This is a genomic window from Vibrio cholerae (genome assembly GCF_008369605.1).
GTDB classification, from domain to species: Bacteria; Pseudomonadota; Gammaproteobacteria; order Enterobacterales; family Vibrionaceae; genus Vibrio; species Vibrio cholerae.
Map to the genome: position 1 here is coordinate 275514 of NZ_CP043554.1, position 54764 is coordinate 330277.

Consider the following 54764-nt stretch of genomic DNA (forward strand, 5'->3'; position numbering starts at 1 on the left):
AAGTTCCGTAAGGTTCAGACTGGTCGTAACCGTGGTCTAGCGAAAGGTACAGAAGTAAGCTTCGGTACTTTTGGTCTTAAAGCTGTAGGCCGTGGTCGTCTGACTGCTCGTCAAATCGAAGCGGCACGTCGTGCTATGACGCGTCATATCAAGCGTCAAGGTAAAATCTGGATCCGTGTGTTCCCAGACAAGCCAATCACTGAAAAACCACTAGAAGTTCGTCAAGGTAAGGGTAAAGGTAACGTTGAGTACTGGGTAGCCCAAATCCAACCTGGTAAGGTTATGTACGAAGTTGATGGTGTACCTGAAGAATTGGCACGTGAAGCGTTCCGCCTAGCGGCTCGCAAACTGCCATTCAAGACTACATTCGTAACTAAGCAGGTGATGTGATGAAAGCACAAGATCTACGCGAAAAAAGCGTTGAAGAGCTGAACTCTGAGCTACTGAATTTGCTGAAAGAGCAGTTCAACTTGCGCATGCAAGCTGCAACTGGTCAACTGCAGCAGACTCATACTCTGAAAGCTGTACGCCGTGATATCGCACGTGTGAAAACTGTTTTGACTGAGAAGGCAGGCGCATAATGAGCGACAAAATTCGTACTCAACTAGGTCGTGTTGTTAGCGACAAGATGGACAAGTCTATCGTTGTTGCTATCGAGCGCATGGTGAAGCACCCTATCTACGGTAAATTCGTTAAGCGCACGACTAAAGTACACGCACATGACGAAAACAACGAGTGTGGCATTGGCGACACTGTTGAAATTCGTGAATGTCGTCCACTGTCTAAGACTAAGTCTTGGACTCTGGTGAAAATTGTAGAAAAAGCGAAGATGTAATCTCCTCTCTTTCTCGCAATTCAGGCGGCTCCAATTATTTTTGGGGCCGCTTGTTTTTTGACTACCCAATCAAAAAAAAGGGTGGTACAATTCGCGTCCCTTTAAAGAGGCAGCCCGACCCGAGATGGGTCTAGTTTTTTTAATATTTAGCGGAGCACTAACATGATCCAAATGCAAACTATGCTGGATGCAGCTGATAACTCAGGCGCTCGCAGCGTAATGTGTATTAAGGTTCTGGGTGGCTCTCACCGTCGTTACGCCCACGTTGGCGACATCATCAAAGTTACCGTTAAGGAAGCAATTCCTCGCGGTAAAGTAAAGAAAGGTGATGTATTAAAGGCGGTGGTAGTTCGCACCCGTAAAGGCGTACGTCGTCCAGACGGTTCTGTCATTCGCTTCGACCGTAATGCTTGCGTTCTGTTGAACAACAACAGTGAGCAACCTATCGGTACACGTATCTTTGGTCCAGTGACTCGTGAACTTCGTAATGCGAAATTCATGAAGATTGTATCACTGGCTCCAGAAGTTCTGTAAGGAGCGGCAACAATGGCAGCTAAAATCCGTCAAAATGACGAAGTAATCGTTCTTGCTGGGAAAGACAAAGGCAAGAAAGGTAAAGTAACTAAGGTTCTGGCAACTGGTAAAGTTATCGTTGAAGGTATCAATCTAGTTAAGAAACACCAGAAACCTGTTCCTGCGATGGGTGTCCAAGGTGGCATCGTTGAGCAAGAAGCAGCGATCGACGTTTCTAACATTGCGATTTTCAACGCAAAAACTGGTAAAGCAGACCGCATCGGTTTCCGTTTCGAAGATGGTAAGAAAGTTCGTTTCTTTAAATCTAACAACGAAATCGTTTCTAACTAATTAGAAGTAATTTGGAGTTCTACTATGGCGAAACTGCATGATTACTACAAGTCGTCTGTAGTCGCTGAGCTGACCAAACAGTTCAGTTACACAAGCGTCATGCAAGTCCCTAGAATTGAGAAAATCACCCTCAATATGGGCGTTGGTGAAGCAATCAACGATAAGAAACTACTTGAAAATGCAGCGTCTGATATGGCGATCATCTCTGGCCAAAAGCCACTGATCACTAAAGCGCGCAAATCTGTAGCTGGTTTCAAAATTCGTGAAGGCTACCCAATTGGTTGTAAAGTAACCTTGCGTGGCGAGCGCATGTGGGATTTCTTGGAGCGTTTGATTTCTATCGCTCTACCACGTGTACGTGACTTCCGCGGTGTTAACGGCAAGTCTTTTGACGGTCGCGGTAACTACAGCATGGGCGTTCGCGAGCAAATCATCTTTCCGGAAATCGACTACGATAAAGTCGATCGTGTACGCGGTCTTGATATCACTATCACGACTACCGCTGGTACCGATGAGGAAGGCCGTGCTCTGCTGGCTGCCTTTAACTTCCCATTCCGTAAGTAAGGTGAAGGGTTACTGTTATGGCTAAACAATCAATGAAAGCACGTGAAGAAAAACGTGCGAAGCTGGTAGCTCAGTTCGCTGAAAAGCGTGCAACTCTGAAAGCTATCATCAGCGATGTAAACGCATCTGAAGAAGATCGTTGGAACGCGGTTCTTAAACTGCAATCTCTTCCACGTGATTCAAGTCGTTCTCGTCAGCGTAACCGTTGCAACCAAACTGGTCGCCCACACGGTTTCCTACGTAAGTTCGGTCTAAGCCGTATTAAAGTTCGTGAAGCTTGCATGAAAGGCGAGATTCCAGGACTTCGTAAGGCTAGCTGGTAATTGCCACTTAATCATTTGGAGTAAAGTTTATGAGCATGCAAGATCCGATTTCGGATATGCTGACCCGCATTCGTAACGGTCAGGCAGCAAACAAAGTTGCTGTAAAAATGCCTTCTTCAAAGCTGAAAGTTGCAATTGCTGCACTTCTGAAAGCAGAAGGTTATATCGCTGATTTCGCTGTTGAAGGCGAAGTGAAAGCAGAGCTGGAAATCACTCTTAAGTATTTCCAAGCAAAACCAGTAATCGAGCAAATCAAACGCGTTTCTCGTCCAGGTCTTCGTGTTTACAAGAAGAAAGACGAGCTGCCATCTGTAATGGGTGGTCTAGGCGTTGCTGTCGTTTCCACTTCCAAGGGTCTGATGTCAGACCGCGCTGCTCGTAAAGCAGGTCTTGGCGGTGAAATCATTTGCTACGTAGCATAATTAAGGAGTAGAACATGTCTCGTGTTGCTAAAGCACCTGTCGCTATTCCAGCTGGCGTAGAGGTGAAACTGAACGGCCAAGAGATCACTATCAAAGGTGCTAAAGGCGAATTAACTCGCGTTTTCCACAATGGTGTAGTGATCGCACAAGAAGACAACCAACTGACTTTTGGTCCACGTGAAGGCGTAGCCAATGCATGGGCACAAGCAGGTACTGCACGTGCTCTTGTTAAGAATATGGTTGTTGGTGTTACTGAAGGCTTTACTAAGAAACTCGTTCTGAAGGGTGTTGGTTACCGTGCTGCTATGAAAGGCAACGCTGTAGGCCTGACTCTGGGTTTCTCTCACCCTGTTGAGCACGAGCTGCCAGCGGGTGTTAAAGCAGAATGTCCAAGCCAAACTGAAATTGTCCTAACTGGTTGCGACAAGCAAGTAGTTGGTCAAGTTGCGGCTGACATTCGTTCTTACCGCGCGCCTGAGCCTTACAAAGGCAAAGGTATTCGTTACGCAGATGAAAATGTGCGTAGTAAAGAAGCTAAGAAGAAGTAAGGTAACACTATGGATAAGAAAGCATCTCGCATCCGTCGTGCTACACGTGCACGTCGTAAGATTGCAGAACTGGGTGCAACTCGCCTAGTAGTACACCGTACTCCTCGTCATGTGTACGCACAAGTGATTGCAGCTAATGGCTCTGAGGTTATCGCCGCCGCTTCTACTGTAGAAAAAGCGATCCGTGAGCAAGTGAAATACACCGGTAACATCGATGCAGCAAAAGCAGTGGGTAAAGCTGTTGCAGAGCGCGCACTTGAAAAAGGCGTAACTGTAGTTGCGTTTGATCGTTCTGGTTTCCAATACCACGGTCGAGTAGCAGCGCTAGCAGATTCTGCTCGCGAAGCTGGTCTGAAATTCTAAGGTAGGGTTGGAAGATGGCTAAAGAACAACAAGTTCAAGCGAATGATTTGCAAGAAAAATTAATCGCAGTTAACCGTGTTTCTAAAACGGTTAAAGGTGGTCGAATCATGAGCTTTACTGCACTGACTGTAGTTGGTGACGGTAACGGTCGTGTAGGTTTCGGTTACGGCAAAGCCCGTGAAGTACCTGCTGCGATCCAAAAAGCAATGGAAAAAGCACGTCGTAGCATGGTTACGATCGCGCTGAACGAAGGTACTCTTCACCACCCAGTGAAAGGTCGCCATTCGGGCTCTAAAGTTTACATGCAGCCTGCTGCAGAAGGTACTGGTGTAATCGCAGGTGGTGCGATGCGTGCAGTACTTGAAGTTGCTGGTGTACACAACGTTTTGTCTAAAGCGTACGGTTCTACTAACCCAATCAACATCGTTCGTGCAACGATTGATGCGCTAGTAGACGTTAAGTCACCAGAAATGGTTGCTGCTAAACGTGGTCTAACTGTTGAAGCGATTTCGGAGTAAGAACACATGGCAACTATTAAAGTAACTCAAACTAAAAGCTCAATTGGTCGCCTGCCAAAGCATAAAGCTACACTGCGCGGTTTAGGCCTTCGTAAAATCAACCACACAGTAGAACTTGAAGATACGCCATGTGTTCGTGGCATGATCAACAAGGTTTACTACATGGTTAAAGTTGAGGAGTAATCATAATGTTATTGAATACTCTATCACCGGCTGCGGGTTCTAAACATGCTCCTAAGCGTTTAGGTCGTGGTGTCGGTTCAGGCCTTGGTAAAACAGGTGGCCGTGGTCACAAAGGTCAAAAGTCACGTTCTGGCGGCAAAGTACGTCCAGGTTTTGAAGGCGGTCAAATGCCTCTGAAACAACGTCTACCAAAATTCGGCTTCACTTCTCGTAAGAGCTTTGTGTCTGCTGAAGTTCGTCTGTCTGAACTGGCGAAAGTAACTGGTGACGTAGTTGATCTGAACGCTCTGAAAGCGGCAAACCTTGTTACTAAAAACATCGAGTTTGCAAAAATCGTTCTTTCTGGCGAGATCAACAAAGCAGTGACTGTAAAAGGTCTGCGCGTGACTAAAGGCGCTAAAGCTGCAATCGAAGCTGCAGGCGGTAAAATCGAGGAATAATCTCGAGGATTGAGGTACAGATGGCTAGAAAACCAGGACAAGATTTTCGTAGTGCTCAGAGCGGCTTAAGTGAACTGAAGTCGCGCTTATTCTTCGTAATTGGTGCACTTTTAGTATTCCGAGCCGGCTCTTTTGTGCCGATTCCTGGTATTGACGCTGCTGTACTTGCCGAATTGTTCGAACAGCAAAAAGGTACCATCGTAGAAATGTTTAACATGTTCTCCGGTGGTGCTCTTGAGCGTGCATCTATTTTAGCACTGGGCATCATGCCGTATATTTCGGCGTCAATTGTTGTCCAGTTGCTAACAGTAGTTCATCCAGCGTTAGCGGAACTCAAGAAAGAGGGTGAAGCAGGCCGTCGTAAGATAAGCCAATATACGCGCTACGGCACGCTTGTACTTGCAACATTCCAAGCGATTGGTATTGCAACAGGCTTACCAAACATGGTCAACAATCTGGTCGTTATCGACCAAACCATGTTTACCCTGATTGCGACCGTGAGTTTAGTAACCGGTACCATGTTCTTAATGTGGTTAGGTGAACAAATTACAGAGCGTGGAATTGGAAACGGTATTTCGATACTGATTTTCGCAGGTATTGTTGCTGGATTGCCTAAAGCAATCGGTCAAACAATCGAGCAAGCGCGTCAAGGTGAACTGCATGTACTTCTTCTGCTGTTAATCGCAGTGTTAGCTTTTGCTGTGATTTACTTCGTTGTTTTCATGGAGCGTGGTCAACGTCGTATCGTTGTGAACTACGCAAAGCGTCAACAAGGTCGTAAAGTGTTCGCAGCACAAAGCACTCACTTGCCGTTGAAAATCAACATGGCTGGTGTAATTCCTGCGATTTTTGCGTCAAGCATTATCCTGTTCCCAGGAACATTGGCGCAGTGGTTTGGTCAGAACGGCGAAAGCAGCACATTCGGTTGGCTAACTGATGTGTCTTTAGCTTTGAGCCCAGGCCAGCCTCTGTATGTAATGCTTTATGCAGCGGCGATTATCTTCTTCTGTTTCTTCTATACCGCGTTGGTGTTTAACCCGCGTGAAACGGCAGATAACTTGAAGAAGTCTGGTGCATTCGTACCCGGTATCCGCCCAGGTGAGCAGACAGCGAAATATATCGATAAAGTAATGACACGTTTAACCCTTGCAGGTGCACTGTATATTACTTTTATCTGTCTGATCCCTGAGTTCATGATGGTCGCTTGGAACGTACGTTTCTACTTTGGCGGCACATCACTACTGATTGTAGTTGTCGTGATCATGGACTTTATGGCACAGGTACAGACCCATTTGATGTCTCATCAATATGAGTCTGTGTTGAAAAAAGCAAATCTGAAAGGCTACGGCCGTTAATACGGCAGGCAGTTCAGATAGATTTACGGAGTTTAGCAATGAAAGTTCGTGCTTCCGTTAAAAAAATCTGCCGTAACTGTAAAGTTATCAAGCGTAACGGTGTCGTTCGCGTGATTTGCAGTGAGCCAAAGCACAAGCAGCGCCAAGGCTAATTAGCAGAAATTTTTTACTTGAAAATTAAGGTAGTGTCGAGTATATTCCTCGGCCTACCTTTTGCGTGCAAAAGAAGTAGTATACCGCAACGTATCCTCGACGGGCTTTGTTGCGGGTAATTCTTTGATGAAAGTACTAGGAGTGCATAGTGGCCCGTATAGCAGGCATTAACATTCCTGATCATAAACACGCTGTAATCGCTCTAACTGCGATCTACGGTATCGGCAAAACTCGTTCAAAAGCTATTCTAGCTGACCTGGGTATTGCTGAGAGTGTTAAGATCAGTGAACTAACTGAAGAGCAGATCGATCAACTGCGTGATGGTGTAGCTAAGTACACTGTAGAGGGTGATCTACGTCGTGAAGTTTCCATGAACATCAAGCGCCTAATGGATCTTGGTTGTTACCGTGGTCTTCGTCATCGTCGCAGTCTACCACTACGTGGACAGCGTACTAAAACCAACGCTCGCACCCGTAAGGGTCCGCGTAAGCCGATCAAGAAATAATCGGGAAGGGTAGAGTACAATGGCTAAACAACCAACTCGCGCACGTAAGCGTGTACGCAAGCAAGTTGCTGATGGCGTAGCGCATATCCACGCATCTTTCAACAACACAATCGTAACCATTACGGACCGTCAAGGTAATGCTCTTGCTTGGGCAACTGCTGGTGGTTCTGGTTTCCGCGGTTCTCGTAAGTCTACTCCGTTCGCTGCACAGGTTGCTGCTGAGCGTTGTGCTGAAATGGCTAAAGAATACGGCCTAAAGAACCTAGAGGTTATGGTTAAGGGTCCTGGTCCAGGTCGTGAATCTACTGTTCGCGCTCTGAATGCAGCTGGTTTCCGTATCACGAACATCGTTGATGCTACACCAATCCCTCATAACGGTTGTCGTCCACCGAAGAAACGTCGCGTTTAACGTTTCTAGGAAGATTGGAGAAAGATCATGGCAAGATATTTGGGTCCTAAGCTGAAGCTTAGCCGCCGCGAAGGTACTGACTTGTTCCTTAAGTCAGGCGTTCGTGCGATTGATACCAAGTGTAAAATTGATAACGCACCAGGCGTACACGGCGCTCGTCGCGGTCGTCTGTCTGAGTATGGCGTTCAGCTTCGTGAGAAGCAAAAAGTTCGTCGTATTTATGGCGTTTTAGAAAAACAATTCCGTAACTACTACAAAGAAGCTGCTCGCCTGAAAGGCAACACAGGTGAAAACCTGCTTCAGCTTCTGGAAGGTCGTCTGGATAACGTAGTTTACCGTATGGGTTTTGGTGCAACTCGCGCTGAAGCACGTCAGCTGGTTAGCCACAAAGCTATCCTAGTAAACGGTAAAGTAGTAAACGTTCCTTCTTTCAATGTTGCGGCAAACGACGTTGTTGCAGTTCGTGAGAAAGCGAAAAAGCAATCTCGCATCAAAGCGGCTCTAGAAGTTGCTGAACAACGCGAAAAACCAACTTGGATTGAAGTCGATGTAAACACGATGGAAGGTACTTTCAAGCGTATGCCTGAGCGTTCCGATCTGTCTGCTGACATCAACGAACAATTGATCGTCGAGCTTTACTCTAAGTAAGGTTTAAACTAAAGAGAGGACACAATGCAGGGTTCTGTAACAGAATTTCTTAAGCCACGTCTTGTTGATATCGAACAAATCAGCACGACACACGCAAAAGTAACTCTTGAGCCGTTAGAGCGTGGTTTCGGCCATACTCTGGGTAATGCACTTCGCCGTATTCTTCTATCTTCAATGCCAGGTTGTGCTGTGACTGAAGTAGAGATTGAAGGCGTTCTTCACGAGTACAGCACCAAAGAAGGTGTTCAGGAAGATATCCTTGAGATTCTCTTGAACCTGAAAGGTCTGGCTGTTCGCGTTGCCGAAGGCAAAGATGAAGTGTTCATTACACTGAACAAATCAGGCTCGGGCCCTGTGGTTGCAGGTGACATCACCCATGACGGTGATGTAGAGATCGTAAACCCTGAACACGTTATTTGTCATTTAACTTCTGACAATGCTGCGATCGCTATGCGTATCAAAGTAGAACGTGGTCGTGGTTATGTTCCAGCTTCTGCCCGTATCCATACTGAAGAAGATGAGCGTCCAATTGGTCGTTTGCTTGTTGACGCGACTTTCAGCCCAGTAGACAAAATTGCCTACTCTGTTGAAGCAGCTCGTGTTGAACAGCGTACTGACTTGGACAAGCTTGTTATCGATATGGAAACTAACGGTACTCTTGAGCCTGAGGAAGCAATCCGTCGCGCAGCAACAATTCTTGCTGAGCAATTGGATGCGTTCGTAGATCTTCGTGATGTACGTGTACCTGAGGAGAAGGAAGAGAAGCCAGAATTCGATCCGATCCTACTGCGTCCTGTAGACGATCTTGAACTAACAGTTCGCTCTGCTAACTGTCTGAAAGCAGAAGCGATTCACTACATCGGTGATCTGGTACAGCGCACTGAGGTTGAGCTTCTTAAAACGCCAAACCTCGGTAAGAAGTCTCTTACAGAGATTAAAGACGTGCTTGCATCACGTGGTCTGTCTCTGGGCATGCGTCTAGAAAACTGGCCACCAGCGTCAATCGCTGAAGATTAATCGATATTAGTTAGAAGGATTAGGTCATGCGCCATCGTAAGAGTGGTCGTCAACTCAACCGCAACAGCAGTCATCGCAAAGCGATGTTCAGCAACATGGCTAGCTCTCTAGTACGTCATGAAGTTATCAAGACTACTTTGCCAAAAGCGAAAGAGCTGCGTCGCGTCGTTGAGCCTTTGATTACACTAGCTAAGACTGACAGTGTTGCTAACCGTCGTCTAGCATTTGCTCGCACTCGTGATAACGAAGTGGTAGCAAAACTGTTTAACGAACTAGGTCCACGTTTCGCTGCACGTCAAGGCGGCTACACTCGTATTCTGAAGTGTGGTTTCCGTGCAGGTGACAAAGCTCCAATGGCATACATTGAGCTGGTTGATCGCCCAGAAGCTGCTGTTGAAGCTGCTGCTGAGTAATCAGTTCGTCATGCAATAAAAGAGCCGGGCTAGCCCGGCTTTTTTATTTCTATTTTCTGCTTTATCTGGGTGTGAAAAGTGGGTGTTGTGCTTTTTCACACTGTATCTCGATTTCACACTGTATATCGATAGTGGGCATGGCATTACTGCCATAGCTTACCTAATGACGCCAATAGGTCTTGACTCGCACCTTGCTGAGTCAGGTATTGCATCAAAACAGGCACGAACTGTTCAACCATGCTGGCATCCAGTCCTAATGTATTAAAGGCTTGGTTCACTTCTTTGCGTTGCAAAATTGTGCTGAGGTTTTGATTTGGGATGAGACCATTCAAATCATTAAGGTTTGGGATTAATTGGAGCAACTCGCTTTTTTGATCGGCATTTAGGTTGTTTTGAGCCTGTGCAAGCAAGGTTGCTACGCCACCTCCCGCTTGTTGCGGTGAAAGAGGAAATTGACTGGTAAATTGAGTCAATAACTCTTGGGTTGCTTTGGATTGGGAGAGGGTTTCACCAACTAATCCAGCGAGGTCGTTTGAACCTAAAGATTTGAGGTCAGGGAAAGCCAGAGCGGATGTGCTGGCGAGCGTCGAAATAAGTAAGGCAGTAAAACGATAATGCATGATCACTCTCCATAAATGGCGCGTAACGTATTTTCTTATTCGGTTCGAAGGTTCAGATCGAAACCTTGGATGTGAGATAGTTTAATGAAAAAAGAGCGACCCAGTGGGTCGCTCTTTGTCACATAATTGCGAAAGCGAAACTTACAGGATATCCAGCAGTTCGACTTCAAATACTAACGCTGCAAACGGAGGAATCGCTGCGCCTGCGCCACGCTCGCCATAAGCAAGGTTGTGTGGAATGTAGAGTTTCCACTTAGAACCAACAGGCATCAGTTGCAGAGCTTCAACCCAACCGCGGATCACGCCTGTCACCGGGAATTCAGCAGGTTGGCCGCGTGATACTGAGCTATCAAACACAGTGCCATCAACCAGTTGGCCGTGGTAGTGTACGCGAACTGACTTATCGGATGTTGGGATTGCGCCATTACCTTTAACCAGTACTTCGTACTGCAGGCCCGACTCAAGAACCGTCACTTCTGGACGTAGAGCATTATCTTTCAGGAAAGCTTCACCTTCAGAAGCGGCCACTTTAGCGGCTTCTTGGCGGGCTTCTTCAGCACGCATATGAATCGCATGTAGAGCTTGGTTGATCTCATCAACAGAAATCGCTGGCTGCTCGCCAACAAGAGCGGTGGCGATACCCGCAGCAATTGCCGCTACGTTTAAGCCTTCAAGGCCACTACCTGCCAACTGTTGACCCATTTGTAGGCCAATGCCGTAGCTTGCTTTCTGTTCTACGGTTTCAAATTTTACTTCAGACATAAAAGTCACTCTTGGTCGTTCAATAAAGGCGACAGAATAGCAGGTTAGGTAGAGTGATGAAACGTTTAGCGCCCAATCGTTGCTATCCGTTCGGTGTGACTTGTCGCAGAAAGTTCAGCGAAAAACTTCAAGTTTGTGTCAAGCTTTGGCTTTCATGTCACTCGACTCTATACTCTAACCTCATGAATTTTTATACTGTGGGCAAGTAATTAAAGGACTTTGAACATGAACCGCCGCCACAAGAAGCCGCAGCAAACTGATTATCTGGCCAAAGTGCAGAATTATTGGCAGCAATTGGATTGGCCACGCTATCGCCAACAACTGCATGCGTTATGGTTGCGCTTGCCTCCTTTTCATCGTCGTGGCTTGATGGTGCTCACGCCAGCTGTGTTGGTATTGATGGTGATCCCTTTGCCGGACAAGCAAGACGTGGCGGCTGAAACTCCTGCTACGTCAAAGCGGATTGAGGTTGGGATCAATACGCAAAGCTTGAGTGAACAACGCACGCAAGCGCAAACCGCCCTTAAATCTTCGGCATGGCAAGAGTACGTGGTGCGTCAGGGGGATACTTTGTCCCAGGTGTTTCGTAACAACGAGCTACCACTCACTGATATTAATGCGCTGGTTAAGGTGGAAGGTTCTGATAAACCGCTGAGCCAAATCCAAGCCGGTCAACTGATCCGCTTTAAATTGGCGGAAAACGGCCAATTAGACATTTTGCAGCTTGAACGTAATAACCAATCAGTGATGTTCTTCCGTCTCTCTGATGGTGGCTTTGGGCGCAGTAAGTAATTCCCGCCACTTTGCCAGCCATGCGCTAGGCAACAGAGGCAGAATAATCATTCCAATCCCCAGCCAAGTCAGTGCGTCCAGCATTTCAGCAAACCAGAATGCGCCAAAAGCCGCAACAAAGATCAATCCTGAATACTCAGCCAGTGCGATTTGGCTGGCTGGCGCTTTCTGATATGCGGCAACGGCCAAACCGTTGTAGAGCAAAATCAATCCTGAACTTGCAGCAATCCATAACCACTGAGATAAGCTGAGCGGCTGCCAATAGGCGGCCGCCAGTAAGCCGGAAATGGGGAGTGAAAAAAGTGTGGTCCACATAAGTGTGGTCACGACAGGTTGGCGCTCAGGGATGGTGCGAGCGAGTAGGTTAAAGAGTGCCAACGAACATGCCGTACCCAAGGCAAACAGGGCTGCCCAATGAAATTGCGACGGGCGCAAGACAATCAGTACCCCAAGAAAGCCGGTGACGGTTGCGATAACCTTGCCGCGGCTTGGTCTCTCTTTCAGAAACAGAATTGAGAGAGGCAGCATCAATAGTGGCGCGGCGTAAAACACCGCATTGGCGGTGGCTAAGGGTAAATACGAAATCGCGACCACCATACAGCCAGCGCCCAGTAGCACTAAATGAGCGCGGATTAGGGTAACTTTAGGATCATGCAGTTGACGTAAGACTTTGGGCTGTTTTCGCCACACGGGCCAGATGAGGGCAAAAGCAAAGAGTTGGCGCAAGAACATATATTGAAAAGGTACGACTTCACCTTGCAGCATTTTGACTGCCACATCAGAGAGCGAAGCCGCCAAATTGCCCAGAACCAGTAGCCAAACAGCTAACGCTACAGGGTTCATGGTTAGGCTCTTTTCATATCAATGTGAGGAATGCCATCTTCTAGATAGGTTTCTGAGGTTGCGACAAAGCCATAGCGAGCATAAAACTCGCGCAGATGCTCCTGTGCACCAATTTCAATCGATTGTTGTGGCCATAAGTTTTGACACTGCTCAAGTGCCGTTTGCAATAGTTGGTGTCCTAAGCCATTGCCACGTGCACTGGCCTTAGTCGCCACACGGCCAAGGCTAACACTAGGATAGCTCACCCCGGCCGGCAGTAGACGTGCGCAAGCGACGAGCTCTCCATCTTGATAACCCAGCAGGTGATGCACTTCGTTGAGCGTATCTTTGTTATCCAATTCCGGGTAGGGGCAGGTCTGCTCGACCACAAAAACATCGACACGCAGTTTGAGTAGTTCGTACAGCTGTTGGGTGGTTAATTGGCAAAAAGGGATACATTGCCAGTTGATCATCTTTATCTCCTTAAATATGAAATCTATCCACTTCCTATGAGATGCTGCAACTGCAAGTCATTTGAGTATGGGCGGATAGGAATAGCAGTACTGTAGCAGGCAGCGTAAAAACCAGCGTTAACAAAGGTTAAGGGCAAGCAAGAAAATTTAAATCAAGATTCACTGGAGCTCGGGCGCAAAATAACGATAATAGCGCTTCTTTTTTCGTCACACTGAGGACACCCCTTGAACGCCAACTCTTTTGCTGCTTTGAATCTGAAGCCTGAACTTCTTGCTAACCTTGAAACCATGGGGTTTGCCACTATGACTCCGATTCAGGCACAATCTCTTCCTGCGATCCTTAAAGGGCAGGATGTGATTGGCCAAGGCAAAACAGGCTCCGGTAAAACCGCTGCGTTTGGTCTTGGGGTACTTTCCAACCTCAATGTGAAGCGCTTTCGTGTACAAGCCTTGGTGCTGTGTCCAACACGTGAGTTGGCCGATCAAGTCGCGACCGATATTCGTACGCTAGGGCGTGCTATCCACAATATCAAAGTGTTGACGCTGTGTGGCGGTATGCCAATGGGGCCGCAGATCGGATCCCTTGAGCATGGCGCGCATATCTTGGTTGGAACGCCGGGACGGATTTTGGATCATTTGAGTAAAGATCGTATCGATCTGAGTGAGCTCAATACCTTGGTGTTGGATGAAGCTGACCGCATGCTCGAAATGGGTTTCCAAGAAGCGCTGGAGGCGATCATTGCTGCCGCGCCAGCCGAGCGTCAAACCTTGCTGTTTAGTGCAACTTATCCCGCTAGCATTGAGCAGATTGCACAAAGCGTGACTCGCAATGCGCTGATGATTAAAGTTGAGGCGACCCACGATACTTCAAGCATTCGTCAATATTTCTACAAAGTAGAAGGCAGTGCTGCGCGTGATGAGGCTCTGGAAACGTTGCTCTTGCACCATCAACCGACTTCTTCGGTGGTGTTCTGTAACACCAAACGTGAAGTACAAAATGTTGCCGATGCCCTGCATCAAAGCGGTTTTAGCGTGATTGAACTGCATGGTGATATGGAGCAGCGTGAGCGCGACCAAGCCTTAGTGCAATTTGCCAATAAGAGTATTTCTATTCTGGTGGCGACCGATGTTGCGGCTCGTGGTCTGGATGTCGATAACCTTGATGCAGTGTTTAACTACGATCTGTCTCGCGATCCTGAAGTGCATGTACATCGCATCGGGCGTACTGGTCGTGCGGGAAGTAAGGGCTTAGCGTTTAGCTTCTTTAGTGACAACGAGAGCTACCGTGTGGCGCAAATTGATGAGTACATGGATATCGCGATTGAACCTTCAACCTTGCCGCAACCTGCTGCAGGCGCTCGTCCTTACGCGGCGAATATGGTCACCATTCAGATTGACGGTGGTAAGAAAGATAAGGTGCGTCCCGGTGATATCCTTGGTGCACTGACCAGTGATGGCGAACTGACCGCGGAGCATATCGGCAAGATTAACCTGTTCCCGATGCGTGCTTATGTGGCCGTGCAGAAGAAAATCGCCCACAAAGCGCTGAATAAAATTGCCAACGGTAAGATGAAGGGACGCCAGTTCCGCGCTCGCTTACTCAAATAATATTACGCGTCCTGTCTCAGCCGCGCTTTAATGCGGCTGAGGCTAATTGGCGTTATCCCCAAATATGCGGCGATGTGATGATCGCAAAGCCGCGCCATCAAATCTGGAAACTGAGCACACATCACTTGGTAACGCTGTTCTGGGCGATAGAGCAACATAAAGCGCTCTTTTTGCTCCTTGTACAGCAGTTGTGTCTCAAGTAAACGTTGATAGAGCGGGTGACCACTAGAGCGCCATTCACGTAACACATCAATCGGTACGCCCATCAGTTGTACTGGAGATAAGGTTTCCAGCATGAAGGGTGAGGCTTGCTCACGCAGCAAACTTTCAAAACCAATCGCCCAGTCTTGCTCCCAATAAAACTCTTTACTGAAACTTTTGCCCTCTTCGGTGAGATAGCAAGCGTGGCACAGCCCTGCGAGCACCCAATAGGCAAAGGGAGTGGTTTCTCCTTGTGCGACCAAGACATGTCGTGTTGGCAGCTCGAGTGGCTGAGCGACACTTTGCAATTGCGTACATTCGGCATCGGAAAAACCATGCTGTTTTAGATAAGCGTGAAACAGTGCTTGCATAAAAGCCTCATAGAAAAGAAAACAGCCACTCTAGGTGGCTGTCTACTTTACGTGATAACCCAAGTGACTTGAAGCAGCTGCTGTATTGGTTGCCGTTTCAATAGGGGGTTATTGATGCTTATTTTTGTAAGTCGATGCGATACACCGCGAAGCCGACGTCATCGGTCGCGATTTGGGTCATCGGATATTGACCTTTTTGTTTAATAAACTGGGTGGCTTTATCGCTTGGTGAGGTTTCAAAGCGAATATCCAGCTTGGTTTTGCTGCTGATCGGAGCAAATGACCAGTTGTTGTCCGCACTTGGCGTCACTTCGCCTTTGTCCTTACTCACGCGAGCGATGTAATCGGCCACTACCGTGCGGTTTTCATCGGGGGAATCAAACGCGACAAACTCAGCGCCTGTGCCGGGGAATTTGTTGCTGTAGGCACGATAGTTGTTGGTGGCGATCAAGAAGGTTTGTTGGGTATCAATTGGCTTACCTTGATAAGTCAGTTGCACGATGCGCTGTGAATTCGGGTTGATCAGTTTGCAGTCACCATCGTAGCGCGCAGGCTGAGTCACATCGATCTGGTAATTGACGCCATCAATCACATCAAAGTTGTAAGTGCGGAAGCCATCCCAGTTGATGAGAGATTGCGGTGCGCTAGACGTCACATCAATCTGGTTAAACTGGCCTGCTGAGCACTCTAACCACTCTTTAAGCTGCTGACCGCTCACTTTCATGGTGACTAAGGTGTTCGGGTACAGGTAAAGGTCGGCGGCATTACGGAAAGTCAGCTCGCCCGCTTCCACTTCAGTGAAACCGTTAGGATCGTCTTTACGGCCACCGGCTTTGAAAGGCGCAGCGGCAGATAGCACTGGCAAACCATCAAGGTTTGGATCGCCTTGAATAAAGCGCTCGACATAATCTTTCTGCGCGAGGTTGACGATTTGTACCGTTGGGTCATCTTGCACCAGTGATAAGAAGCTGTACATCACGTCGTTCGCTTTGCCGATTGGCTGGTTAACAAAGTCGCGTGTACCTTGATGATCGTGTTGCAGCGCTTGCACCATAGTGGCATCGGCTTCGACAAGCGCTTTCTTATTGGCTTTGTCAAAGATTGGGCGAGCTTCGGATTGACCGGAAGTCACTGCCCACCGACCTTGCTGTTTTTCTAAGGTCAGATCCATCACCCCAACATGGCTACCCCAACGGCCCGGCATCACAGCGGTCACGCCATTGATGGTACCTTTATCGATATCTGCGCCCGGTACATTAGCAAAATCTTTACCCGGGAAGACGGCGTGAGAGTGACCAAAAGCAATCGCATCAATGCCTTTCACTTGGGTCAGATAGTAAACCGAGTTTTCTGCGCCAGCTTGGTATTCATCGGTGCTGATCCCAGAGTGGGGGATGGCGACAATCACATCCGCGCCTTTGGCTTTCATCTCAGGGATAAGTTTTTCTGCGGTCTGTTTGATATCGGCTGCGGTCACTTTACCTTCGAGATTTTTCTTATCCCACACCATGATTTGGGGCGGAACAAATCCGATATAACCGACCTTGATGGTATGTGCCTCTCCATCGGTATCTTTAAAGCTGTGCTCTTTAATCACATAAGGCGTGAATAAGTGCTGACCTGTTTTGGCATCAAACACGTTGGCGTTTATGTAGGGGAAGGCGGCATCGTTGATGGTCTCTTTTAAAAACTCAAGGCCGTAGTTAAATTCGTGGTTACCTATGTTACCCACATCATAACCTAGCGGATTCATGGCTTTATAAACGGGGTGCACTTCGCCAGCCTTGATGCCTTTCGCTGCCATGTAGTCACCCATCGGGCTACCTTGGATCAAATCACCGTTATCGACCAGCACACTGTTTTCGACTTCGGCGCGAGCTTGTTTGACAAGCGTGGCGGCGCGCGTCAGGCCAATTTGATCGGAGGCTTTATCTTTGTAGTAGTCATAATCCATCAAATTGGTATGAATATCCGTGGTTTCAACAATACGTAGTTTGATCGTATCGGCCATTACAGGGCCCGCCATAGCTAACAGGCCGCCAAGTACCGCTAAAGAAACAGGTTTGATCATCATGGTCATCACAGACTCCAGAATGAGTGACAGAAGGAGGAAATAAAAACAACTCGATAAATGTAACAAAAGTCGATGAAACAAAGGTTTCACTCATAACCAAATTGTGATGTGACGCGATACCTTTGTCTGAAATTGCCCGGTTGATCCCAGTTGGCATGCTGCTGTTGTCCTGACTGTGTCGAGTAATCTGCTGAGCTTAGGCTTTTATGCCCATTTCGCTCCGCTTATATCAGCTTTTGGAATAAAAAATGAAATTATAGAATTTCAGGTAATAACCGTAACTGCTCATAATGCCTGCAACAGACCAATTAAGGATCAAGATTATGGCGCAGGATGCGGTAACTCCCCTTCGTAAAACCCCTCGCTTAGCCGTTGTAGAAGGCTCAGGTTATGTGCGTGCCGCGCGTAGCCAACTGCAAGCAGGAGAAGTGGCGCTGGTGGGCGCAGGCCCAGGCGATCCTGAGCTACTCACAGTCAAAGCACTCAGTTATCTCCAACAAGCGGATGTGGTGCTCTACGACTATTTAGTGTCCGATGAAATCATGGCGCTCATCCCAAGCGAGACGATTTTAGTCTGTGTGGGGAAACGCGCAGGCCATCACAGTGTGCCGCAGGAGAAAACCAATCAACTCTTGGTCGATTTTGCCCGTCAAGGTTATCGCGTGGTGCGCATCAAAGGCGGCGACCCTTTTATGTTTGGCCGCGGTGGGGAAGAGCTAGAAGTGCTGTTTGAAGCTGGCGTGAAATTTCAGGTTGTCCCCGGCATCACCGCAGCCGCTGGTGCAACGGCGTATGCCGGCATTCCGCTCACTCATCGTGATTACGCCCAATCGGCGCTGTTTGTCACCGGCCATTTAAAAGCGCAAGCCAAGGATCTGGATTGGTCAACGCTGGCGCGTGGTAAGCAAACCTTAGTGATTTACATGGGCTTGAGCAACGCTGCGGCAATCGCTGAACAGCTCCAGTTGCATGGCCGTCAAGCGAGCACGCCTGTGGCAATCATTGAACGTGGCACTCAAGTCAATCAACAGGTGCTGATTGGTACATTGCAAACTTTGCCTAGTTTAGCCAGCCAAGCGCAATCTCCGGCGCTGATTGTGGTGGGTGAAGTGGTCGCGCTTGCCGCCAAGCTGCACTGGTTTGGCGAACAAGGCACAACACAGCAGCTTGATGCGGCGCAGTCAGCGTAAGGTGCCGCACTTATCTTCTTGGTCACTACTTAAAATTTCACACTACGGCGCTGCTTAAGGGCAGTGCGCCGCCGTCAGGCAAGCGAAAAGGAAGCAGGTAAAATGGATCAACAGCGTTTAACCCATTTAAAACAGTTGGAAGCAGAAAGCATCCACATCATTCGTGAAGTGGCGGCCGAATTTGATAATCCGGTGATGATGTACTCGATTGGCAAGGATTCATCGGTGATGTTGCATTTAACGCGCAAAGCGTTTTATCCGGGCAAGATCCCTTTTCCTTTGTTGCACGTCGATACCGACTGGAAGTTTCGTGACATGATTACGTTTCGTGATGCGACGGCCAAAAAGTACGGCTTTGATCTTATCGTGCATAAAAATCCAGAAGGTTTGGCGGCGGGGATCAACCCATTTGATCACGGCTCCTCTAAGCACACCGACATCATGAAAACCCAAGGCTTGAAGCAGGCGTTGAACAAATATGGTTTTGATGCGGCCTTTGGTGGTGCGCGTCGCGATGAAGAGAAATCGCGTGCCAAAGAGCGTGTCTACTCTTTTCGCGATAAAAACCACACTTGGGATCCAAAAAACCAGCGCCCAGAGCTATGGCGCACCTATAACGGCCAGATCAACAAGGGTGAAAGCATTCGGGTGTTCCCGCTCTCGAACTGGACGGAGCTGGATATCTGGCAATACATCTATTTGGAAAACATTGAGATTGTTCCGCTCTATCTGGCGGATGTCCGCCCAGTCGTACAGCGTGATGGCATGCTGATCATGGTGGACGATGATCGTATGAAGCTGCGCGAAGGTGAACAGATTGAGCACAAGAGCGTGCGTTTTCGCACCTTAGGCTGTTACCCACTCACCGGAGCCATCGAGTCACAAGCCAATACATTGACCGAGATTATTGAAGAGATGCTGGTGGCGACCTCCAGTGAGCGCCAAGGCCGCGCGATCGACCACGATCAGTCGGGATCAATGGAACTGAAAAAACGTCAAGGTTACTTCTAAGGATCGAAGGAAAGCGTATGAACAATGCAGTCAAAGAGCAGCTCGCTGAGCTCGGTATTGAAGGTTACCTCAATCAGCATCAACACAAATCGTTACTGAGATTCTTAACTTGTGGCTCGGTCGATGATGGTAAAAGCACTCTGATCGGTCGTTTGCTCCACGATTCAAAGCAGATTTATGAAGATCAACTGGCCGCAGTCCATAACGATAGCCAGCGAGTTGGCACCACGGGCAGTCGCCCAGACTTAGCGCTGCTGGTGGATGGTTTGCAAGCTGAGCGTGAGCAAGGCATCACGATTGATGTGGCGTATCGTTATTTCTCAACCCAGAAGCGCAAATTCATCATTGCCGATACACCGGGGCATGAGCAGTACACCCGTAATATGGCGACAGGCGCATCGACTTGTGATCTGGCGGTGATCTTGATTGACGCGCGTAAAGGCGTGCTGGATCAAACGCGTCGTCACTCATTTATCTCCAACTTACTTGGCTTGAAACACTTTATTGTGGCGGTCAACAAAATGGATCTGGTCGATTATTCGCAAGATCGTTTTGAACAGATCCGCGCAGAATATCTTGAGTTTTCAAAGCATTTACAGGGAGAGACCGAGATTCAGATCATCCCGCTTTCGGCATTGGAAGGCGATAACGTGGTCGAAAAAAGCCGTTTGATGGATTGGTATCAAGGCCCATCACTGCTTGAGCTACTGGAAAATGTCGATATTGATCGCGACAAGAGCAGTGGTGCGTTTCGCTTCCCAGTACAGTATGTGAATCGTCCTAACCTCGATTTTCGCGGTTTCGCGGGTACGATTGCTTCTGGAGTGGTGAAAGTCGGCGATAAAATCAAAGCGCTGCCATCGGGGAAAACCTCAACCGTGACAAGAATTGTGACTTTTGATGGCGATTTGCCTCAAGCACAAGCCGGTTTGGCGGTCACTTTGACACTGGCTGATGAAATTGATATTAGCCGTGGTGATTTAATTGTGCTGGAAAGTGCGCAAGTCGACAGCACTAATCATTTGTTGGCGGATGTGGTGTGGATGACAGAACAGCCACTGCAAGTGGGGCGTGATTACGATATTAAAATCGCGGGCAAGAAAACCGTCGGTCAAGTAAAAGCGGTGCGTCATCAGTACGACATCAATAACTTGTCGACCTACCATGCCGAGAGTTTACCGCTTAATGGGATTGGGTTGTGCGAGTGGACGTTTACCCAAACTGTCGCGCTGGATAAATATCTGGATTGTGCCGATACCGGTGGTTTCATCATTATCGACCGCCTGACAAACGTGACCGTTGGCGCGGGTTTAGTGCGTGACAGTTTGCAAAATATCACTGGCCAAACCGAGTCGTTTTCAGCCTTTGAACTTGAGCTCAATGCCTTGGTGCGTAAGCACTTCCCACATTGGCAAGCGATTGATTTAAGCCGCTTAGGTAAAGCGTGAGTGAGGATGGATGAGTAAGCAAGCAGACAGCCTGCGCTTTGAACAAGATGCCAAGCCAGAGAATGTGGTGTGGCATCGTCATGAGGTGGATAAAGCGCAACGTGCGGCACTGAAACAGCAGCGCCCTGCGGTACTCTGGTTTACCGGTTTATCGGGTGCGGGCAAATCGACCGTGGCAGGGGCGCTTGAGAACCGTTTAGCGGCGCTTGGGTATCACACTTATCTGCTGGATGGTGATAACGTACGTCACGGTTTGTGTAGCGATCTCGGCTTTTCTGAACAGGATAGACGGGAAAACATTCGCCGCATTGGTGAGCTTGCCAAACTGATGGCGGATGCGGGTTTGATTGTGCTGACCGCGTTTATTTCACCCCATCGCGCTGAGCGCCAAATGGTGCGTGACTTGTTGCCAAATGGCGAGTTTCTAGAGGTGTACGTCAACACATCACTCGATGTGTGCGAAGCGCGTGACCCGAAAGGCTTGTACAAAAAGGCGCGCGCCGGAGAAATTCGCCAATTTACTGGGATTGATTCCGCCTATGAAGCGCCGCTCAATCCGGATATCGATTTACCGGCGGGTGAAAAAAGCGTGGATGAGTTGGTGGCGCAGTGCCTACAGGCGTTAGCAGAGCGTCATATCATTCAACGTTGGGTATAACTCTTTAGATTCAAAATAAACCCAAAGCGACCGTCCGGTCGCTTTTTTGATCTCTTTATTGAGGGCATGTCATCAGACGGTGTGGTGAATCGAGCTGCTGCTTACTTCAGTCTGTACGGTGAATTTCTGAGTCAGAAGTGCGACCAGTTGATCGTAATAAGTCATATTGGGTTTGTTACCGAGCAGTCGACACAGTTCATTGCCGGTTGGGCTAAAACGATAATAGATCAGGCGCACGCCTTTGCTGGTCGGCTGCAGATGCAGATTTTTACCCTGATAGCTAAGGAGTAGGGCGGGTTCGGCTTCAATCTCGCCCGATTCCAATTCCGTTGCGTGCAAAAGACCCAGCTCAATCAATACCAACAAGCTGGAATAAGGCAGTTGATGATTGCCTATATTGATGGCTTGGGTGGTTATGCGCTTGCCGAGACTAAACAAGCTATTTTGCGCTTTATAGCCAATCAGCAATTTCAAGCTGGTGTCTGAGCCAAAACTGCACGCCAGCGCGGCGGCGCGTTGTAAAATCTGCGCTTCTTTGGGCGTCATATCCTGCAGCACCTTCAGTGCTTTCATGGAGGTAAAGCCGGGATTGGTCACTTCACGTTTCAGCACTTGCGCCCACAGGCGCTGCATGGAGCTATTGTGAATGTCCTGCGCCATATCAAAAAAGCGATATAGCCAATCTTGGTCGGGGTCGCCAGCGCTTTCATTACGGCAAGAGCTGTGCGCAAGCTTAATGATCTGCTCTAAGTTTTTCTGGCGCTGCTCTTTACGTTGTCGCTCGCGATGTACTGCTCGTTCTAATGCGCTGTTTTCCGGCGATTCTGTTAATAGCTGGGCATCTAAGCCGTGATGACGGGCGATAACCAAAATGCGGCTACCACTGTCTTTGACGTAATGGGAGTGGGTTCGTTTCTCTTGGCTCTGTTGAGAGTCATGCTCGATCACAACAGGCGTCATATTGTCCGCCATGCGCTTCCTGAAAGCCTCTGCTGCGTTTTTGGTCTGCTGTAAAATTTACTCTGTTCGCCGCTGAGCAGCCAGTGAAACTCTCTGACGTAGTGCACAATTTTGTGCTATCACAAATGATAATAAATTGTTAAAGTTGTTATTAATCTTTGTGGGGTGGCTATGAAGTATTGGAAAGAGCGCAAATTAGCCAAGTACCTATCGCTATTAATCTTATTTATCGGCTATTTCTCGGTACTGGCGTATCTATCGAAATATTTGGTGTAACCTCCCCGCGCAAGCGCAGGGAGGGCACAGCGTTTTCTCTCTGCGGTTACATATCGTCGTATTCGGCGATCTCAGTACCGATAATGGTGTAAGCCGTTTCCGCTAGATCATGACTGAGTGATTCGGTTTTCAATTCCCCAATCACATAAATCACATCCCACAGCTCTTGGATCGGAGCACCTTTAGGAAACTTGACGTAAATAATCTGGTTAGGTGGCGGTGGTGGCACGTGAATACACGCACCAAAGTAAGGCACCAATAAAAACTCGGTGACCTTCTTATCATCGCCTTCAAGCGGGATCACAAAGCCGGGAATTTTGACCCGACTGCCGTTCAGCTCCTTACGGACCGTGCCAATCTGTTGCTGCTTGGCTGGTTCATTACCGTTATGATCCGGCATCGGCATACCTTGTTGATCAAACAAGTTGCGCTCATTTTCTGGAATGAGATCGAGCCAGTCGAGTTGTAACACATCCTGCTCACTGGCAGTGGTGTCTTGATTAGCCAATAGTGGCGTTGAGAACAGCGGCGCCATGATGAGGCTCGCTATCAACATAAAACGTTTCATCGAATGCTTCCTTGTGATCCTTCTCATTGTGAGTCAGTCACCTATTTTATTCCTATAAGCGAATGGTCATGCCATCACTGAGCGATTGTCGATAAGCGCGCAGTGCGGGAATAAAGCCAATCACTATACCTGCCAGTTGTACGCAGCCGAGCAACTGCCATTCATAAGCGGTTAACCCAGCCAGCGCAATTTGAATGCCGTACTGGCTTGCAATCAGTGGCGCGGCGAGCGCCAGTAGCAGATAAAGCACACTCACGCCAAGCAGGATGCCCACGAGTGTCAATACACTTGCTTCGCTGACCAGCAAAGCAAATACATGCTGTGGCCTTGCGCCCATTGCACGTAAGATCGACATCTCTCTGCGCCGCTCTTGTAAGCTGGTCAGCAAGCTACTGAGCATGCCGAGCAACCCTGCTACCACCACAAAAACGGAGACAGCCATCAGTGCTTGTTCAGCGACGGACATCATACCCCACAGTTCATGCAGTGCTACGCCGGGCATGATAGCGCTGAGCGGCTCTTGCGGATAGTCATTGATCTGCCGCTGCAGGGCAAAAGTTTGGATTTTTGATTTGAGTCCAACCAGCATGGCGGTGATTTGCTTAGGCGTGAAATCACGCTGTGCCAGTTGTTCGGCGCTGGGTTGATGGCCAAGATTGGCACCGGACTCCCAACCGACATGGATCGCCTCTATCGCTTCTAAGGAAACATGCACAGTTTTATCAACTGGGGTGCCCGTGGGAGCCAAAATGCCGACCACAGTAAAGGGCAGGTTATCGTGGCGGCTAAAGCCGACATCACTGATGCCATGGGCGATGATAATTTGGCTGCCGACTTGATAGCCAAGCGTTTGGGCGACATCGGCGCCAATCACGGTTTCAAATAACCCATTGAACTCTCGCCCTTGGGAAAAAGTCAGTGGTTGCTTACTTCCGTAACGATAATGTTCAAAATAGCTGTGATTGGTGCCAAGTACGCGAAATCCTTTATGTGAATCCCCTAAAGAGATCGGAATTGCCCATTTCACCGCCGGGTGCTGGCTAAATTCTTGGTAACTTTTCCAATCAATATTGTTGGTGGCATTGCCAATCCGAAACACGGAATAGAGCAGTAAATTAACCTGCCCTGAGCGTCCGCCGACGATCAAATCGGTACCGGAAATGGTATTGGCAAAACTCTCTTTCGCTTGAGTGCGGATGCGCTCTACCCCGAGCAGTAACACCACGGCGATAGCAACGGTTAACACGGTGAGCAGAGCCGTTGCTTTGCGATTGAGTAGGCTTTTCCACGCTAAATTCAGGATAACTTTCATTGCCAACCTCCTGCACGATTGAGAGTAGGTAAGTGAACACTTCGCTCAAAAAGCTTTTCCAGTGTTGGGTCATGGCTAACAAAAACTAAAGTGGAACCGACTCGCTCCGCTTCTTCACGCAGCAGAGCAATAAAAGCTTCACGGTTATCGTAATCGAGGGCAGACGTGGGTTCGTCGGCGATGATGAGTTGCGGCTCACCCATCAGTGCTCGCGCCGCGGCGACGCGTTGCTGCTGGCCGATACTGAGTTCGGTCACGGGTTTATTCAGTAAAGCGCTTGGCAGATGCAATCTTTCCAACAGTGATTGCGCTTTGTGCGATAAGGGACCATCCACTTGCTGTTTACGCAACGCGGAAAAGTGGCATGGTAAGGTCACGTTATCTAACACCGACAGATAAGGCAGCAGATTAAATTGTTGGAAAATATAGCCTATATGGTCAGCGCGGAAGCGATCGCGCTGACTGGCACTCAAGCGGCTTAAGTCACTGCCAAGTAAAGAGACGACACCTTGTGTTGCGGTATTAATGCCGGTTAAAAGGCTAAGTAACGTGGACTTGCCGCAGCCACTGGGACCTTTGACAAACAGGTGTTCACCCCGAGCAATCTGTAAATGGGCAATATCCAAGGTGGGTGAGCTGGCTCCCGGCCAACAGAACACCACATCATTCAACTCAATCACGGATGAAGTAGGATCAGAACGGTGAGCAGGCATCATGGCTCCTCATGTGTGCAGGGAAAATCAAAGCATCTCCAATGAGGGATAGGTGAGAGTCACCTATCCCGAGCGGTGGCATTACAGTTTGATAAGCGTTTGCTTAGCGTTCAGTTGTAGCGCACTTTGCTGCTTTTCCGTTAACAGATTGGCTTGGATTTTCTCTGTGCTTGGGAAATATTGGAACCATTGGGTATCGATCTGTTTGAGCTGATCGACGGCTTCACAGTGGAACTGATATTGAGCGGTGAATGAGCCGTGTTGATGCTCATCATGGTCATGCTCGCCTTCACCGTGCTGATGCTCGTGTTCTTCACCTTCACCATAAGCGTGGCTGTGTTGGTACTCTTCGCCACCTAAAGTGTGTTTAATCAACACTTCACGTTTTTCGCACTGTGCTTTATCACTGAGTGCAAATAGCTTCTCTGGGTGATGCAAGGTCTCTAAGGCTTTTTCGAGTGCTTGTTTTTGCGCGTCATCTTGAGGGGCGTGTTCAAAACCGACCACATCGGCTCCCGGTGCGGTGATTTCCAGCAACAGGTCATGGCCATCTTGAGCAATGTTCAGTTCAACTTGGCCATGCACATGAGCCTCGTGCTGACGATGTTGATGGTCAGAGTGATGATCGGCCAATACGTTGCCAGAAAGTGTCGCGCCAACCATCAGCGCAATCATTGTTGGGTAATGCATGAAAAACTCCTAATAAAACAAAAAAGAAACAATCGGTTTGATTTGTTTTATGCCGCAGGTGGTGAACGAGCGAAATAGGAGTGCAGCACTTGAGCGCGTTGGATAGGTTGTTCAACCCTCGCTTGTGGTGGATTTTGACGCCAACTGGGCAATATCCACTGACTGGTTTTGAGGCCATGTGCCGCGCTGGCAAACAACTGACAATCATGCTGTAAATGATGTTCAGGATGCAGATCAAGTTGGTGATCAATCACGGCCACGTTAAACCAAAGCGCCAGCACCACAGAGAGCATAGCCACTATGGATAAGCGAGTTGGACGTAGCTGAGGTAACGACATAGCGTGTGCGACCAAGAGTGATTGAAAACCGACAGTGATTGAGGCTTGTTATAATATAACAAGTCACAAATCAGGCAAGCGATGATTCTGATGAGTTTGTATGCAGATGTCACTCAGTCAACGGGTGAGCAAGTTAGTCCTTACTCACCCGATGTGATTGATGGATGAAGGCATCCTCTTCCTGCTTGAAGCTGCAGCAGTGTGAGCTGCAACGTCAAGTCGTTTGGGGAGATTACAGATTTTGCTGAATCAAACCCAGTACGGTTTGAATGTCCGCTTCGTTGAGCGCCCCTTCTTTCACAAACAGCACGTTACCTTGTTTGTCTTGAACTATGATCGCAGAGGATTCCGCTTGTAGCTGCCAGGCTTGGGCAACGAGACCAAACTCATCAAGCACCATAGATGACCAAGGAAACTCTTTTTTGCTGTCTTGCGCGGACGATTTCACAAAAGAGCTGGTGCCCCAAATGGCATCGTCTTGATTGATGATGGTGGTGGTTTGGTAACTCTCGGCTGGGAATTTCGCGGCGGTGATCGCGGCCATCAGTGGCGCATTCATCTCTTTTGAACTGCTACGGCCCGCAATCGCTTGAATGACGCGTACCTTGCCAAGTAGATCCGCAGAGCGCCATTTTTGATAGTTGATGTTATTGTCTTGTAGGACGATTTCACCGTGCTTTTCGACACCAACCGCAGGTACCGGTGAGCCGATAGTCAGGTTGTGTGCGAAAGCTAGAGTGGGAGAGCATGCCAAGAGTAAGGCGATAAGTGTTTTATTTTTCATGGTTTTGTTTCCTCAAGTTGAGCAAACAAAGGTATAGCACACAAATGAGGGGAAAGAGAAATTCCCCTCATTGAGATGTATTTAGAGTGTGGAGTGTGGCGGGAAACAGACTCCTGTACCGCCGAGCCCACAATAACCATTCGGATTTTTGGCCAGATATTGCTGATGGTACGTCTCCGCGAAGTAATACGCTCCTGCGGGCAGAATCTCAGTGGTAATCGAGGGACGATGTTGCGCCGTCAGCAGGGCTTGATAAGCCGCTTTTGAGGCTTCTGCGATTTCGCGCTGATCTTCACTGAAAGTGTAAATGGCTGAGCGGTATTGCGTTCCGCGATCGTTGCCTTGACGCATGCCTTGCGTGGGGTCGTGACGCTCCCAAAATGCGCGGAGCAGTTCAGTCAGTGGCAGGCGTTCTGGATCAAAAATGACGCGCACGACCTCGGTATGGCCAGTTTTTCCACTGCACACTTCTTCATAGGTTGGATTGGGCGTAAAACCGCCTGAGTAGCCAACGGAGGTCGAGATCACTCCGTCCAGTTGCCAAAACAGGCGTTCAGCGCCCCAAAAGCAGCCCATACCAATCAAGATTTGTTGTTGACCGGATTGTGGCGCGGCAGTGAGCGAGCTGCCATTGACGAAATGCGTATCGTCAATCGACATCGCAGTAGTACGACCGGGTAAGGCGTTGTGTGCCGTAACCATGGTTTGTTTGTCGAGCATGATGTTTCCTTACTGAAGTGGTGGCGCTGTCTCTTTGAATATCGCAAGCAGCAACGCCCTGATTATCTTCGATACAGACCGGAGATTTAACGGTTTTCGTACAGACGCAGGGTTGCATTGACGTTATGATGCGTCTGTAGCAAAAATGTCACCGTTGTATAACGAGTCTAAATCAAGCATGAGACGAAAATCACTTCCCGCTTTAATCTCGCTATGGCTGTTTTCAGCCGTATCTTACGCCGATGTGAAGCTCGAGATCACTGGAATAAGTGGCGCAGAGAAAGATAACGTGGAGGCGTATCTCTCATCGATCGCGGCACAAGACTATTCCACCAGTCTGCGTTTTCAATCTCAACTGGAAAGAAGTATGACCGAAGCGTTGAATGCACTCGGCTACTACCACCCCAGTATCGATTTTACTGTCTCTGAAGATAACCAGCGTTTACGCGCCGCAGTGACCTTGGGCGAAGTGACCCGTTTGAGCGAGGTTGATATTGTGATCCGCGGTGAAGCCGAAGGCGATCGCGATTTTCAACGTTTGATCCGCCGCAGTGGTTTGAGAGTGGATGCGCCGCTTAATCACAGTCTGTATGACAACCTCAAATCGGGCATTCGTAACTTGGCGTTGCAAAAGGGCTACTTTAATGGTGATTTTCAGGCCAGCCGGCTGGAAGTGATTCCAGAGCTGAATCAAGCTCGGGTGATTTTGCACTTTGATAGCGGGATCCGTTACCTGTTTGGAGCGACCACGGTCGAAGGCAGTCAAATCGATGAAAATCGCGTGATGTCGCTGCGCCCTTTCAAACAAGGCGAGCCTTATTTGGTGTCGCAAGTCGGCGAGTTTAACCAAAATCTTTCCAATACAGATTGGTTCTCTTCGGTGTTTGTTGAGCCGGACTTATCGCAGTTGGATGAGGGGCGTGAGTTGCCGATCAAGGTGACCTTAGCACCGCAAGCACGCAATCAACTGGAAACCGGTTTAGGCTATTCCACGGACGTTGGAGTACGTGGTTCATTAAAATGGAAGAAACCTTGGGTGAACAGCCAAGGGCACAGTTTTGACAGCAGTTTCTCTCTTTCTATACCAGAGCAGACCATTACGGCGGGTTACAAGATCCCACTGGAAGATGCGTTAAATGAGTACTATCGCATTCAGTACGGGATGAAGCATTTGGACAAGCGTGATACCGAGAGCTTGGAATCTAATCTATCACTTGAACGCCATTGGCAGTTGGATGGCGGCTGGCATCGCACGGTCTTTATTCGTTATCTCTTAGAGAATTATCGTCAGGGTTTACAAGATGATAACAGCCAATTTTTATTGCCGGGGATGACTTATACCCGTACACGGACTCGTTCCAACAGTGGTTTACTGACTTGGGGCGATAAACAGACAATTACCTTGGAATATGGCGACCCAGCATTGCTTTCAGAAACACGGGTATTGCGTTTACAAACCGGGTCTTCTTGGTTACGAACTTATGCACGCAATCACCGCGCCTTAGTTCGCGTTGATGGTGGAGCCAACTTGGTGGATGAATTTGACCAACTCTCGCCCTCGCTGCGTTTCTTTGCCGGTGGTGATAACAATTTGCGCGGATACGGTTACAAGTCGATTTCACCGCAAGATGCCAGTGGCGCTTTGACAGGGGCGAAATACATCGCCACCAGCTCAATCGAATATCAATACCGTTTAACCGGCAACTGGTGGGCGGCGATGTTCGTGGATGTCGGTGATGCGTTTAACGATAATCCTGAATGGAAGAAAGGGGTCGGTACTGGGATCCGCTGGATTTCGCCCGTTGGCCCTATTCGGCTCGATTTCGCATGGGGGCTGGATGCCGCGCCGGGCGATGAGTTCAAAATCCACTTCACTTTAGGGCCTGAATTATGATCAAACGGGCGTTAAAGTGGACCAAATGGCTCTCTATGTCGCTGTTGGTGTTAGTGATCTTGCTGGTGCTGGCTTTGGCGGGGGCGCTGTTTACCAACCCCGGTTTGCATGTGGTTTTGTGGGGCGCGCAGCAAGCATTGCCGCAGTTGAAAGTGGAGCAAGCGCAGGGCGCACTGTTTCCGCGTTTTACTTTGCAAGGGGTCAATTATGCGGATAGTGAGCTTAATCTGAGCTTTTCTGTGCAAAAGCTAAGCTTGGCGATGAACCCCAACTGCTTATTGGAACCCAGTATCTGTATCAATGAGCTGGCGCTATCTGGAGTCAAGTTAGATCTCCCCTCATTAGCAGAGAGTGAACCGACACCTGATGAGCGCGATTCTGAGCCGCTGGGAGACATTTCCACGCCCATCCCGATTCGCTTAGGTCAGTTAGCGCTACAAGATATTGAATTAAATATTCTGGGTAACCGAGTGGCGTGGCAGCAATTGACCACGCGAGCGTCTTGGCAAGGCAATCGCCTGCGTATCGGGCAAACCGAGTGGCAGGGGATCCGTCTTGCGTTAGCGGAGAGTGAAGCCTCAACCGAACCCGAGGCGGTTCAAGCGGCAACCTCTGATAGCGCAGAACCTTTGCAACTGCCAGATGTGATGATCCCGCTGCACATTGAGTTAGCGCGTTTCGATATTCGTGATTTTCGTTTAGAACAAGAGACGCCGATCATCGTCAATCATCTAGCTTTGCAAGCGACTGCCGCGCAGCACGACGTCTCTATCTCTAGTCTTGAGCTGAGCATGCCGGAGCTGGATGCGCAATTGAACGCACAAGCGACGCTCAGTCAAGATTATCCCATTCAGTTAGAACTGCGCAGTCAAGTGCATCTTGCTGATTTTAAAGGCCAAACATTATCACTGGTCGCGCAGGGTAGTCTTGCGGATCTCACTGTACAAGCCAATCTAGACTCGTTAGCTCAAGCGCAGTTGAACAGCCACTTTAATCTGCTGGATGCCGATATACCGTTTGATCTGCAACTGAGTCAGGTGAAAGCGCAGTGGCCCATGTTGGGGGAAGGGGATTATCACGTTGAGGTTCCGGAGTTAAGCATTCAGGGCTCCTTGGCCAAGTATCAGTTCGCCTTGCAGGGCGCGCTACAGGGCAAAGATTTACCGAATGTGAGTTTAGCCCTGCAAGGGCATGGCAATCTGGATGAAGTCGCGTTGCAATCACTTAAAGTTGATACGCTTGGCGGCTTAGTGACGGGCAATGCTGTGGCAAATTGGAAAAATTCGCTCAATTGGGCCGCTCGTTTAAACCTGAAAAATATTCAGCCCGGTCTGCAATGGCCTGACGCAGAAGGCAAGATCAGTGGTGAGCTTGATACCTCTGGCGCTTTGACTGAGCAAGGTGGCTGGCAAGTGGAGGTTTCACGCTTAGCCATTAAAGGGGTATTACGTGATTATCCGCTTAAAATGTTAGGCGAACTCAGCGCCTCCGATGTCCAAGGGCAAGGGGATATCGCGTTACAAACTAAGGGAGTTTCCTTAGTGCATGGGCCGAACTCCCTCACCGCTAAAGGCCAGTTGAGTAAGCAGTGGCGGATGTCGGTGGAGTTGGATGTTCCGGATTTGAGTAAATCCCTGCCCGATGCGAAAGGCAAAGTGATTGGCGATGTGCTGCTGCGAGGTGATCTCAAACAGCCACGGGTCAAATTGGTGCTGGATGCCGATAGCTTGCAATGGCAAGAGTTAGGCTCGATTGGGCATGTCACTTTGCAAGGAAATCTCGTGCCACTGCCTGAGCCTCAAGGCGAGCTCACCTTACAAGTGCGCGATATTCAGTATCAAGATCAACGAATTGATACTGTTGAGTTAAAAGCACAAGGCTCTCAGAGAAAACACGGGGTGACACTCGATGTCACCTCCAATCTCGCTTCGACCAGCTTGGCGATGAATGGCCGATTGCGTACTGAACCCACACTGCGCTGGCAAGGTGAGCTGGAGCGCATGTGGTTAAATTCACCGCAAGGGCAATGGTTATTACAACAGGCGACCGCTCTCTCGTTTGATCAGAGAATGGAGCGCGTGACCGTCGCCGCCCACTGCTGGGTGCAAGGGGAGGCTTCGCTCTGTTTAGAAGAAGAGGCCGAGTTAGGGGCGCGGGGTGAGGCGCGTTTAGCGATTAAGCAGTTTGATTTTAAGCAGCTCGCTGGTGTCCTGCCTAAGGAAACCAAACTCAGTGGCGGCTTGAATGGCCAAGTGTGGGCTAAGTGGGCTCCGAAAGCGGCGCCGCAGTTGCAAGCCAATCTTGAGTTAACCCAAGGTCAGGTGACGCAAAAGCTGAATAAAAGCGTGACGTTTGGTTGGGATAAAGCGCAATTTTCTGCCCAATTGGCGAAAAATCAGCTGCAAGCCAGTTGGTTATTAGATGCAACCGATAATGGTGATCTCTCGGGCAATATCCAAATTGCCGATGTGCGTGCGGAGCAGAAAACCATGCTCGGTTCGCTCAACTTAACCACGTTTAATCTGGATTTCTTGCAGCCGTTGATTGGTGAACTTAGTGAAGCGAAATCCAATATTAATGCCGATGTACAATTTCATGGCCCGATGCTGCATCCGCAATTGAACGGTGAAATTGCGATCAATGATATTCGCGTAAAAGGTGAGATCTCGCCGGTTGATGTGCAATCCGGTCAAGTGTCACTTAAATTTAATGGTTATCAGGCAGTGTTAAATGCTGATATCCAGACCACCGATGGTTTGCTCGAAGTCGATGGTGATGCCGATTGGCAACAGATAGAGGATTGGCGACTCAAAGCGCGAGTGCATGCTCCCTCAATGATGGTTGAGCTGCCACCTATGGTGAGAGTCAAGGTGATCCCTGATTTAACCTTGACCATGCAACCTCAACTGGCACGAGTGACGGGTAATATAGCGCTGCCGTGGGGGCGGATTGTGGTCGAAGAGTTACCGCCGAGCGCGATTGGGGTATCGAAAGATCAAATTTTGCTGAATGCGGATTTTGAGCCACTGACTGACAAAGAACGGATCCCGTTCAGTGTGGAGAGTGACGTCAATGTGCAAATTGGCGACGATTTCCAACTCAGTGCTTTTGGTCTACAAGGTAACTTAGTCGGACGTCTTAATGTAGCGCAAAAGGATAAAGGGCCGTTTATTTTGGGTGAGGTGAACATTCGCAATGGTCAATACCGCTCATTTGGACAAGATCTGCAGATCAAAGAAGGGAAGATCTTGATGAATGGCCCGGTGGATCAGCCGTATTTGGCGATCACTGCGATCCGTAATCCCAACAACACGCAAGATGGCGTGGTTGCTGGGGTGCGAGTCAGTGGCCCCTCGGATGAGCCGTCACTCACCATCTTCTCTGAACCTGCAATGCCACAAGCCAATGCGCTGTCGTATTTGTTGCGTGGACAAAATATTGATGGCGAAGCCGGGGGCAACGCCATGACCACCACCTTGATTGGTCTGAGTTTAGCGCAGAGCGGTAAACTGGTTGGCGAGATAGGCCAAGCGTTCGGTGTGCAGGATCTGCAACTGGATACGGCAGGTTCTGGGGACGATTCGCAGGTAACGGTCAGTGGTTATATTCTGCCCGGCTTGCAAGTGAAATATGGTGTAGGTATTTTTAACTCAGTCGGCGAATTTACTGTGCGTTATCGCTTGATGCAGGATCTGTATTTGGAGGCCGTCTCCGGTGTCGACAGCGCCGTAGATCTGCTCTATCAGTTCGAATTTAACTAAGGAGAGAGATGTGCAGCACCTCGTTTTTGTGTATGGCACTTTGCGTCATGGAGAGAGCAACCACACGTATTTACAACACAGTCAGTTGCTTGGTCAGTTTGAAACCAAACCTGAATACGCCTTGTATGATCTAGGCGCGTATCCCGGATTGGTGGAAGGGCATCAATCGGTGCATGGTGAAGTCTATCTCGTGGATGAACACACTTTAGCGCAGTTGGATATTTTGGAAGATGTGCCCGTCGAGTATCGGCGTGACACCATTGAGACACCGTTTGGTACCGCGTGGATCTATATTTATCAAGAGACTCATCGCTTACATTCGCTGATTGATTCCGGAGATTGGTGTCAGCGTGTCTAGTTCTGACCTACAAAGAAAAAAGCCAGCTGAGCTGGCTTTTTTATGCTCAAAACGTGGGCTTATTTGTTTTGCGCACGCTCGTAAGAGCTCAGGATTTCAGCGCGAGCAGAAGCGGCATCTTCCCAGCCATCCACTTTTACCCACTTGCCTGATTCCAGCTCTTTGTAACGCTCAAAGAAGTGAGTGATCTGTGCTTTCAGCAGCGCTGGCAGATCGTTCACGTCTTGGATGTGATCGTACTCTTTAGAGATCTTGGTGTGCGGTACCGCAACCACTTTCGCATCTTCACCGGATTCGTCCGTCATCTTTAGCACGCCAACAGGACGGCAACGGATCACAGAACCTGGGATCAGAGGGTATGGAGTTGGAACCAAAACATCTACTGGGTCACCGTCCAGTGACAGAGTGTGGTTCACGTAACCGTAGTTACATGGGTAGAACATAGGCGCTGACATAAAGCGGTCTACGAATACTGCGCCAGACTCTTTGTCGACTTCGTATTTGATTGGGTCAGCATTGGCAGGGATTTCGATCACTACATAGATATCATCAGGCAGTGATTTGCCCGCTGGCACATTGTTTAAGCTCATTAACGGTTTCCTTTTCTGTTAGCCGGACTTCAAATTCGGGATTTATTATTATTCAAGTTTGCCTATGGCGCAAAATGCACCCTTCAGCGAAGGGGTGAGTTTACTCTCAAAATAAAGGATCCCCAAGTGACAAAGAGAAAAAGCGCCGCACAGGGCGGCGCGAAGTGGCTTAGTCTGGGTAAGTCTCTAAAAACGTTTCGACTTTATGCACCATGTTTTTTGAGCCGACAAAAAACGGTACGCGTTGATGCAGTTCGGTGGGTTTGATGTCCATGATGCGACGCGCCCCATCCGAGGCAAGGCCGCCCGCTTGTTCAATCAAAAATGCCATCGGGTTGCACTCATAGAGCAGACGCAATTTACCATTCGGATGGCTTTGCGTGCTTGGGTACAAGTAAATACCACCTTTCAGTAAGTTACGATGGAAATCCGCCACCAGCGAACCAATGTAGCGTGAAGTGTAGGGGCGTCCCTCTTCTGGTACATTTTCTTGGCAGAACTTGATGTACTTTTTCACGCCCGTTGGGAAGCGGATGTAGTTACCTTCGTTGATCGAGTAAATCTTACCGTTTTCTGGAATACGCATATTCTCATGCGAGAGATAGAAGGTGCCAAGCGAAGGATCGTAGGTAAAGCCGTTCACACCATTGCCCGTGGTGTACACCAGCATGGTGGATGAGCCGTAAATTACATAACCGGCAGCGACTTGTTTATTACCCGGTTGCAGAAAGTCCTCCTGCGTCGGCGGTGTGCCAACTGGCGAAACGCGGCGGTAAATCGAGAAAATGGTCCCAACCGATACGTTCACATCGATATTGGAAGAGCCATCGAGCGGATCCATCAACACCACGTATTTGGCATTTTTGTTGAGCTCTTTACTGAATGCGACCGCTTCATCTTCTTCTTCACTCGCCACACCACACACCTGATCGCGTGCTTCCAGTGCGGCTTTGAATTTTTCGTTGGCATACAGGTCGAGCTTTTGTTGCTCTTCCCCTTGAATGTTGTCATTGCCTGACGCGCCAATGATATCTGCCAGTCCCGCTTTATTGATTTCGCGGTTGACGATTTTGGCGGCCAAACGAATTGAGGCTAAAAGAGAGGAAAGTTCACCGCTGGCGTGGGGGAAATCATGTTGTTTTTCAACAATAAATTCACCGAGGGTGCGCATTTTCTGCATGTTGGTTCCTTAACACTATTGGGTCGGGGGTACGCCCATTTGTTGACCTAAGGTTAGTGAAGTGCAACAAACGGGTTGAGCAAGATGATGGGATCCTCTGATGGAATCGATTGCGCTATGCACCTTGTCTGTAGTGAATTGTAAAACTTAGATCTTTTTACGGGTATTGAACTAACCGACGGAGATCTCACTTTGATTGTCGACCATTTCGAATTTACACCACGCTGAACTGCTGCACTCGCTTTTGCGTAGCGGATCGGGATAATGGAGCCATTCCAATCGCACAGTAAAAAGGCTGGGTTTTTATGCACATTCATATCTTGGGAATTTGTGGCACGTTCATGGGCGGCGTTGCGATGTTAGCGCGTCAATTGGGTCATAAAGTCACCGGCAGCGATGCCAATGTTTACCCGCCAGTGAGTACCATGTTAGAGGCGCAAGGCATCGAGATCATTGAAGGTTTTGACCCTGCTCAACTTGAGCCCAAGCCTGATCTGGTGGTGATTGGCAACGCGATGAGTCGTGGTAACCCTTGCGTGGAATACGTGCTTAACCACAACCTGCGTTACACCTCAGGCCCACAGTGGCTACAAGATTTTCTGCTGCATGATCGTTGGGTGATCGCGGTATCGGGAACGCATGGCAAAACCACCACTTCAAGCATGATTGCTTGGGTACTGGAGCATTGCGGCTATCAACCGGGTTTCTTAGTCGGTGGTGTGTTGGGGAATTTCGGTATTTCTGCACGTTTAGGCGAAAGCATGTTTTTTGTGGTTGAAGCTGACGAATACGACAGTGCTTTTTTCGATAAGCGTTCTAAGTTCGTGCATTACCATCCGCGCACTTTAGTGATGAACAACCTAGAGTTCGATCATGCAGATATTTTCGATAACTTAGAGGCGATTAAGCGCCAATTTCATCATTTGGTACGTACTGTGCCGGGCAACGGTCGCATTCTTGCTCCTAAGCAAGATGAAGCTTTAGCTGATGTTTTACAGCGCGGCTGTTGGAGCGAAACCGAGTTCAGTTGTGAGCAAGGTGAGTGGCAAGCGGAAAAAATCACCGCTGATGGCTCTCAATTCCATGTTTTGCTGAAAGGCGAGCGTGTAGGCCAAGTGAATTGGAGTTTGGTGGGCGATCACAACGTCAGTAATGCACTGATGGCGATTGCCGCAGCGCGTCATGTTGGTGTTGCGCCGGAGCTGGCTTGTGAAGCGCTGGGGCTGTTTGTCAACACCAAGCGCCGCTTAGAGCTGAAAGGTGAAATCAATGGGGTAACGGTGTACGACGATTTTGCCCATCACCCGACGGCGATTGAACTTACGCTCGGCGGTTTACGTAACAAGGTGGGCGATAAGAAAATCATCGCCGTACTTGAGCCGCGCTCTGCCACCATGAAGCTGGGCGTGCACAAAGAAACCTTGGCCGCTTCGCTGCACAGCGCCGATTCGGTTTATCTTTACCAGCCGTCTAACATTCCTTGGTCGGTGGAAGAGGTCGCGAAACAGTGTCAACAGCCTGCGCAAGTGAGCGCCAATATGGATGAATTTGTGGCTATGATTGCCAAAGAAGCCCAAGCCGGTGACCAGATTTTGGTGATGAGCAACGGTGGTTTTGAAGGCATTCATGGCAAGTTGCTCGCGGCACTGCAACAGAAATAATTTAAGGTGAGCATGAACAACAATCGAACCATTACACTGGCTTGGACTGGCGCTTCCGGAGCGCCTTACGGGCTGCGCTTATTGCAATGCCTGCTGGCGGTGGATTATCAGGTGTATTTGCTGATCTCTTCGGCGGCGCGAGTGGTACTGGCGACTGAGCACGGCTTGAAACTGCCCGCCAACCCTGAAGCGGCGCAAGCGGCTTTGGTGAAGCATCTGGGCTGCGCCAGTGATAAGTTGGTGGTGTGTGGAAAAGAAGATTGGTTTTCGCCAGTGGCTTCCGGTTCGGCTGCCCCCAAGCAGATGGTGGTGTGTCCATGCTCGGCAGGCAGTGTAGCCGCGATTGCTCATGGCATGTCTGATAATCTGATTGAACGCGCCGCTGATGTGGTGCTGAAAGAGCGTGGACAACTGCTGCTGGTGGTGCGTGAAACGCCATTCTCCACTTTGCACTTAGAAAATATGCTTAAGCTCTCGCACATGGGGGTGACTATCATGCCTGCTGCGCCGGGTTTTTATCATCAGCCACAATCGATTGACGATCTGGTCGATTTTATGGTGGCGCGCATTCTTGATCATCTTGGCATCGAACAAGCGCTCGTACCGCGTTGGGGCTATGATCAACGCGTGCGCGGCGAGTAATGACATGGCCAGTGGCGATTTTCCGCTACTGGCTAATTACAAGATTTCCCATTACAATCCAACCCACTCACGGGGGGCCACCCATTCATCCGAATGGCGCTGAGATCAAGCACTGCTTGGGACCCGCAATGACTGCGATGTTCGCGGTTGAACCTGAACCAGATAATGCTGGCGTAGGAATTGAGCTAGGTTTGCAGAATGGAATAATGGACGATTCTCTGCCTCCCTCAAGCCTGTGCCGCTCATTAAGGAGAGCGAGCCTTGAAATTTCAACTGACTGCGGTTGCGTTAGCAACCCTATGTGTTGCCTCTGCAGCGTCTGCTGCATCAACCCTCACCGTTTACACTTACGACTCTTTTGCCGCCGATTGGGGGCCCGCTCCAGCGATTGAAAAAGCGTTTGAAGCACAATGTGGCTGCGATCTGCAATTCGTCGCTTTGGATGATGGCGTGTCGATTCTTAACCGTCTGCGTTTGGAAGGCAGCAACAGCAAAGCCGATGTGGTGCTGGGGCTGGATAACAACCTTATCGAAGAAGCCAAACAGACCGGATTATTGGCAACCCACAGTGTGGATACCAGCAAGGTGACTCTGCCCAATGGCTGGAGTGACAACACGTTTGTGCCTTACGACTATGGCTATTTCGCTTTCGTCTATAACAAAGAGAAGCTGGCTAACCCGCCAACCAGCTTGAAAGAGCTGGTGGAAAAACGTGATGATCTGAAAGTGATCTACCAAGACCCGCGCACTTCAACGCCGGGACAGGGTTTACTGCTGTGGATGAAATCTGTCTATGGCGACCAAGCGCCACAAGCGTGGAAGCAGCTGGCGAGCAAAACGGTCACCGTGACCAAAGGTTGGTCAGAAGCTTACTCGATGTTTCTCGGTGGAGAGGCGGATCTGGTGCTCTCTTACACCACATCGCCGGCCTATCATTTGATTGCAGAAAATGATGCACGTTTTGCCACAGCGAATTTCAGCGAGGGGCATTACCTGCAAGTGGAAGTGGCCGCCAAAGTCAAAAGCACTAAAAATGGCGAGCTGGCGGACAAGTTCCTGCAATTTATCCTGAGTAATGAGTTCCAAAGCGTGATCCCAACGGGTAACTGGATGTATCCAGTGACGGCGGTTGAACTGCCCAAAGGGTTTGATACTTTGGCGGTACCGACACAATCTCTTTCTTTCAGCGCACAGGAAGTCGCGCAAATGCGTAAGCCATTGATTCGTGAGTGGCAGCAAGCGCTGAGCTTCTAAGGTTAAGCGTTGAATCGAACTCCTCAATTAGGCTTTTGGGTCGCGGCTGGTGTCGCGACCTTTGTCCTCGCTGCATTAGCGGCGCTGCTCTGGCAAGCGCCACCGCTCAATCTGAATCTGATCTGGCAAGATGCCTATTATCGGCATGTTACCCAGTTCAGCTTTTATCAAGCCTTCTGGTCCACCGTGCTCAGTGTGGGGTTGGCAATTCCGGTTGCTCATGCCCTCAGTCAGCGCCGTTTCCCCGGTCGTGATTTACTACTGAAACTGTTCGCGATGACGCTGGTTTTGCCGGTGTTGGTGGCGATTTTTGGCTTAATCGCGATTTACGGTAATAGTGGTTTTTTGGCCAAAACGCTGCACAGTGTCGGGCTCCCGCTGCCGTTTTCGATTTATGGTTTAAACGGTATTTTACTTGCCCATGTACTGTTTAATTTGCCTTATGCCAGCCGTTTGCTGCTGCAAAGTTTAGAAGCGATCCCCAGTGAGCAGCACAAGCTGTGCGCCCATCTCGGCATGAGCCGTTGGCAAAAGTTTAAGTGGGTCGAGTGGCCACGCTTGCGTCAGCAACTGCCGCACGTTGCAGGCTTGGTGTTTATGCTCTGCTTTACTAGCTTTGCAACCGTGATGGCGCTCGGTGGTGGGCCTAAAGCGACCACGATTGAGCTCGCTATCTACCAGGCGATCAAATTCGATTTCGATCTGCAAATTGGCGCGTTATTGGCGATTTGGCAGATGTTGCTGTGTACCTTACTGACTTTTACCCTGCAGCGTTTTTCTCATTCCCGCCCCATGAACAGTGCCGCGAGCAAGGTGACTGAGCGTTGGATACGTGATTCATGGCGCGCCAAAGTTTGGGATGCGAGCTGGATTGTTGCCGCATGTGCCTTGGTATTGCCACCATTAGTGATGGTTGTGCTGGCAGGGATCAATTCAAAACTAGGCAAGGTACTGACGAGTGGCGATTTTTGGTCGGCAGTCAGCCACTCTTTGCAAGTGGCGAGCTTAGCCAGCAGCTTGGCTTTGGCTAGTGGAATCGCGATGTTACTCACCAGCCGAGCCTTGCGGTTGAAAGCGGCCCATCGCCGCGCGAATGGCGTGGAGTGGATCGCGACGTTAATTCTGGTGACGCCGGGATTAGTGGTGAGTACCGGACTCTTTTTACTGCTGCGCAATATCACCGATGTGTTTAGTTTGGCTTACTGGATTGTGGTCGCAGTTAACGCGTTAATGGCTCTGCCTTACGTCGTAAAAACTTTGAGCCAACCTATGTGGCATTTGGCGCAGCAATATCAATTGCTGTGCGCCAGTTTAGGCATGTCTGGCTGGCGTCGATTTTTTTTAGTGGAGTGGCGCGCGCTGCGTAAGCCTCTCTCCCATGCGTTTGCGATCGGTTTTCTGCTCTCGATGGGGGATTTAAGCGCAATTGCCCTGTTTGGTAGCCAAGATTTTCGCACTCTGCCGCTCTATCTTTATCAACTACTCGGCAGCTATCAGATGGATACCGCGGCGGTCGTCGCGTTGGCCATGCTGATCATGAGTGTGGGTTGGTTTTATGTGATTGAGCGGCTGTTTGCCCAGCGTCCGCTTACCAAACGCTAATAAGGAAAAGCATGTTAGCTCTAGATAAAGTGCGTTACGAATATGAGCACGAATGGTTTGAGTTTGATCTGAACGTGGCTGATGGCGACATCGTGGCGCTGATGGGACCCAGTGGCGCGGGTAAATCTACCTTGCTCAGTCTGGTGGCGGGATTTATTGAACCGGCGAGCGGCAGCATCAAGGTCAATGATCAGTCGGTACTCGGTTTAGCGCCTTATCAACGCCCTTTTTCGATGCTCTTTCAGGAGCACAACCTGTTTGCCCATCTTACCGTGCGTGAAAACATCGGCTTAGGTTTACATCCAGGCCTCAAATTGAATGCTGAGCAGAAACAGCAAGTGGTTGATGCCGCTCAGCAAGTAGGAATTGCCGACTACCTAGATCGTTTACCTGAGCAACTTTCCGGCGGGCAACGCCAGCGGGTGGCACTCGCGCGCTGTTTTGTGCAGCCGAATCCGATTTGGTTGCTTGATGAGCCATTTTCGGCGCTCGATCCTTTGCTGCGTGAAGAGATGCTCGCTTTGGTAAAACAGTTAGCCAGTGAGCGGCAGCGCACTGTAGTGATGGTGACCCACCATCTTAGTGATGCGCGTGCCATCGCCAGCAAAATCGCATTTTTGAGCCAAGGTAAAGTGAAGGTGGTGAGTGATTGTCAGGCAGTGACAGCGCAGCATCCTCATCCTGAACTGGCTCAGTTTGTGGCGGCGGCACGGAGTGAGCCGAAATAACGCTGAGTGAACGGATATACATCGACCGTAAAGAAAAGGTTAGCTTGCGCTAACCTTTTTTGATGCTGTTGTTTAATACGAGATGGCTTGCGGCCTCGCGTTTTATTCCGCTGAATCCAGATCGTCTTCACTCTCTTCTTCGATCTCTTGTTTTGCCAACATCGCTTCTTTCAGCAGTTGGAAGATCTCGCGAGACGATTTTGGCGGCTTGTTGCCCGCTTTTTCTTTGCTGGCTTGACGCGCTAACAGACGCAGACGTTGACGATCCGCTTCTGGGTATTGCTCCATCGCCACTTCAATCGCGCTATCGCCTTCGGCAACGATGCGATCACGCAGTTGCTCCAGTTTGTGCAGCAATGCAGTGGTTTGCGAGTGCTTGTTACGCAGCTTATCCAGTGCCGCTTGCAGTGGCTCTGGGTCAATATGGCGCATCAGTTTGCCAATGTATTGCAGTTGGCGGCGACGAGCTTCGTTTTTAAAACGCTGTGCATCTTTAATGGCTTCGGCCAGATCTTCTGGCAGTGGGAATTTGGCTAACGCGGAAGGTTTTAATTCAACCAGCTCTTCGCCGAGCTTTTGCAAGGCTAGCATGTCATTTTTCATTTCGGTTCTACTGACCCAAATGATCTCTTCTTCCTCTTCCCAAGGGGCTTTTTGGTTTTTACGTGCCATCTTCTTCATCATGATGAGTTACTTATGTCGGCTATTTTAGCAAGAATCGTGGGGAGAAAGCGAAATTCTTGTTATCCTAATAACATCAATAACCAATGGTTGAATGAAATATGGATGTAAAAGAGCGAGTTGCGCTGCAGCGTCAAGAGCTGGAAGCTGCGGTTGCTAAGGCATTAGAACTTGCTGCGGCGAGTTCGGATGCGGCTGAAGTGGCGATCACCAAGAGCACGGGGTTAAGTGTTTCGACCCGCATGTGTGAAGTAGAGAATGTTGAATTCAACAGTGATGGTGCACTTGGAATTACCGTTTACCGCGGTCAACGTAAAGGCAGCGCTTCAACATCGGACTTGAGTGAAAAAGCGATTCGACAAACCGTATTAGCCGCGCTGGATATTGCCCAGTATACTTCGGCCGATCCTTATGCCGGCCCAGCTCCGAAAGAGTTGATGGTGCAGGATATTCCTGATCTTGACCTCTTCCATCCTGATGAGCCGAATCCCGATGTGGCGGCGCAAATTGCCATTGCGGCAGAACGTGCGGCGTTAGGTTATAGCAAGAAAATTAAACAAAGCGATGGCGGTAGTTACGATAGCCATTTCGGCATTCGTGTTTACGGCAATAGCCACGGTTTATTGGCTAGCTATGCCTCTAGTCGCCACAGCATTAGCTGTAGTGTGATTGGTGAAGGCCGCAACGGTGAAATGGAGCGCGATTACAGCTACACTGTGGCGCGTCACCGTGACGATTTATGGACGCCAGAAAGCGTGGGTTTGCAAGCGGCGGAAAATACGGTGAGCCGTCTGGATCCGCAAAAGCTGAAAACGGGTCAGTTTCCAGTGATGTTTGCGGCAGATGTGGCGACTGGCTTAATCGGTCATCTGGTGATGGCGATCAGCGGTGGCAACTTATATCGCAAATCGAGTTTCTTACTCGATCATCTTGGCAAAACCATTCTGCCGACGTGGTTCAATATCAGTGAGCGTCCGCATGTGATGCGTGGTTTGGCTTCCAGCCCATTTGATAGTGAAGGGGTTCGTACCCAAGATCTGGAAATCATCACTGATGGTATGTTGGCAACTTACTTACTGACCAGCTACGCCGCGCGTAAAATGAACATGACCCCAACCGGTCATGCGGGTGGCATTCATAACTGGTATGTGAAATCGAGCGGTCAAAACTACCAACAGATGCTCAAAGAGCTGGGCACCGGCTTGCTGGTGACCGAAGTGATGGGACAAGGCGTGAATGTGGTGACGGGCGATTACTCACGTGGCGCTGCTGGTTTCTGGGTAGAAAACGGTGAAATTAAATACCCTGTTTCTGAAATCACCATTGCGGGTAACCTCAAGCAGATGTTGCAGCAGATTGTCGCAGTGGGCAGTGATATCGAAACGCGCTCCCAGATCCAAACGGGTTCTATTTTGATTGAATCAATGAAAGTGGCGGGCGAGTAAGCTCTGAGCCATTGAATGAAAAAGCCGACAGAAAGTCGGCTTTTTTGTCGAATCAATTTGGGAAATCAGACATTAACTGGCCAGCAGCAAAGTGGCTAGACCGAGAAAGACGGATAAACCAATCACATCGGTGACGGTGGTGAGTGCCATGCCACCGGCAAGAGCGGGATCGATGTTCATCTTTTTCAGCAAAATAGGAATGCTGACTCCAGCAATGCCGGCCACGATGAGGTTGGTCATCATCGCCGCGGAAATGATCCCGCCAAGCATCCATTCACCTTTCCACACCACGACGATGGCTCCGATGATCAATGCCCAGGTAATGCCATTCAGTAGGCCGATTGCCGCTTCTTTCATCAGCAATTCGCGCTTGTTACTGTCACCGATGTGACCGAGTGCCAGCCCCCGAATCACCAGAGCCACGGTTTGGTTACCAGCCACGCCGCCCATGGAGGGCACTATGGTCATCAGCACAGCAACCGCCGCCATTTGTTCGAGAGTCGCTTCAAACATGTTCGAAACCGAAGCCGCAGCAAGGGCGGCCAGTACGTTGGCCCCAAGCCAAATACTGCGTTTGCGCGCCGATTTGACGACAGGGGCGAAGGTATCTTCATCATCATCCATACCCGCCATACTCATCATCGAGTGTTCGGCGTCTTCACGGATAATATCGACCACGTCATCGATGGTAATACGGCCAACCAGATGTTGGTTTTCATCCACCACAGGGGCAGAAACCCAGTTACGCCGTTCGAACAGATTGGCGATGTCGGAGTCTTTCATATCGACTTTGATCGCTTCGTCCGCATCGTCCATCACTTCACTGACCGGCACATCCGGTTGAGTGGTGAGCAGAGTGACAAGAGAAAGATGGCCAATCAGTTTGCTTTCATCATCAATCACATACAGCGCATCGGTCGCTTCCGGCAGTTCGCCTTTCATACGTAAATAACGCAGTACAACGTCGACGTCCACATCGGCACGGATGGTGATCACGTCGGTGTTCATCAGACCGCCGGCGGTATCTTCCGGATAGGACAGAGCGGTTTCGACCCGCATGCGATCTGCGGCATCCATTTGGGACAGAACTTCGCGTGACACATCATCCGGCAAGCTACGCAATACGTAGGCGACATCATCGATGTCCATACCTTCGGTCGCTTCGGCGAGCTTCTCCGGTGCCATTTTCGACACCAGCGCGTCCTTAACGTCTTCATTCAGCTCGTCAAGGATTTCACCGTAATCTTCCGGGTCAGTCAGTTGCCACAACACCTCACGCGCTTTACGTGGTGAGGCTTCCAGCAGATGAGCAATATCTTCTGGCTCCATGTCCTGCAGTTGGCGGCGGACATGAACAAAGCGGCCATTATCTAAGGCTTCAGTGATTTCTTGGAGGGTGAGGTGAGCTTGGTCAAATTCGATCTGCTCGGCCATGGCTTCCCCCTAGGTTGGAATTGGAATAATGGTCAGCATGGTAACTTAATTTACCCGCTTATTTAATAAGATCTTAGTAAGGAATAAGGATTTCTTTACTCTTCTTTGCCTTGATAGGGCAGGCCGATGGGGCGTCGCGATAGGTGGCTAGTGAGGAGCTTTACTCATCTTCATCAAATTTTTGTTCGATAAGCTGACAAACCGCTTGTAGAGCTTGTTCGGCTTGCGAGCCTTCGGCGGAGATCACCACGTTTTGCCCTTGTGCCGATTCCAGCATCAGTAACCCCATCACACTGTCGGCGGTTGCTTCACGGCCATCTTGGCTCTGTACAGTCAATACTGCATCAAAGGATTGAGCCAGTTGCACCAGTTTAACCGCTGCGCGCGCATGCAGGCCAAGGCGGTTTTGGATCAGCACGGTTTGGCTTAGTTGCGGCATAGGGGCTCCTAGGATTGCTGTTTTTCCAATGAAGTATGGCGGATCTGTACTTGATGACCAAGTTGGGCGAAATATTCACCCAACTGCTGCGTCAGGTAGACCGAACGGTGCTTGCCTCCGGTACAACCAATGGCGATGGTCAGGTAGCTACGATTATTTTTCTCAAGCATGGGCAGCCAGTATTCGAAGAATTTTTGGATCTGCTGTTTCAGCTCCATCACTTCGCTATGACCTTCCAAGAAAGATTTGATCGGAGCATCCAGTCCTGTCAGCGGGCGTAGGTGAGGCTCCCAATGGGGATTGGGGAGAAAGCGCACATCAAACACGTAGTCGGCATCGGTTGGTAAACCGTACTTAAAGCCAAACGATTGAAACACCATCACAAGGTCTTTGCGCTCACGGCCTTCAATCCGCATTCGCACCGTTTCGCTCAGCTCATGCAGCGACTGGTTACTGCTGTCGAGCAACAAGTCTGCCTGCTCTTTGAGTGGGCCAAGCAGCTGTTTTTCTAACTCAATGGCTTGGGCAAGTGAAGGCTTGCTTTGACTGAGAGAGAGGGGATGAATGCGCCGTGTTTCACTGTAGCGTTTGAGCAAGGTCTCTTTACTGGCGTCGAGAAACAGCATGCTGACATCGTTGTTCTGCTTGAGCTGGTCGAGTACATCTTGTACCAAGCTTGGCTCTTTGGGCAGATTGCGGATATCAATGCTAACCGCCACGTTTTGTTGACTGCCTTGAACCGACTGTATAAAGGCTGTCAGCAGGCTGACGGGCAGGTTATCGACACAGTAGTAACCAAGGTCTTCGAGTACTCGAAGAGCGACGCTCTTACCGGCTCCCGATTGTCCGCTGACCACGATCAAACGCATACTGTTTGCCTGCTATTGGTTAACCATGATGTTGTACAGCTCTTGATCGCTGGCTGCGTTACGAAGCTGTTTGAGGATCTGTTTATCGTTGAGGCGTTCTGCCATGCAAGCTAGGGTTTTTAAATGCTCTTTGCACTGATCTTCTGGAACCAGCAGGGCAAACAAGAGATCCACCGGACGATTATCAATCGAATCAAATTCAATCGGCTCTTCACACTGCAGTAGCACGGCGACGGCGTTTTCGCTGTCGGACATGCGTGCGTGTGGGATGGCTATCCCGTTACCAATACCGGTACTGCCCATTTTTTCGCGGCTTAACATGCACTCGAACAGTTCGGTGGCATTCTGGCCAGTATGAAGGGCAGCGATTTCGCTGATGATTTCTAGTGCTCGTTTCTTACTAGAACATTGGACTGCACTTTTGGTGCAGTCCAATGAAAGTACTTCGCTCAATTGCATGATTAATGACTACTTAGCTTTTCTTTATGCTTATTCAATTGTCGAACCAATTTATCCACCAAACTATCGATGGCGGCATACATGTTTTCATCGTCCGCGTGGGCGTGAATTTCTGCTTGGTTTACGTGGAGCGTAGCTTCGGCGATCTGGCGCAGTTTTTCAACACGTAAAATGACTTGAACGTGATTAATGTGGTCGAAAAAACGCTCAAGTTTGTCAAATTTGGAGTGAACATAGTCTTGCATTGAATCGGTAAGATCAATGTGGTGGCCTTGAATGTTGATTTGCATAGACTTTCCTTCTCTAGTTTAGGCCTATAGCAGGCGTTTGCGCTGACTTGATGGGGCGATGCCAAGTGATTCACGATATTTGGCGATGGTTCGCCGCGCGACTTGGATGCCTTGGTCAGCGAGTAGGGTTGCGATCTTGCTGTCACTGAGTGGTTTGGCAGGATTCTCTGCCGCCACCAGTTTTTTGATCAGCGCCCTGATCGCAGTGGACGAGCACTCTCCACCATTGTCAGTACTGACGTGGCTGGAGAAAAAGTACTTCAACTCAAAAATGCCGCGCGGGGTATGCATGTATTTCTGCGTGGTGACACGCGAAATTGTCGATTCATGCATTTCCACCGCCATCGCCACATCGTTGAGCACCATCGGCTTCATCGCCTCTTCTCCATACTCGAAGAAATCGTGTTGGTGTTCAACTATGCACTTGGCAACTTTGAGCAGTGTCTCGTTTCTACTTTCTAAACTTTTGATCAGCCATTTTGCCTCTTGCAAATTGGTACGGATGTAGTTGCTCTCCGCATTATTACCGCGCATCAGGTCGGCATACTGCTGATTGATCTTCAGTTTAGGCACACTATCTGGGTTGATGGTGACCAGCCATCGACCTTGTTCTTTATAGACTGACACGTCAGGTATAACGTATTCAGCGTGATCTTGGGCAATTCGACTGCCGGGGCGAGGATCGAGCTGTTGGATGAGTTGCAGGATCTCGCGCAAGTCCTCTTCTTTGAGCTTAGTCTCTTTCAGAATGGTTTTGTAATCGCGATTCCCTAAATCATCGATGTACTGTGAGAGCAGTAAACGCGCTTCTTCCAGCCAAGGAGTATCACAGGGATAGGTGGTGAGTTGCAGCAACAAGCAGTCTTGCAGATTAAGCGATGCCACACCAAAGGGGTCAAACTGCTGAATGCGTTTACGTACCGCTTCAATCTCATCCAACTCAATGTCATCACTGCGCAGGCTCTCTTGGATCTCCTCTAGTGAGACGGTTAAATAACCGTAATCGTCGATGGCATCGATAAGTGCAACGGCTATAGTGCGATCCACATCGCTAAAGGGAGTTAAGTCGAGTTGCCAGTGAAGATAATCTTGCAGAGTTTGGGTGGTTTCGCCTTGGTAGATAGGGGCATCATCATCGAGTGCCAGTCCTGTACTGCCAGTATTGGCGCTGTAGACTTCATCCCAAGTGGTATCCATCTCTAATTCAGCGCTGATTTCCGATTTTTCAATCAGATCCGAGCTATCCTGCGGTTCAGGTTCGTAGAGTTCTTCTGGCTCGCGCGGGCTTTCTTCCGTCATACGTACGCTATCAAGCGATGGCGCTTCGTCTTGGTTCTCTTCCACCTCTAACAAGGGGTTAGATTCCAATGCTTCCTGAATTTCTTGCTGCAGATCCAGCGTCGAAAGCTGCAACAGACGAATCGCCTGCTGGAGCTGCGGAGTCATGGCTAACTGTTGACCTAGCTTGAGCTGTAATGACGGTTTCATGCAGTAATGGATGCCTTGTTATTGTTAGTATTCATTGAACTCTACTCTGTTTTAATCATAGACGGAATTGTTCGCCGAGATAAACCTGCTTCACCTGTTCATTATTGAGAACATCTTGTGGCGTTCCTTCCGCAATCAGTCGGCCTTGGCTGACAATATACGCTTTTTCACACACATCCAGCGTTTCACGTACGTTGTGGTCGGTGATGAGGACCCCTAGACCGCGATCGCGCAGATGTTCGATGATTTTTTTGATATCGATGACCGAGATGGGGTCAACGCCAGCAAAAGGCTCATCCAGCAAGATAAATTGTGGGTTAGCCGCCAGAGCGCGGGCGATTTCCACCCGGCGTCGTTCACCGCCAGAGAGCGCCATCCCAGCACTTTTACGAATGTGCTGAATGTGGAACTCTTCGAGCAAATCTTCCAGCTTGTCCTGACGCTCTTCATGGGTCAACTCTTCGCGTGTCTGCAGGACGGCCATGATGTTGTCTTCGACCGAGAGTTTGCGAAAGATAGACGCTTCTTGCGGCAGATAACCAATGCCCATCCGTGAGCGGCTGTGCATCGGTAGAATGCTGATGTCGTTGTCATCAATGGTAATGGTGCCTTCATCACGCGCGACAAGGCCGACAATCATGTAAAACGAGGTGGTTTTACCCGCGCCATTAGGGCCAAGCAGGCCCACAATTTGTCCTGACTCAACTTGAAGACTGACGTCAGAAACCACTTTGCGCTTTTTGTAGCTCTTGGCTAAATGCTGTGCTTTTAAGATGGCCATAGTTACTCTTGGATTGCTTGTGGTTGAAGAACGGTAGAGACGCGCCCTTTGCCATCACTATCGGCAATCAGTTTCTGCAAGCTGATTTTGTAGCGGATTTTGCTGCCGCGAATTTCGCTGTCATCTTGTGACAACATGGCTTTATTGATCATCACTAACTCATCGTCGCGAACTTTGTAGTACAGCTCTTTGGCTTCACCATACAGGGTTTTGCCTTCATCAGTCAGTTGCGAGAAGGTTGCGACGTTGCCATAGCCTTCGATTTCTTCAATTTTGCCGTTTTCAGCATTACGGATCACGATCAACTTGTCGGCATTGATGTTGATGCTGCCTTGCTTGAGTTTGACATCGCCTAAGAAGGTGACACGATTGCTCTTCATATCCAGTTGTTGACTGTCTGAGTCGATATAAACTGGTTGTTCTCTGTCGGTAGAGAGTGCATAAGCCTGAGTCGAGGCGAGCAAACAAGCAATAAGACTAAGGTGTGAGCGTTTCATATCTACCTTGTACTTGGTTATAAAGTTCAGCCGAATGATCGGCAAAGTTGCCTTTCATCGCTTGACCGTGTGTTTCAAATTGTGGGCCGCGCAGTTCGACGGGCTTATCGGCCCAGAAGTCACGACTTTTGAGTTGGATACTCATCTCGCTGGTGGTGAGAGTATCAAAGCCGGAGTCTGGAAGTAGATTTTTAGCCAAAACGTCGTCATATAAGGTCAGCACCTGATCTTTGCTCAGAATGCCTCTGCGTGCGGTGATTTCCCACTCTTGTAATGTACCTTCCCGATACACTTTGAGTATCGGAGCTTTAAACAGGGTATTGCCGCTTTTCGCATAGTGATCCAGATGAATCGAAGTGATCACGTAGTTGCGGATACCTTGTTCGTCATACGAAATATTTTCTAAGTTCTCGCCACTGAACATAGGCAACTCCAAATTCGGAGCCACCTGAATCTTACTGTCTTGTTCTTGTCCCAATAAGTAATAGAGTGACCAAGAAGCAATAAACAACAGCAGAACGTAAACAATGCGCGACAAACTCATAGGCTCAGGCCTTTATGAACATCCAGTTCGTTACGCGCTTGCAAAATCAAATCGCACACTTCGCGCACGGCGCCGTGACCGCCTTTGATATGCGTAACGTAATTGGCACGTTGCGCCAGCAGTGGATGACCGTCGGCCACACACACACGCAGTGCCACCTTTTCCATAACAGGCCAATCGATGAGGTCATCACCAATGTAGCCGGTCTGCTCAGGAGCGATCGCCAGTTTCTGACAAATATCATAATAAGCCTGCACTTTATCATCCTGACCTTGATAGATCAGTGAAATGCCTAGCGCTTTCATGCGATTTTCAACAATTTGTGAGCGGCGGCCAGTAATGATCGCGATTTCAATTCCCGCATTCATTAACGCTTTCACACCATAACCATCACGAGTGTGGAAGGTTTTTAACTCTTCGCCTTGGTTACCCATATAAATTAAGCCGTCAGAAAACACACCGTCGACATCGCAAATCAGCAGTTTGATCTGTTTGGCAATCTCCAGCAGTGAAGGTTCCACTTCTCCATACAAGGTTGAGACGGTTGAACTCATTACATCACTCCGGCTTTGAGTAGATCGTGCATGTTCAGTGCACCGACCAATTTATTATTTTCAACGAGCATCAGGCCATTAATGCGTTTAGCCTGCATTAAATTCAATCCTTCCACGGCCAGCAAATTGGGCTGAGCAACGGTTGGTTGGCGCGTCATCACATCGGCAATCACAGTGCTGTGAATATCGATGCGTTTATCAAGAATGCGCCGTAAATCACCGTCAGTAAAAATACCGAGTAGGGTGTCTTGTTCATCGACAATGGCTGTCATGCCAAGCCCTTTTTGACTGATTTCGAGCAAAGCATCTCGGATCAAGGCTTGTGGTGCCACTTTAGGCAGTGCATCACCACTGTGCATGATGTCATTGAGTTTGAGCAAGAGTTTACGCCCAAGTGCGCCACCTGGGTGAGACAAAGCAAAATCTTCTGCGGTGAAACCGCGTGCCTGCATCAGAGCCACCGCCAACGCATCGCCCATTACGAGAGTGGCGGTGGTGCTTGAGGTTGGCGCAAGCTCTAACGGGCAAGCTTCACGCGGTACGGTGATTTGCAGATGGATATCGGCCAATTTCGCCATGTTGGAGTTGGGGTTGCCTGTCATGCTGATCACGCGAATACTCAAGCGCTTGAGCACGGGAAGCAGGGCGAGGATTTCTGATGATTCTCCGGAATTAGAGATGGCGAGTACGATATCGCCACGTTCAATCATTCCGAGATCCCCATGTGAAGCTTCACCCGGATGTACAAAAAAGGCAGACGTTCCTGTACTGGCTAAGGTGGCGGCAATTTTCTTACCAATATGGCCTGATTTGCCCATCCCCATCACCACGACTTTGCCCGTTTGATTGGCCAAAATCATCGCACAAGCACGCGCAAAATCGTCATTGATATACTGCTCTAGCTGTTGCAATGCATGGATTTCGGTTGCTAGCACTTGTTTAGCGACCGTTTGGTAATCAAATGAATGGGGCATCCTCATCTTCCTCTTTAGTACACGGCGATATTCATGAACGGAGATATTTTCTCACTTAGATGTTCATTAATAGGTAAGTAATGTAACCGATGAAAGAGCACAGTAGGAGTGCGCCTTCTAAGCGAGTGATTTGACGTTTTTTGCCCAAAGCGACCCCAACCAGCAGCAAAGAGACACCGAGCATCACCCAAAAGTCACGACTCATGGCTTCAGGGCTAAGCAGAGAAGGGTTAAGTAAACCCGGTAAGCCCATCACCGCTAAAATGTTGAAAACGTTTGAGCCGATAATGTTACCGACCGCCATATCATCTTCGCCTTTAAGCGCGCCCGCCAATGAGGCTGCCAGCTCAGGTAAGCTGGTGCCCACCGCAATAATGGTTAAGCCGATCACCAGATCGCTCATCCCAAAATGTTTGGCAATCACCACCGCGTTATCGACTAGCATGCCTGCGCAAAAAAAAAAAAAAAGGGAAAAATAAAGGGTAGAGGGGGGGGGGGTAAATGGGTATTGTGAAAAAAAAAATATAGGGGTTAATTTTTTATTTTGGGAGGGGGGGGTTGGGTTAAATAAATAAAATAATATATTGTATTGTATATATATAATTATATATAGGTAAAAATGGAAATATATAATATTGTAAATATGTTGGGGGGGTGTGATTTATGTGGGGGGGGTTTTTTTGTTTTTTTTTTTGTTTTTGTGGGGTTTGTGGTGGTTTTTTTGTGGGGTTTTTTTTTTGTTTTGGTGTTGGGGGGTGGGTGTTTGTGGGGGGGTTGGTTGGGGTGTGTGGATTTGTATAATTTTTGTTTTAATGAATTAAATAGATGAATATTTATAAAGGAGAAAGATAGGATATGAATTTGTTTAATTTATATGATGTATGAAAGGATGTTTTAATTGTGGAAAATTTTGGATAATAAGTGATATAATTGATATGAATGGAGATAGTTTAAATTAAATAGTTAGTTATGAATGTAATTTTATAATGTGGATTGTTAATTTAAATATATTAGGGAAAAGTAGAATTTTAAGAAAATTAATAATTGAATTAAGTGATAGTTTTTGGAATTGAGATGAGTTAAATTAAATATAATTGGGGAAAGAAATTATTTGGATGTAATGTATATTTTTATAAAGATTTTATAAGGTTGAAAACGTTGTTTGTTTTTTTAAATATGTGAAAATAATTAAAAGAATAGTTATATAGGGGAGACAGATAAATTCTATACTTCTTTGCTATGAAAGCTCTACAAGTTGCCGCTACCTGCAACTCCAAGTTGTTTGGGTATAAGAGTCTCGACTCTTAGATCAAGGCAAACACCTCCATCAATGGACGAATTCACGCAAGGTCAGGCATCTTCAGCCATTTAGGCAGAGAATTGGCCGCCAATTTTGACGTGTTGGGTATTAAAAGGGAAGTCGAAGTTCCAATTAATTATCCTTATCCCCTTGCGATTTTGCCTGTTTGTCACAGTAAACGTCAGCCTTTAAAGCTTGTTCCTAGGTTGTCGTCTGCATGCTATCGACTATGCTGGATGAAGACTTTTATCGGGTTTTTAGGCGCAAAATGAGTTGAACGACTTTGACAATTCTTGGTCAAGAACCCAAGCATGGATTGATGCGTGCTTTTAATTGCACCATATTGTGCATTATCATGCGCATTCTTTCAGGATGTCGACCTAACAGTGAAGTGCCCATATGTCTCAATCTGACTTAGTCACCATCAAAAATTTGCGTTTTTCGCGCTCGCAGCGCGTCATTTTTGATGACATAGATCTGCATGTCCCCAAAGGTAAAGTGACAGCAATTATGGGGCCTTCGGGAATCGGTAAAACCACACTGCTGCGTTTGATCGGCGGTCAACTCCTGCCAGAACAGGGAGAGATCTGGTTCGATGGTGAAAATATTCCCACCCTCAGTCGCCGCAAACTGTATCGTGCTCGTAAGAAGATGAGCATGCTGTTCCAATCAGGCGCGCTGTTTACCGATCTTAATGTGTTTGACAATGTGGCTTACCCATTGCGCGAGCATACCGAACTTGATGAAGCCATGATTAAAACCTTGGTGCTGCTGAAATTAGAGGCGGTTGGACTGCGTGGTGCTGCGTATTTAATGCCTAGTGAGCTTTCAGGCGGTATGGCGCGCCGAGCCGCATTGGCAAGGGCTATCGCACTCGATCCTGAGCTCATCATGTATGATGAGCCGTTTGTCGGGCAAGATCCGATCACCATGGGTGTACTGGTTGAACTGATCCGTAACCTTAATCGAGCCTTGGGTGTCACCTCTGTGGTGGTATCGCACGATGTACCTGAAGTGATGAGCATTGCGGATTGGGTTTATCTGTTGGCCGATGGTAAGGTGATTGCGCAAGGTTCACCTCAAGCATTGCGCGATAACCCAGATCCGCGCGTACAACAATTTTTATGCGGCGATGCAGATGGCCCTGTGCCATTTCGTTTTCCAGCGCAGCCGATAGAACAGGAGCTGTTTAGTGCTAAATGATGTGATGCGATGGGTCAGCTCTGTTGGGCAACGCACGTTGGCGGTCAGTGAAACCTTTGGCCGCGCAAGCTTAATGCTGTTTGGTGCGCTGGTAGGGCGTCCGCAGCCGATTCGCCATTTTCCGCTCCTCGTTCGCCAGTTATACAGCATTGGTGTGCAGTCACTGGCGATCATTATCGTCTCTG

66 protein-coding genes (2 of these 66 cut by a window edge) are annotated in these 54764 nt (G+C 48.9%); 37 read left to right on the forward strand and 29 right to left on the reverse strand.

Annotated features, from left to right (window positions below):
• The 20 genes from rplP to rplQ form a co-directional block, all read left to right on the forward strand.
• A protein-coding gene (rplP, locus tag F0316_RS01350) for a 50S ribosomal protein L16 (RefSeq protein WP_000941219.1) crosses the window boundary here: on the forward strand, nt 1-390 show its 3' portion. It extends 21 nt beyond the left edge of the window; only the last 390 of its 411 coding nucleotides appear in the window; its start codon lies off the left edge, out of view; its stop codon occupies nt 388-390.
• Nucleotides 390-581, forward strand: a complete 192-nt coding sequence (gene rpmC / locus F0316_RS01355; protein ID WP_000647192.1) for a 50S ribosomal protein L29 — start codon at nt 390-392, stop codon at nt 579-581. The genes rplP and rpmC overlap by 1 nt, the downstream gene beginning before the upstream one ends.
• Complete coding sequence (gene rpsQ, locus F0316_RS01360) at nt 581-835, forward strand: 30S ribosomal protein S17 (RefSeq protein WP_001280803.1); 255 nt, start codon at nt 581-583, stop codon at nt 833-835. The genes rpmC and rpsQ overlap by 1 nt, the downstream gene beginning before the upstream one ends.
• Before the next feature lie 162 nt (nt 836-997).
• Nucleotides 998-1369, forward strand: a complete 372-nt coding sequence (gene rplN / locus F0316_RS01365) for a 50S ribosomal protein L14 (RefSeq protein WP_000615540.1) — start codon at nt 998-1000, stop codon at nt 1367-1369.
• 12 nt (nt 1370-1381) lie between these two features.
• On the forward strand, nt 1382-1699 hold the full coding sequence (rplX, locus tag F0316_RS01370) for a 50S ribosomal protein L24 (RefSeq protein WP_000729178.1): 318 nt from the start codon (nt 1382-1384) through the stop codon (nt 1697-1699).
• Between the two features lie 24 nt (nt 1700-1723).
• Nucleotides 1724-2263, forward strand: a complete 540-nt coding sequence (gene rplE, locus F0316_RS01375; RefSeq protein ID WP_001096208.1) for a 50S ribosomal protein L5 — start codon at nt 1724-1726, stop codon at nt 2261-2263.
• Between the two features lie 17 nt (nt 2264-2280).
• A complete protein-coding gene (rpsN, locus tag F0316_RS01380) occupies nt 2281-2586 on the forward strand; it encodes a 30S ribosomal protein S14 (protein ID WP_001118926.1) in 306 nt (101 codons plus the stop codon).
• 29 nt (nt 2587-2615) lie between these two features.
• Entirely contained in the window at nt 2616-3008 is a 393-nt protein-coding gene (gene rpsH / locus F0316_RS01385; protein WP_000062614.1) for a 30S ribosomal protein S8, read from the forward strand.
• A 14-nt stretch (nt 3009-3022) separates the two neighbouring features.
• Nucleotides 3023-3556, forward strand: coding sequence for a 50S ribosomal protein L6 (rplF, locus tag F0316_RS01390; RefSeq protein ID WP_000091929.1), 534 nt, complete (start codon nt 3023-3025; stop codon nt 3554-3556).
• A gap of 9 nt (nt 3557-3565) precedes the next feature.
• Complete coding sequence (rplR, locus tag F0316_RS01395) at nt 3566-3919, forward strand: 50S ribosomal protein L18 (protein WP_000358092.1); 354 nt, start codon at nt 3566-3568, stop codon at nt 3917-3919.
• A gap of 14 nt (nt 3920-3933) precedes the next feature.
• Nucleotides 3934-4437: a 30S ribosomal protein S5 gene (gene rpsE, locus F0316_RS01400; protein ID WP_001040926.1), complete on the forward strand. Its 504-nt coding sequence runs from the start codon at nt 3934-3936 to the stop codon at nt 4435-4437.
• A 6-nt stretch (nt 4438-4443) separates the two neighbouring features.
• The gene (gene rpmD / locus F0316_RS01405; RefSeq protein WP_000201159.1) at nt 4444-4620 is read left to right on the forward strand and encodes a 50S ribosomal protein L30; all 177 of its coding nucleotides are present in this window, start codon (nt 4444-4446) and stop codon (nt 4618-4620) included.
• A 5-nt stretch (nt 4621-4625) separates the two neighbouring features.
• Nucleotides 4626-5060 carry a 50S ribosomal protein L15 gene (gene rplO, locus F0316_RS01410; RefSeq protein ID WP_000926115.1) on the forward strand — a complete coding sequence of 145 codons (435 nt, stop codon included), beginning with the start codon at nt 4626-4628 and terminating at the stop codon, nt 5058-5060.
• Nucleotides 5061-5080: 20 nt separating this feature from the next.
• Nucleotides 5081-6415 carry a preprotein translocase subunit SecY gene (gene secY, locus F0316_RS01415; RefSeq protein ID WP_000101599.1) on the forward strand — a complete coding sequence of 445 codons (1335 nt, stop codon included), beginning with the start codon at nt 5081-5083 and terminating at the stop codon, nt 6413-6415.
• A gap of 38 nt (nt 6416-6453) precedes the next feature.
• Nucleotides 6454-6567 (forward strand): 50S ribosomal protein L36, encoded by a 114-nt coding sequence (gene rpmJ, locus F0316_RS01420; protein WP_000868186.1) that lies wholly within the window; start codon nt 6454-6456, stop codon nt 6565-6567.
• Between the two features lie 149 nt (nt 6568-6716).
• Nucleotides 6717-7073, forward strand: coding sequence for a 30S ribosomal protein S13 (rpsM, locus tag F0316_RS01425; protein ID WP_000090771.1), 357 nt, complete (start codon nt 6717-6719; stop codon nt 7071-7073).
• 19 nt (nt 7074-7092) lie between these two features.
• Entirely contained in the window at nt 7093-7482 is a 390-nt protein-coding gene (gene rpsK, locus F0316_RS01430; RefSeq protein WP_001118870.1) for a 30S ribosomal protein S11, read from the forward strand.
• A gap of 27 nt (nt 7483-7509) precedes the next feature.
• A complete protein-coding gene (gene rpsD, locus F0316_RS01435) occupies nt 7510-8130 on the forward strand; it encodes a 30S ribosomal protein S4 (protein WP_000135216.1) in 621 nt (206 codons plus the stop codon).
• Between the two features lie 24 nt (nt 8131-8154).
• Nucleotides 8155-9147 carry a DNA-directed RNA polymerase subunit alpha gene (locus F0316_RS01440; protein WP_001162087.1) on the forward strand — a complete coding sequence of 331 codons (993 nt, stop codon included), beginning with the start codon at nt 8155-8157 and terminating at the stop codon, nt 9145-9147.
• 26 nt (nt 9148-9173) lie between these two features.
• A complete protein-coding gene (rplQ, locus tag F0316_RS01445) occupies nt 9174-9560 on the forward strand; it encodes a 50S ribosomal protein L17 (protein ID WP_001216360.1) in 387 nt (128 codons plus the stop codon).
• A gap of 143 nt (nt 9561-9703) precedes the next feature.
• Here rplQ and F0316_RS01450 read toward each other — a convergent pair whose 3' ends face one another.
• Together F0316_RS01450 and F0316_RS01455 are read right to left on the reverse strand one after the other, a co-directional pair.
• Nucleotides 9704-10180: a DUF2780 domain-containing protein gene (locus F0316_RS01450; protein ID WP_000559325.1), complete on the reverse strand. Its 477-nt coding sequence runs from the start codon at nt 10178-10180 to the stop codon at nt 9704-9706.
• Nucleotides 10181-10321: 141 nt separating this feature from the next.
• Entirely contained in the window at nt 10322-10942 is a 621-nt protein-coding gene (locus F0316_RS01455) for an FKBP-type peptidyl-prolyl cis-trans isomerase (protein ID WP_044127011.1), read from the reverse strand.
• Between the two features lie 225 nt (nt 10943-11167).
• On the opposite strand from F0316_RS01455, the gene F0316_RS01460 reads away from it, so the two are divergent.
• Nucleotides 11168-11734 (forward strand): OapA family protein, encoded by a 567-nt coding sequence (locus F0316_RS01460; protein WP_001081780.1) that lies wholly within the window; start codon nt 11168-11170, stop codon nt 11732-11734.
• On the opposite strand, the gene F0316_RS01465 is transcribed toward F0316_RS01460, so the two are convergent.
• Both F0316_RS01465 and F0316_RS01470 read right to left on the reverse strand, forming a co-directional pair.
• Entirely contained in the window at nt 11684-12577 is an 894-nt protein-coding gene (locus tag F0316_RS01465) for a DMT family transporter (RefSeq protein WP_148525773.1), read from the reverse strand. The genes F0316_RS01460 and F0316_RS01465 overlap by 51 nt on opposite strands.
• Before the next feature lie 2 nt (nt 12578-12579).
• Nucleotides 12580-13029, reverse strand: coding sequence for a GNAT family N-acetyltransferase (locus F0316_RS01470; RefSeq protein ID WP_000611535.1), 450 nt, complete (start codon nt 13027-13029; stop codon nt 12580-12582).
• A 225-nt stretch (nt 13030-13254) separates the two neighbouring features.
• On the opposite strand from F0316_RS01470, the gene dbpA reads away from it, so the two are divergent.
• Nucleotides 13255-14637, forward strand: coding sequence for an ATP-dependent RNA helicase DbpA (dbpA, locus tag F0316_RS01475; RefSeq protein WP_033931398.1), 1383 nt, complete (start codon nt 13255-13257; stop codon nt 14635-14637).
• A gap of 2 nt (nt 14638-14639) precedes the next feature.
• On the opposite strand, the gene F0316_RS01480 is transcribed toward dbpA, so the two are convergent.
• Nucleotides 14640-15209: a Crp/Fnr family transcriptional regulator gene (locus tag F0316_RS01480; RefSeq protein WP_114721118.1), complete on the reverse strand. Its 570-nt coding sequence runs from the start codon at nt 15207-15209 to the stop codon at nt 14640-14642.
• A 118-nt stretch (nt 15210-15327) separates the two neighbouring features.
• Nucleotides 15328-17235 carry a 2',3'-cyclic-nucleotide 2'-phosphodiesterase gene (gene cpdB / locus F0316_RS01485; protein ID WP_230612712.1) on the reverse strand — a complete coding sequence of 636 codons (1908 nt, stop codon included), beginning with the start codon at nt 17233-17235 and terminating at the stop codon, nt 15328-15330.
• A gap of 371 nt (nt 17236-17606) precedes the next feature.
• On the opposite strand from cpdB, the gene cobA reads away from it, so the two are divergent.
• From cobA to cysC, 4 genes are all read left to right on the forward strand, one after another.
• Entirely contained in the window at nt 17607-18473 is an 867-nt protein-coding gene (cobA, locus tag F0316_RS01490) for a uroporphyrinogen-III C-methyltransferase (RefSeq protein ID WP_172625945.1), read from the forward strand.
• Between the two features lie 63 nt (nt 18474-18536).
• A complete protein-coding gene (gene cysD, locus F0316_RS01495) occupies nt 18537-19484 on the forward strand; it encodes a sulfate adenylyltransferase subunit CysD (RefSeq protein ID WP_080008364.1) in 948 nt (315 codons plus the stop codon).
• 17 nt (nt 19485-19501) lie between these two features.
• Nucleotides 19502-20932, forward strand: coding sequence for a sulfate adenylyltransferase subunit CysN (gene cysN, locus F0316_RS01500; RefSeq protein ID WP_001057925.1), 1431 nt, complete (start codon nt 19502-19504; stop codon nt 20930-20932).
• A gap of 10 nt (nt 20933-20942) precedes the next feature.
• Nucleotides 20943-21590 (forward strand): adenylyl-sulfate kinase, encoded by a 648-nt coding sequence (gene cysC / locus F0316_RS01505; protein WP_000043065.1) that lies wholly within the window; start codon nt 20943-20945, stop codon nt 21588-21590.
• Between the two features lie 72 nt (nt 21591-21662).
• Here the strand turns inward: cysC and F0316_RS01510 are convergent, their stop codons facing one another.
• The 8 genes from F0316_RS01510 to msrA all read right to left on the reverse strand — a co-directional run bounded on the left by F0316_RS01510 (nt 21663) and on the right by msrA (nt 27951).
• A complete protein-coding gene (locus F0316_RS01510; protein WP_000774796.1) occupies nt 21663-22562 on the reverse strand; it encodes a TIGR03899 family protein in 900 nt (299 codons plus the stop codon).
• Between the two features lie 310 nt (nt 22563-22872).
• Nucleotides 22873-23394, reverse strand: coding sequence for a DUF3299 domain-containing protein (locus F0316_RS01515; RefSeq protein WP_000819707.1), 522 nt, complete (start codon nt 23392-23394; stop codon nt 22873-22875).
• Between the two features lie 52 nt (nt 23395-23446).
• A complete protein-coding gene (locus F0316_RS01520) occupies nt 23447-24706 on the reverse strand; it encodes an ABC transporter permease (RefSeq protein WP_000864642.1) in 1260 nt (419 codons plus the stop codon).
• Nucleotides 24703-25419, reverse strand: a complete 717-nt coding sequence (locus F0316_RS01525; RefSeq protein ID WP_001110874.1) for an ABC transporter ATP-binding protein — start codon at nt 25417-25419, stop codon at nt 24703-24705. Before F0316_RS01525 ends, F0316_RS01520 begins: the two co-directional genes overlap by 4 nt.
• 81 nt (nt 25420-25500) lie before the next feature.
• Nucleotides 25501-26109 carry a zinc uptake protein ZrgA gene (gene zrgA / locus F0316_RS01530; RefSeq protein WP_149560155.1) on the reverse strand — a complete coding sequence of 203 codons (609 nt, stop codon included), beginning with the start codon at nt 26107-26109 and terminating at the stop codon, nt 25501-25503.
• 47 nt (nt 26110-26156) lie between these two features.
• Nucleotides 26157-26447 (reverse strand): DUF2607 domain-containing protein, encoded by a 291-nt coding sequence (locus F0316_RS01535; protein ID WP_161783423.1) that lies wholly within the window; start codon nt 26445-26447, stop codon nt 26157-26159.
• Between the two features lie 232 nt (nt 26448-26679).
• Nucleotides 26680-27231, reverse strand: a complete 552-nt coding sequence (locus F0316_RS01540) for a YtfJ family protein (protein WP_000792385.1) — start codon at nt 27229-27231, stop codon at nt 26680-26682.
• Nucleotides 27232-27312: 81 nt separating this feature from the next.
• Nucleotides 27313-27951 carry a peptide-methionine (S)-S-oxide reductase MsrA gene (gene msrA, locus F0316_RS01545; protein ID WP_000884809.1) on the reverse strand — a complete coding sequence of 213 codons (639 nt, stop codon included), beginning with the start codon at nt 27949-27951 and terminating at the stop codon, nt 27313-27315.
• A gap of 178 nt (nt 27952-28129) precedes the next feature.
• Between msrA and tamA the strand changes: the two genes are divergently transcribed.
• The 3 genes from tamA to F0316_RS01560 are packed head-to-tail and all read left to right on the forward strand — an operon-like array spanning nt 28130 to nt 33964.
• A complete protein-coding gene (tamA, locus tag F0316_RS01550) occupies nt 28130-29845 on the forward strand; it encodes an autotransporter assembly complex protein TamA (RefSeq protein WP_162809456.1) in 1716 nt (571 codons plus the stop codon).
• Nucleotides 29842-33606 (forward strand): autotransporter assembly complex protein TamB, encoded by a 3765-nt coding sequence (gene tamB / locus F0316_RS01555; RefSeq protein ID WP_149560156.1) that lies wholly within the window; start codon nt 29842-29844, stop codon nt 33604-33606. Before tamA ends, tamB begins: the two co-directional genes overlap by 4 nt.
• 10 nt (nt 33607-33616) lie before the next feature.
• A complete protein-coding gene (locus tag F0316_RS01560; RefSeq protein ID WP_001164258.1) occupies nt 33617-33964 on the forward strand; it encodes a gamma-glutamylcyclotransferase family protein in 348 nt (115 codons plus the stop codon).
• A 59-nt stretch (nt 33965-34023) separates the two neighbouring features.
• Here F0316_RS01560 and ppa read toward each other — a convergent pair whose 3' ends face one another.
• Entirely contained in the window at nt 34024-34554 is a 531-nt protein-coding gene (ppa, locus tag F0316_RS01565; RefSeq protein ID WP_000056163.1) for an inorganic diphosphatase, read from the reverse strand.
• A 169-nt stretch (nt 34555-34723) separates the two neighbouring features.
• The gene (gene fbp / locus F0316_RS01570) at nt 34724-35734 is read right to left on the reverse strand and encodes a class 1 fructose-bisphosphatase (protein ID WP_001171118.1); all 1011 of its coding nucleotides are present in this window, start codon (nt 35732-35734) and stop codon (nt 34724-34726) included.
• Between the two features lie 305 nt (nt 35735-36039).
• Between fbp and mpl the strand changes: the two genes are divergently transcribed.
• The 5 genes from mpl (at nt 36040) to thiQ (ending at nt 41621) form a co-directional block, all read left to right on the forward strand.
• On the forward strand, nt 36040-37395 hold the full coding sequence (gene mpl, locus F0316_RS01580; protein WP_149560157.1) for a UDP-N-acetylmuramate:L-alanyl-gamma-D-glutamyl-meso-diaminopimelate ligase: 1356 nt from the start codon (nt 36040-36042) through the stop codon (nt 37393-37395).
• A gap of 12 nt (nt 37396-37407) precedes the next feature.
• Nucleotides 37408-38037 (forward strand): flavin prenyltransferase UbiX, encoded by a 630-nt coding sequence (locus tag F0316_RS01585; protein WP_001063927.1) that lies wholly within the window; start codon nt 37408-37410, stop codon nt 38035-38037.
• A gap of 261 nt (nt 38038-38298) precedes the next feature.
• Nucleotides 38299-39291: a thiamine ABC transporter substrate binding subunit gene (gene thiB, locus F0316_RS01590; RefSeq protein ID WP_114772156.1), complete on the forward strand. Its 993-nt coding sequence runs from the start codon at nt 38299-38301 to the stop codon at nt 39289-39291.
• A 9-nt stretch (nt 39292-39300) separates the two neighbouring features.
• Complete coding sequence (gene thiP / locus F0316_RS01595; RefSeq protein WP_149560158.1) at nt 39301-40893, forward strand: thiamine/thiamine pyrophosphate ABC transporter permease ThiP; 1593 nt, start codon at nt 39301-39303, stop codon at nt 40891-40893.
• Nucleotides 40894-40904: 11 nt separating this feature from the next.
• Nucleotides 40905-41621 (forward strand): thiamine ABC transporter ATP-binding protein, encoded by a 717-nt coding sequence (gene thiQ, locus F0316_RS01600; RefSeq protein WP_149560159.1) that lies wholly within the window; start codon nt 40905-40907, stop codon nt 41619-41621.
• A gap of 102 nt (nt 41622-41723) precedes the next feature.
• On the opposite strand, the gene yjgA is transcribed toward thiQ, so the two are convergent.
• Nucleotides 41724-42293: a ribosome biogenesis factor YjgA gene (gene yjgA, locus F0316_RS01605; RefSeq protein WP_000101588.1), complete on the reverse strand. Its 570-nt coding sequence runs from the start codon at nt 42291-42293 to the stop codon at nt 41724-41726.
• Between the two features lie 110 nt (nt 42294-42403).
• Between yjgA and pmbA the strand changes: the two genes are divergently transcribed.
• Nucleotides 42404-43747, forward strand: coding sequence for a metalloprotease PmbA (gene pmbA / locus F0316_RS01610; RefSeq protein WP_148522705.1), 1344 nt, complete (start codon nt 42404-42406; stop codon nt 43745-43747).
• Nucleotides 43748-43819: 72 nt separating this feature from the next.
• Here the strand turns inward: pmbA and mgtE are convergent, their stop codons facing one another.
• The 12 genes from mgtE to F0316_RS01670 all read right to left on the reverse strand — a co-directional run bounded on the left by mgtE (nt 43820) and on the right by F0316_RS01670 (nt 52737).
• Nucleotides 43820-45181: a magnesium transporter gene (gene mgtE / locus F0316_RS01615; protein WP_000840452.1), complete on the reverse strand. Its 1362-nt coding sequence runs from the start codon at nt 45179-45181 to the stop codon at nt 43820-43822.
• 160 nt (nt 45182-45341) lie between these two features.
• Nucleotides 45342-45620: an HPr family phosphocarrier protein gene (locus F0316_RS01620; RefSeq protein WP_001135899.1), complete on the reverse strand. Its 279-nt coding sequence runs from the start codon at nt 45618-45620 to the stop codon at nt 45342-45344.
• An 8-nt stretch (nt 45621-45628) separates the two neighbouring features.
• A complete protein-coding gene (gene rapZ / locus F0316_RS01625; protein ID WP_002044643.1) occupies nt 45629-46489 on the reverse strand; it encodes an RNase adapter RapZ in 861 nt (286 codons plus the stop codon).
• Between the two features lie 12 nt (nt 46490-46501).
• The gene (gene ptsN / locus F0316_RS01630; RefSeq protein WP_001177163.1) at nt 46502-46948 is read right to left on the reverse strand and encodes a PTS IIA-like nitrogen regulatory protein PtsN; all 447 of its coding nucleotides are present in this window, start codon (nt 46946-46948) and stop codon (nt 46502-46504) included.
• A 2-nt stretch (nt 46949-46950) separates the two neighbouring features.
• Nucleotides 46951-47238 carry a ribosome hibernation promoting factor gene (gene hpf / locus F0316_RS01635; RefSeq protein ID WP_001166643.1) on the reverse strand — a complete coding sequence of 96 codons (288 nt, stop codon included), beginning with the start codon at nt 47236-47238 and terminating at the stop codon, nt 46951-46953.
• Between the two features lie 24 nt (nt 47239-47262).
• The gene (locus F0316_RS01640; protein ID WP_000804830.1) at nt 47263-48726 is read right to left on the reverse strand and encodes an RNA polymerase factor sigma-54; all 1464 of its coding nucleotides are present in this window, start codon (nt 48724-48726) and stop codon (nt 47263-47265) included.
• 55 nt (nt 48727-48781) lie between these two features.
• Complete coding sequence (lptB, locus tag F0316_RS01645) at nt 48782-49507, reverse strand: LPS export ABC transporter ATP-binding protein (protein ID WP_000996178.1); 726 nt, start codon at nt 49505-49507, stop codon at nt 48782-48784.
• Nucleotides 49508-49509: 2 nt separating this feature from the next.
• The gene (lptA, locus tag F0316_RS01650; RefSeq protein ID WP_000830444.1) at nt 49510-50004 is read right to left on the reverse strand and encodes a lipopolysaccharide transport periplasmic protein LptA; all 495 of its coding nucleotides are present in this window, start codon (nt 50002-50004) and stop codon (nt 49510-49512) included.
• Nucleotides 49985-50548, reverse strand: coding sequence for an LPS export ABC transporter periplasmic protein LptC (lptC, locus tag F0316_RS01655; RefSeq protein ID WP_000059348.1), 564 nt, complete (start codon nt 50546-50548; stop codon nt 49985-49987). The genes lptA and lptC overlap by 20 nt, the downstream gene beginning before the upstream one ends.
• A complete protein-coding gene (kdsC, locus tag F0316_RS01660) occupies nt 50545-51102 on the reverse strand; it encodes a 3-deoxy-manno-octulosonate-8-phosphatase KdsC (protein ID WP_000099768.1) in 558 nt (185 codons plus the stop codon). The genes lptC and kdsC overlap by 4 nt, the downstream gene beginning before the upstream one ends.
• Complete coding sequence (gene kdsD, locus F0316_RS01665; RefSeq protein WP_001120614.1) at nt 51102-52076, reverse strand: arabinose-5-phosphate isomerase KdsD; 975 nt, start codon at nt 52074-52076, stop codon at nt 51102-51104. Before kdsD ends, kdsC begins: the two co-directional genes overlap by 1 nt.
• A 55-nt stretch (nt 52077-52131) precedes the next feature.
• Nucleotides 52132-52737, reverse strand: a complete 606-nt coding sequence (locus tag F0316_RS01670) for a hypothetical protein (protein ID WP_407047559.1) — start codon at nt 52735-52737, stop codon at nt 52132-52134.
• A gap of 1038 nt (nt 52738-53775) precedes the next feature.
• Here F0316_RS01670 and mlaF point away from each other — a divergent pair.
• Complete coding sequence (gene mlaF, locus F0316_RS01680) at nt 53776-54579, forward strand: phospholipid ABC transporter ATP-binding protein MlaF (RefSeq protein WP_000083183.1); 804 nt, start codon at nt 53776-53778, stop codon at nt 54577-54579.
• A gap of 4 nt (nt 54580-54583) precedes the next feature.
• On the forward strand, nt 54584-54764 hold the start of the coding sequence (mlaE, locus tag F0316_RS01685; RefSeq protein WP_001887761.1) for a lipid asymmetry maintenance ABC transporter permease subunit MlaE. The gene runs 596 nt beyond the window's last position; only the first 181 of its 777 coding nucleotides appear in the window; it begins with the start codon at nt 54584-54586; its stop codon lies off the right edge, out of view.

Excerpts from the sequence above, each read along its gene's own strand:
- yjgA (WP_000101588.1), bottom strand. The coding sequence starts at position 42,293 with ATGGCACGTAAAAACCAAAAAGCCCCTTGGGAAGAGGAAGAAGAGATC.
- rpmD (WP_000201159.1), top strand. The coding sequence starts at position 4,444 with ATGGCAACTATTAAAGTAACTCAAACTAAAAGCTCAATTGGTCGCCTG.
- mgtE (WP_000840452.1), bottom strand. The coding sequence starts at position 45,181 with ATGGCCGAGCAGATCGAATTTGACCAAGCTCACCTCACCCTCCAAGAA.
- tamB (WP_149560156.1), top strand. The coding sequence starts at position 29,842 with ATGATCAAACGGGCGTTAAAGTGGACCAAATGGCTCTCTATGTCGCTG.
- pmbA (WP_148522705.1), top strand. The coding sequence starts at position 42,404 with ATGGATGTAAAAGAGCGAGTTGCGCTGCAGCGTCAAGAGCTGGAAGCT.
- F0316_RS01585 (WP_001063927.1), top strand. The coding sequence starts at position 37,408 with ATGAACAACAATCGAACCATTACACTGGCTTGGACTGGCGCTTCCGGA.
- rpmJ (WP_000868186.1), top strand. The coding sequence starts at position 6,454 with ATGAAAGTTCGTGCTTCCGTTAAAAAAATCTGCCGTAACTGTAAAGTT.
- rplX (WP_000729178.1), top strand. The coding sequence starts at position 1,382 with ATGGCAGCTAAAATCCGTCAAAATGACGAAGTAATCGTTCTTGCTGGG.
- rplR (WP_000358092.1), top strand. The coding sequence starts at position 3,566 with ATGGATAAGAAAGCATCTCGCATCCGTCGTGCTACACGTGCACGTCGT.
- rpsN (WP_001118926.1), top strand. The coding sequence starts at position 2,281 with ATGGCTAAACAATCAATGAAAGCACGTGAAGAAAAACGTGCGAAGCTG.
- cysC (WP_000043065.1), top strand. The coding sequence starts at position 20,943 with ATGAGTAAGCAAGCAGACAGCCTGCGCTTTGAACAAGATGCCAAGCCA.
- F0316_RS01450 (WP_000559325.1), bottom strand. The coding sequence starts at position 10,180 with ATGCATTATCGTTTTACTGCCTTACTTATTTCGACGCTCGCCAGCACA.
- cysN (WP_001057925.1), top strand. The coding sequence starts at position 19,502 with ATGAACAATGCAGTCAAAGAGCAGCTCGCTGAGCTCGGTATTGAAGGT.
- rplN (WP_000615540.1), top strand. The coding sequence starts at position 998 with ATGATCCAAATGCAAACTATGCTGGATGCAGCTGATAACTCAGGCGCT.
- rpsH (WP_000062614.1), top strand. The coding sequence starts at position 2,616 with ATGAGCATGCAAGATCCGATTTCGGATATGCTGACCCGCATTCGTAAC.
- rpsK (WP_001118870.1), top strand. The coding sequence starts at position 7,093 with ATGGCTAAACAACCAACTCGCGCACGTAAGCGTGTACGCAAGCAAGTT.
- F0316_RS01460 (WP_001081780.1), top strand. The coding sequence starts at position 11,168 with ATGAACCGCCGCCACAAGAAGCCGCAGCAAACTGATTATCTGGCCAAA.
- F0316_RS01535 (WP_161783423.1), bottom strand. The coding sequence starts at position 26,447 with ATGTCGTTACCTCAGCTACGTCCAACTCGCTTATCCATAGTGGCTATG.
- F0316_RS01620 (WP_001135899.1), bottom strand. The coding sequence starts at position 45,620 with ATGCCGCAACTAAGCCAAACCGTGCTGATCCAAAACCGCCTTGGCCTG.
- rpsQ (WP_001280803.1), top strand. The coding sequence starts at position 581 with ATGAGCGACAAAATTCGTACTCAACTAGGTCGTGTTGTTAGCGACAAG.
- tamA (WP_162809456.1), top strand. The coding sequence starts at position 28,130 with ATGAGACGAAAATCACTTCCCGCTTTAATCTCGCTATGGCTGTTTTCA.
- F0316_RS01515 (WP_000819707.1), bottom strand. The coding sequence starts at position 23,394 with ATGAAACGTTTTATGTTGATAGCGAGCCTCATCATGGCGCCGCTGTTC.
- mlaF (WP_000083183.1), top strand. The coding sequence starts at position 53,776 with ATGTCTCAATCTGACTTAGTCACCATCAAAAATTTGCGTTTTTCGCGC.
- rpsE (WP_001040926.1), top strand. The coding sequence starts at position 3,934 with ATGGCTAAAGAACAACAAGTTCAAGCGAATGATTTGCAAGAAAAATTA.
- F0316_RS01525 (WP_001110874.1), bottom strand. The coding sequence starts at position 25,419 with ATGCCTGCTCACCGTTCTGATCCTACTTCATCCGTGATTGAGTTGAAT.
- kdsD (WP_001120614.1), bottom strand. The coding sequence starts at position 52,076 with ATGCCCCATTCATTTGATTACCAAACGGTCGCTAAACAAGTGCTAGCA.
- F0316_RS01455 (WP_044127011.1), bottom strand. The coding sequence starts at position 10,942 with ATGTCTGAAGTAAAATTTGAAACCGTAGAACAGAAAGCAAGCTACGGC.
- lptB (WP_000996178.1), bottom strand. The coding sequence starts at position 49,507 with ATGGCCATCTTAAAAGCACAGCATTTAGCCAAGAGCTACAAAAAGCGC.
- lptA (WP_000830444.1), bottom strand. The coding sequence starts at position 50,004 with ATGAAACGCTCACACCTTAGTCTTATTGCTTGTTTGCTCGCCTCGACT.
- lptC (WP_000059348.1), bottom strand. The coding sequence starts at position 50,548 with ATGAGTTTGTCGCGCATTGTTTACGTTCTGCTGTTGTTTATTGCTTCT.
- F0316_RS01540 (WP_000792385.1), bottom strand. The coding sequence starts at position 27,231 with ATGAAAAATAAAACACTTATCGCCTTACTCTTGGCATGCTCTCCCACT.
- rplQ (WP_001216360.1), top strand. The coding sequence starts at position 9,174 with ATGCGCCATCGTAAGAGTGGTCGTCAACTCAACCGCAACAGCAGTCAT.
- rplO (WP_000926115.1), top strand. The coding sequence starts at position 4,626 with ATGTTATTGAATACTCTATCACCGGCTGCGGGTTCTAAACATGCTCCT.
- cpdB (WP_230612712.1), bottom strand. The coding sequence starts at position 17,235 with ATGGCGGGCCCTGTAATGGCCGATACGATCAAACTACGTATTGTTGAA.
- thiQ (WP_149560159.1), top strand. The coding sequence starts at position 40,905 with ATGTTAGCTCTAGATAAAGTGCGTTACGAATATGAGCACGAATGGTTT.
- rpsD (WP_000135216.1), top strand. The coding sequence starts at position 7,510 with ATGGCAAGATATTTGGGTCCTAAGCTGAAGCTTAGCCGCCGCGAAGGT.
- F0316_RS01480 (WP_114721118.1), bottom strand. The coding sequence starts at position 15,209 with ATGCAAGCACTGTTTCACGCTTATCTAAAACAGCATGGTTTTTCCGAT.
- F0316_RS01470 (WP_000611535.1), bottom strand. The coding sequence starts at position 13,029 with ATGATCAACTGGCAATGTATCCCTTTTTGCCAATTAACCACCCAACAG.
- ppa (WP_000056163.1), bottom strand. The coding sequence starts at position 34,554 with ATGAGCTTAAACAATGTGCCAGCGGGCAAATCACTGCCTGATGATATC.
- rplF (WP_000091929.1), top strand. The coding sequence starts at position 3,023 with ATGTCTCGTGTTGCTAAAGCACCTGTCGCTATTCCAGCTGGCGTAGAG.
- F0316_RS01520 (WP_000864642.1), bottom strand. The coding sequence starts at position 24,706 with ATGAAAGTTATCCTGAATTTAGCGTGGAAAAGCCTACTCAATCGCAAA.
- cobA (WP_172625945.1), top strand. The coding sequence starts at position 17,607 with ATGGCGCAGGATGCGGTAACTCCCCTTCGTAAAACCCCTCGCTTAGCC.
- F0316_RS01640 (WP_000804830.1), bottom strand. The coding sequence starts at position 48,726 with ATGAAACCGTCATTACAGCTCAAGCTAGGTCAACAGTTAGCCATGACT.
- rplE (WP_001096208.1), top strand. The coding sequence starts at position 1,724 with ATGGCGAAACTGCATGATTACTACAAGTCGTCTGTAGTCGCTGAGCTG.
- msrA (WP_000884809.1), bottom strand. The coding sequence starts at position 27,951 with ATGCTCGACAAACAAACCATGGTTACGGCACACAACGCCTTACCCGGT.
- rapZ (WP_002044643.1), bottom strand. The coding sequence starts at position 46,489 with ATGCGTTTGATCGTGGTCAGCGGACAATCGGGAGCCGGTAAGAGCGTC.
- fbp (WP_001171118.1), bottom strand. The coding sequence starts at position 35,734 with ATGCAGAAAATGCGCACCCTCGGTGAATTTATTGTTGAAAAACAACAT.
- secY (WP_000101599.1), top strand. The coding sequence starts at position 5,081 with ATGGCTAGAAAACCAGGACAAGATTTTCGTAGTGCTCAGAGCGGCTTA.
- ptsN (WP_001177163.1), bottom strand. The coding sequence starts at position 46,948 with ATGCAATTGAGCGAAGTACTTTCATTGGACTGCACCAAAAGTGCAGTC.
- kdsC (WP_000099768.1), bottom strand. The coding sequence starts at position 51,102 with ATGAGTTCAACCGTCTCAACCTTGTATGGAGAAGTGGAACCTTCACTG.
- F0316_RS01510 (WP_000774796.1), bottom strand. The coding sequence starts at position 22,562 with ATGGCGGACAATATGACGCCTGTTGTGATCGAGCATGACTCTCAACAG.
- F0316_RS01440 (WP_001162087.1), top strand. The coding sequence starts at position 8,155 with ATGCAGGGTTCTGTAACAGAATTTCTTAAGCCACGTCTTGTTGATATC.
- F0316_RS01465 (WP_148525773.1), bottom strand. The coding sequence starts at position 12,577 with ATGAACCCTGTAGCGTTAGCTGTTTGGCTACTGGTTCTGGGCAATTTG.
- zrgA (WP_149560155.1), bottom strand. The coding sequence starts at position 26,109 with ATGCATTACCCAACAATGATTGCGCTGATGGTTGGCGCGACACTTTCT.
- mpl (WP_149560157.1), top strand. The coding sequence starts at position 36,040 with ATGCACATTCATATCTTGGGAATTTGTGGCACGTTCATGGGCGGCGTT.
- hpf (WP_001166643.1), bottom strand. The coding sequence starts at position 47,238 with ATGCAAATCAACATTCAAGGCCACCACATTGATCTTACCGATTCAATG.
- rpmC (WP_000647192.1), top strand. The coding sequence starts at position 390 with ATGAAAGCACAAGATCTACGCGAAAAAAGCGTTGAAGAGCTGAACTCT.